The following is a 56,756-nucleotide window of genomic DNA, read 5'->3' as shown; positions in this document are numbered from 1 at the left end:
AGACTGGCGATATATTGGGCCACCGCCCAGGCCAGCGCCAGCACCACCACCACCGGTACGATCCATCGTTCCTTGCGCATTCCTTGCCCTCTCTGCCGAGAGGAGCCTCCCTGCCCCCGTCGGCGTGACGATACGCTGTTCAGTGTAGCCAGAACCACAGGTGCATGGTGCACCAGGAGTAAACGCCGGCCATGACATCATCGACCATGATGCCGAAGCCGCCGGCGACGCGACGATCGGCCCAGCGGATGGGCCAGGGCTTGATCACGTCGAATACGCGAAAGACAACGAAGCCCCACAGCGCCGCTTCCCACGAAAAGGGCACCGCCGCCATGGTCAGCCAGTAGCCGACAAACTCGTCCCAGACGATACCGGAGTGGTCGTGCACGCCGAGGTCCCGGGACGTCTTGTCGCACAGCCAGACACCCCAGACGAAGGTGATGGCGATCATCACCAGGTACCAGCCCAGGGTCAGCTCGGACAACAGCCAGTAGAAGGGAATGGCCGCCAGGGTCCCGAAGGTCCCCGGGGCAAAGGGCGCCGCCCCGCTGCCCAGCCCGAAGGCAAGAAAATGGGTCGGTCGACGCCACACGCTAGCCGGTGCTTTGTTCACGATGTCCCTCCGTGGAAATGTTGCCACCCCGGCAGCGAAGAGGCATTCACCCCTTGTATCCCCGGCGACGCGGTGACCTGGCCGATGGCAACGAAGGCGAGCCCCAGTTCCGCCAGTGCCAGGCGGGCCCGATCGAACGCCGCCGACGGCAGCGCCACGACCAGCTCGTAGTCGTCGCCGCCGGTCAGGGCGGCCTCTCGGGCCGCCTCGGTGCCGAGGGCCTCTACGAGCCCTTCGGCCAGAGGCAGCGCTTCGGCGTCAAGACGCGCCCCGACACCGCTGGCTTTCAGCAGGTGACCAAGGTCGGCAAGCAAGCCGTCGGAGACGTCGATGGCCGCGCTGGCCAGTCCCCGCAGCGCCAGACCTGCCTGCCAGCGCGCCTGGGGCAACAGGTAGCGGGCAAGCAGCGGTGACTCGAGATCTCGCTGACCCTCGTACCAGGCCGCCAGTCCCCCGGCGCCGCCACCCAGCGCACCGGTGACCGCCAGCACGTCGCCGGCGCGGGCACCGTCGCGACGCAGCGCCTCGCCCGTGGGTACCTCACCCATCACGGTGACGCTGACGGCGCGTTGGCCCCGGGTGACGTCGCCCCCGACCAGGGTCATGTCCGCCTCGTCGCACACAGCATGGAAGCCCTGGGCGAACTTTGCCACCCACTGCTCTTCCACCTCGGGCAACGTCAGCGCCATCAGACACCAGCGCGGCTGCGCGCCCATGGCGGCCAGATCACTCAGGCTCACCGCCAGGGCGCGATGCCCCAGCGCCTGCGGCGGTGCGTCTTCGGGAAAATGCTGCCCTTCCACCGACGTGTCGACGCTGACCACCAGTTCGTGCGCTGGCGCAGGGCGCATCAGGCAGGCATCGTCACCCACCCCGAGCGAGACGCCGGAGGCCTTGCCGGGCTCGCCCGTCGTGGGTGCCAGCCAGCGCTCGATGAGTTCGAATTCTCCGTACATCAGGCGCGACCTTCAGCGGCGACGGGCACTGACCTCGGCGCTTCTGAGCTTGATGGCCAGCTTGTCGAGAATGCTGTTGATGTACTTGTGGCCATCGGTGGCGCCAAAGGACTTGGCCAGCTCGACCCCTTCGTTGATCACCGCCCGATAAGGGACCTCCAGACGCTTGGACAGCTCGTAGGCTCCAAGGCGCAGGATCGCCAGCTCGATCGGGTCGATGTCCTCGAGGCGGCGGTCCAGCAGCGGCGAGATGGAGGCGTCGAGCTCCTTGCGGTAGCGTGCGACGTTGTGCAGTAGCTCATGGAACAGCGCCAGATCGGCGATTTCCATGACCTTGAGCCAGTTCTCGTGCACCTCCAGGTCGTCATCGGGCACCTGGCTGCGAAATTCGGCCTCGACCGCAGTGATGGACTTGTCGGTCATCTGCCACTGATAAAGTCCCTGCACCGCCAGCTCGCGAGCCGCACGGCGAGACTGCTGGGCCTTGCTGGGCGCACGCTGTTCGCGGCTCATGCGGGGGTCTCCTCGGCATCGTCACCAAAATGACGCAGCAGCGACACCATCTCCATGGCGGCCATGGCGGCTTCGACGCCCTTGTTGCCGGCCTTGGTGCCGGCCCGCTCGATGGCCTGCTCGATGGAGTTGACCGTCAGCACACCGTTGGCCACCGGGGTATCGAACTCCAGCTGCAGCCGCGACAGCGCGGAATTGCACTCGCCGGCCACGTGCTCGAAGTGCGGGGTACCGCCGCGAATGACCGCGCCGAGCGCGACCACGGCGTCGGGACGCGCCACCGCGAGCACACGCTTGACCGCCAGCGGCAGTTCCCAGGCGCCCGGGACGTGGACGATGTCGATCATCTCCATGTCCACCCCGTGGCGCACCAGGCTGTCCACCGCGCCCTCGACCAGGCTATCTACCACATGGTGATTGAAGCGGCCCACGACGATCACGTAGCGGCCCTGGACGTCGACGAAGCTGCCTTCGACTTGGGAAATAGGTTGCATCTTGAATCTTCCTGAATGTACCGGCCTGGGGCCGGTAGTCGGGGTGACCCTGTCAAAGGGCCTGTCCCCTGGTAAAAACCGAAACACCGGACGCCAGCATTACTGCCTCGCCCGGCGTGAATCAACCGCTGATATCACCTGGCGAGACGATGTCCACCACCTCGAGATCAAAACCCGACAGCGCGGAGAACTTCCACGGTGAGCTCAGCAGACGCATCCTGCCGACACCGAGCTCGCGCAGGATCTGGGAGCCGGTTCCGATGGTCAGGTAGTTGCCGGCGCCGTCGGACTCGCTGCCGCGAGCGGTGCGGCGGCGCTCCAGGAACACCTGCAGCATATCGTTGAGGTCCTGATGCGGACGCATGTCATCGAGCAGCACGAAGACACCCTGCTCGGCCCGCGCCACCTCTTCCAGCGCCTGGTGGGCGCGCCAGGAGGCGTCCTCGCCCTTGACCAGGCACATCAGGTCACGCATCTCGTTGGCCAGATGCACCCGCACCGTGGTCACGCTGTCCGGACTCGGCGAGCCCTTCACCAGCGCCAGGTGGTGCACCTTGTGGGTGCGGTCGAGAAAGACGTGGGCGGTCAGCTCACCGTAGGCGGTGGTCACCGGCAGTCGCTCGACCTCTTCTACCGTCTGCTCGTTGTGGATCCGGTAGTGGATCAGGTCGGCGATGGTGCCCATCTTGATCCCGTGGGTCTCGGCGAAGCGCTCGAGCTCAGGACGTCGGGCCATGCTGCCATCGTCGTTCATGATCTCGCAGATCACACCGCTGGGATCACAACCGGCCAGGGCGGCCAGATCGCAGGCCGCCTCGGTGTGGCCGGCGCGCCTGAGCACGCCGCCGGGCTCGGCCATCAGCGGAAAGATGTGGCCGGGCTGGACGATGTCTTCTGCCTTGGCATTGCGCGCGCTGGCGGCCTGCACCGTGCGTGCGCGGTCAGCAGCGGAGATGCCGGTGCTGACGCCTTCGGCGGCCTCGATGGACAGGGTGAACTTGGTACCGAAACCGGAGCCATTGTCCTGCACCATCAGCGGCAGCTTGAGCTGTTCGCAGCGCTCCCGGGTCATCGGCATGCAGATCAGACCACGGGCGTGAACCGCCATGAAGTTGATGTGCCAGGCCTCGACCTTCTCGGCGGCCATGATGATGTCACCTTCGTTTTCCCGATCCTCGTCGTCCATCAGGATCACCATGCGGCCCTGGCGGATATCCTCGACGAGTTCGGCAATAGGGGCCAGGCCCCCGCTGGAAGACTGCGACATGTATGCTCCCTGGATCTAAAATGGCCACTCGCGACGGCGGCCAGAAACCGCGTCAGGGTACCGTGGCGCGGCGTCGGGCGCCAGTCAAAGACAAAGACCAGACAGGGCGTCGGGCGCCGCTTATATCAAGATCGGCCACTGCGACTCCGCGTCGGGCGCCGCTTATATGAAGCCCCGCTACTACGATCCCGGGCACCGGTGACTTTCGTCGGGTCAGTGCTCGGCGCAGGCGGCCAGCGCCGGGCGCGCCAGAATACGCCAGTCCTTGCCGAGGGCACGGATATCGAGAATTTCCAGAGGCCGCTGCTCGGCCATGCGTTCGATGCCCGACAACGCCATCAGCCCGCGCGCGTCGGAGCCGAGCAGGGTCGGCGCCATGTAAAGACGCAACTCGTCCACCAGACAGGCATCCATCAAGGCACCTGCCAGGGTCGCGCCGGTCTCCACCAACAGCTCGTTGCAGCCGCCCTCGTCACCGAGCCACTTGAGCAGCGCGCCAAGATCGACGCGGCCGTCGTCGCCTGCAGGCATCTCCAGCACCCGCGCGCCGGAGCGCATCAGCGCGTCTCTGCGAGGGGATTCGCTGCCCTCGACGCAGACCACCAGCGTCTCCCCTGGCTCGCTCAGGCAGGCCGCGGCCAGCGGCATGCGCAGGCGCGAGTCCACCACGACCCTAAGCGGCTGGCGTCGGGCGATGACTTCGGCGTCATCGAGCCCGAGCTGATCGGCACGCACCGTCAGCCGCGAGTTGTCGAAGATGATCGAATCCACCCCGGTGAGGATGGCGCAGCTCTGAGCCCGCAGCCGCTGGACGTCACGCCGAGCCTCGGCACCGGTGATCCACTGGGACTCGCCGGAGGCCATGGCGGTACGGCCGTCGAGGCTCATGGCGAGCTTGAGGCTGACCCGTGGACGCCCCCGGGTCATGCGCGACACGAAGCCGGCGTTCAATACCTGGGCGTCCGCCTCGAGGCAACCGAGCCTTACCTCGACCCCGGCGTCACGCAGGCGTGCGATACCGCGTCCCGCCACCTGAGGATTGGGATCCTGCATGGCTACCACCACCCTGGCGACACCGGCCTTGATCAAGGCATCGCAGCAAGGCCCTGTGCGCCCCTGGTGAGAGCAGGGTTCCAGCGTCACGTAAGCGGTGGCGCCTCGGGCGTGCTCACCGGCAGCCTCGAGTGCATGGACCTCGGCGTGGGGCTCCCCGGCGCGCTGATGGTAGCCGTCGGCCAGATGCTTGCCGTGCTTGACCAGTACGCAACCGACCCTCGGATTGGGCATGGTGGTGTAGCGACCGCGTTCGGCCAGCTTCAATGCCCTGGCCATCCAGGCTTCATCCTGGCCTGCCGTGATGTCCGTCGGATTCATGTGCTCTCCCCGGTGTCGGGCGAGAAACTCGGCTCCTGGGCCAGGCGGTCGATCTCGGCGCGAAATTCGTCGATATCCTGAAACCGTCGATAGACTGAAGCAAAGCGGATATAGGCCACCTGATCGAGGCGCTTCAGGGCATTCATCACCTCTTCACCGACCACCCGCGCCTGGACCTCGCGCTCGCCCCGTGCGCGCAGGTTCTGGCGGATACGTTCCACCGCCGCCTCGATCGACTCGGCGCTGACGGGGCGTTTTTCCAGCGCCCGCAGCATGCCGGCCCGCAGCTTGATCTCGTCGAACACCTCCCGCGAGCCATCGGCCTTGATGATCCGTGGCATGATAAGTTCAGCGGTCTCGTAGGTGGTGAAGCGCTCACCGCAGCCAGCACACTGCCGCCGTCGGCGCACCTGATCACCTTCGGCGACCAGCCGGGAGTCAGTCACTCGGGTCTCTTGGGCGCCACAGAAGGGGCAATGCATAGCGGACAGTCCGGCAGGAAAAATATGTCGCCATAGTGTAACGGCTGAGGCCTGCCCCGCCCAGCGCAATGGCCCAGGTCATCCGCGATTTCAGCTGAGTTGGCACGCCCTGTGCTTGATACTTTCTTTCTAGCCGTCAATGAAATGGCGAGCGCTCACGGGGCAAGGCGCCCCCACGCCTGCGGAGGACACCATGGCAAGCCACCTCTCCCCCCTGGAACCCGACGACTTTCGCCAGCGTGCCGCAGAGCTGCTCGCGCCTCTCTATGGTGCACGCAGCGAAGAGGTCCTGCGCCGTCTGCTGCGCCTGATCGAAGCGCAGGGGGCCGGGTTGAGGCACCGTCATGGTGCACGCCAGACGCTGTGGAGCGAGCAGGACCAGTGGCTGATCGTCTATGGCGACTCGCTGCTGGATGCCGACAAGCCCCCCCTGGCGGTACTCGATGAGTTCCTGAGCAAGCGCCTGAAGACCGTCTTCAGCGGTGTCCATGTGCTGCCCTTCTTCCCCTGGAGCAGCGACGACGGCTTCTCGGTGATCCACTATCGCGAGGTCGACCCGAAACTGGGCGACTGGCGCGATATCCGGCGCCTGGCCAGCCACCATGATCTGATGGTGGACCTGGTGCTCAACCATGTCTCGCGGGAATCGCTGTGGTTCGCCGACTATCTCGGCGGCAACCTGCCCGGGCGCGACTACTTCATCGAGATGGACCCCGATACCGATCTCAGCGAGGTGGTGCGTCCGCGCAGCTCACCGCTGCTGGTCCCCGTCAGCACCCGCCGTGGCGTTCGCCACCTGTGGGCGACCTTCTCCGAGGACCAGATCGACCTCAACTTCGCCAACCCCGACGTCTTGATCGAATTCGTCGGCATCCTGCTGTTCTACCTGCAGCAGGGCGCCCGCATCGTCCGGCTGGACGCCGTCGCCTTCCTGTGGAAACGCCCCGGCACCCGCTGTATCCACCTTCCCGAGACCCACGCGGTGGTGCGGCTGTTGCGGGCGGTGGTCGACCACGTCGCCCCCGGCACCCTGATCATCACCGAGACCAATGTGCCCCACGCCGAGAACATCAGCTACTTCGGCCTTGAGCGACAGGACACGCCGCCCGACGAGGCCCATCTGGTCTACCAGTTTCCGCTGCCACCTCTGTTGCTGCACACCTTGACCAGTGGCGAGGCCGGCACCCTGGCGCGCTGGCTCGACAGCCTGCCCGAGCTCCCCGCCGGCTGCAGCTATCTGAACTTCACCGCCAGCCACGATGGCATTGGCGTGCGCCCGCTGGAAGGCTGGCTGGAAGGCCACGAGATCGACGCCCTGGTCTCCTTGATGCAGCGCTTCGGTGGCTTCGTCAGCATGCGCCGGCAGGCCGACGGCAGCGACAGCCCCTACGAGCTCAATATCACCTGGTTCGACGCCATGAGCGGCACCCGGCGCGGCCCCGACCCGTGGCAGGTCGAGCGCTTCCTGTTGAGCCAGCACCTGATGCTGGTGCTGAAGGGTATCCCCGGCGTCTACCTGCACTGCCTGACCGCCACCCAGAACGACCACGACGGGGTCGAACGCAGCGGGCGCCTGCGTTCGATCAATCGCAAGCGCTGGGACCGCCAGGAGCTGGAACCTCTGCTGGACAGCCGTCACACGCCGACCCGCGAGGTGTTCTTCGCCCTCACCCGACGCCTCGAGATCCGTCGCAGGGAACCCTGCTTCCACCCCGATGCGGCCCAGACGGTCATCCCCACACCACCGGAGCTGCTGGCGATCCAGCGCGGCCCCCTGGACGATGGCCGTCGACTGTTGGCCATTCACAACGTCACCGATCGGCCTCAGCCACTGGTACTGGACGGCCTCGACCAGTCCGGCTGGCAGGACCTGCTGGAAGGAGGCGCCTGGCGGCCCGTCGACACCCTGGCCCCCTATCGTTCACTGTGGCTGGTGCGCACCGACAGATAAGCCACCGCGCGCTCGGTGTATCACACAACAGCGCGGCCCTGGCGCTTTCACTGCCCGGCGACGTCAGCGGTCGAACCGATGGCGTTTGCTGCTGTCCTAGTGCGAGTGATTCTCGCTTGTCGCGGGATTCGTCCTACAAGATGCCGGAGAGTAACGACATGCCCCGCCGCCCCCGACTGCCCCGCCTCCCCGACCTGCCCCGCCATCAGCGTTCCTTCATGACCCTGGCGGCGGTGGCCTTCGGCCTGATGCCACTGTCCAGCGTCGAGGCAGAGGACCACCCCGCCCCCATCGAAGCGCTGGAAGAGGAAGGTCTTGAGGTGCACGGTGAATTCGACGCGCCGGGTGGACTCAGCGGCTTCGCCGCCAGCCATCGCGGACAGCCGATGACCATCTTCGTCACCGAGGATGGCGAGCACGCCATCGTCGGCAATCTGATCGATGCCGACGCCAACAATCTGTCGGAGGCGCCGCTGGAGCGCCTGGTACGCGGCCCCCAGGACGAGACCACCTGGCAGAGCCTTGAGGACAGCGCCTGGATCGCCGACGGCGATCCCGACGCCGAGCGCATCGTCTATGTGTTCACCGATCCCAACTGCCCCTACTGCACCCGCCTGTGGCAGCAGAGCCGGCCCTTCGTCGAAAGCGGCCAGGTCCAGCTACGCCACGTGATGGTCGGTATCCTCGACCCCGAAAGTCCGCGCCAGGCGGTCACGATGCTGGCCGCCGATGACCCTCAGGCCGCCCTCCGCGCCCATGAGAGCGGCGATCCGATTGAGCCCATGCGCCAACTGCCCAGAGACCTGGAGCAGCGCCTGCAGAGCAACCACGAACTGTTTCGCAGCTTCGGCATGGTGGCGACCCCGGGCATCGTCTATCGCAACGATGGCAAGCTCGAGATGAGCCAAGGCCTGCCGAGCGAAGAACTGTTCCATACCATCATGGGGCCGGAGCCCAACTGACAGGGTTTATCAAGGCGCTGGCACCAGGGCCTGGTGCCAGCACGCTGCAGGCCCTTAGACGTCCCCCGCGTTATCTGCCTCCACCGCGCTATATAGCTGTTCGGGCAGGTCCGGCAAGGCCGCCCGCACACGGTTCCAGCTGGGGATAAAGGGCTTCTCCCTGGGGTTGTCGAGAAAGGCGTTACCGGCCTCGATCAGATTGGCGGCAAACAACTCCACCGCCTGCTCCTCGGCGTGACGGTCCAGGCTCAACCCGTTCATGGTGGCGTCGTGGTCGTAGGCCTCGATCAGATCGAGGGCCAGGCGATAGTAGGTGGCCTTGAGGGTACGAAAGCCTTCCGACGAGAACCCCACACCCTGGGTGGCCAGCTTGCGATAGAGCGCCTTGGCGATATCCAGGCTCATGCGGTTGAGCCCGGTGGCCGCGTCATCGGCGGACACCGGTTGATGCTTGTGGTCGTAGACGTCGGCGATATCCACCTGACACAGCCGATTGGTGGAGTGGTCGCGGTGGACCTCGGACAGCACCCCGATCTCCAGCCCCCAGTCGGCGGGGATACGGATGTTGTCCAGCACCTCGGTACGCATCGAGAACTCCCCCGACAGCGGGTAGCGATAGCTGTCCAGGTAGTCCAGGTAAGGCAAGGGCCCGTGCATGATCTTTAGCGCCCGCAGCAGCGGGGTCACCATCAGCCGGGAGACCCGGCCGTTGAGCTTGCCCTCGGCGATACGCGGGTAGTAGCCCTTGCAGAAGGCGTAGTTGAAGCGTGGGTGGGCCACCGGATACATCAGCCGTGCCAGCAGGCCGCGGTCGTAGGTCAGGATATCGCAGTCATGCAGCCCCACCGCGGCGGTGCGCCCGGATGCCTGCACATAGCCCGCACAGAACCACACATTGCGGCCCTTGCCCGGCTGCTGTGGCGCCAGGCCTTCCTCGGCCAGCTGCGCGTCCAGCGCGCTCAGGCGCGGGCCGTCATTCCACAGGATGCGATGGTGCTGGGGCAGGCGCGAAAAGAACTCGCGTGCCCGCAGAAACTGGTCCCGGTCGGCACGATCGAGGCCGATCACGATCTCCGACAGATAGCTCGCCTGGGCCAGGGACTCGACGATGGCGTCCAGCGCCGGTCCTTCCAGCTCCGAGTACAATGACGGCAGGATCAGCCCGAGCGGGCGCTGGCGGCCGAAGCGCTCCAGATCCGCCTCCAGGTCTTCGACCTTGCGCCGGGTCAGGTTGTGAAAGTCGGTGATGATGCCGTTCTGGTGGAAATCGCTCATGCCTCACCCTCCTCGCCCAGCTTGTGATGATCCTTGTCGTCGGCGCCGCCGGCATCGGTGCTGCCGGCCTCAGCGCTGCTGGCAGGCTCCGCCGCGTCCTGCTCTCCCCAGAAGTGCGCAACCCCCTCGGCCCAGCCCCTGGGGCCCAGCGCCTCGCTGCGATACAAGCGCGGCTGGCACGGGGACACGTCGAGGCCATGGCGGGCACGAATCACCACCGCCGCATCGGTGGCCTCGAGCATGGCGACATCGTTGGGGCCATCGCCCAGCGACAGGGTCTCGGGGCGTCGGCCCTTGAGCGCCTCGAAGCGGGCGCACAGCCATTGCACCGCCTGGCCCTTGTCGGTGTCGCCGAGCACGTGCCAGAAGCGCCCGCCCCTCGTCATGCGCAGGCCGTCACTGGCCAGGCCCTCGCGAAAGCGCTGCAGCAGCGCTTCGTCGTCTTCCCACAACAGCGGCTCGCTGCCCTCGCGCAGGCGTCCCAGGCGAGCCTCCTGTTCATCCAGACCGGTGAAGGCCACCACGTCCTCCAGCGCCATCTCGCTCATGGTCAGAAAGCGCGCGGACAGCCGCTCACGCCAGATCGCCACCCGCCGGCGAATCAGCCCGATATCCACCCCGAGGGTGCGGATCACCAGGCCATCCGGGCCCGGCTGTCCCTCACGTCGGGCGTGACACCAGCTGGGGGGCAGCGCAATCACCGCGCCGTTCTCGGCGATAAAGGGGCGATCGGCGAGGCCGAGCTGCTGGCGCAGCCCGAGCAGTTCACTGCGGGTCTTGCTGGTCACCGGGATCGCCGCAACGCCGGCCTCACGCAGGGCATCGAGCCAGGGCTCGGCGGGCTTCCAGCCGTAGTCATGGTGGTCGAGCAGCGAGCCATCCAGGTCGGTGAACAGCAGCCTGGGCCCGTCGAAGGCACCGATTCGGGGAGTCGTGCTGGCGTGCATGGTGGGACCTTCGCATCAAAAGGGTTCACCGAGATACAAAGCAAGGGCTGCGCCATCGCTGAGAAGAGCAACGGGAAAACAAGCAGATGAAGGGAATGTAGACGTCAGCGCAACGAGGCCCCGTCAGGTCCGGGGCGGACGCGGCCGTGCCCGGTGCAGGATAAGGCACCACAATGGTGCATCGACAGCCGACGCCCCGCTGCAAGCACACAGCCCCAGAACGACGACACCCCCGAGAGCGGAGCTCTCGGGGGTGTCTTTGGTGGCCTGAGCGGCGGGTCACCCCGCCGGGCACTCAGCCGTAGACCGGCAGACGGGTGCAGACTTCTTCCACCTTGGCCTTGACCTCGGCCTCGATGGCCTCGGTGGACTCGCCCTTGGCCATGACGTCGAGGATGTCGCAGATCCAGCCAGCCAGATCACCGCACTCGCTCTCGCCGAAACCACGGGTGGTGACCGCCGGGGTGCCGATACGCAGGCCAGAGGTCACGAAGGGGCTCTGCGGATCACCGGGCACGGCGTTCTTGTTGACGGTGATGTGGGCACGACCCAGGGCCGCGTCCGCGTCCTTGCCGGTCAGGCCCTGCTTGATCAGCGACAGCAGGAAGAGGTGATCCTCGGTGCCGCCGGAGACCACGTCGTAGCCACGCTCGATAAATACCTTGGCCATGGTCTGGGCGTTCTTGACCACCTGCTGCTGGTAGGTCTTGAACTCGGGCGCCATGGCCTCCTTGAAGCAGATCGCCTTGGCCGCGATGACGTGCTCGAGCGGGCCGCCCTGGCCACCGGGGAAGACCGCAGACTGCAGCTTCTTCTCGATGTCGGCGTCGTTCTCGGCGGACAGGATCAGGCCACCACGGGGACCGCGCAGGGTCTTATGGGTGGTGGTGGTGACCACATGGGCGTGGGGCAGCGGATTCGGGTAGACACCGGCGGCAACCAGGCCGGCCACGTGGGCCATGTCCACCAGCAAGCAGGCACCCACCTCGTCGGCGATCTCGCGGAAGCGTGCCCAGTCGATGATCTGCGAGTAGGCGGAGAAACCGGCGATGATCATCTTCGGCTGGTGCTCGCGGGCCAGGCGGGCCACCTCGTCGTAGTCGATGCGGCCGGACTCGTCGATGCCGTACTGCACGGCATTGTAGTGCTTGCCGGAGAAGTTCGGGCGGGCGCCGTGGGTCAGGTGACCGCCGGCGTCGAGGCTCATGCCCAGCACGGTGTCACCGGGCTTGACCAGGGCCTGGAAGACCGCGCCGTTGGCCTGGGAGCCTGAGTGCGGCTGGACGTTGGCGTAGCTCGCGCCAAACAGCTCCTTGGCATAGTCGATGGCCAACTGCTCGACCACGTCGACGTACTCGCAGCCACCGTAGTAACGCTTGCCGGGATAGCCTTCCGCGTACTTGTTGGTCAGCTGGCTACCCTGGGCTTCCATCACCCGGGGGCTGGCGTAGTTTTCGGAGGCAATCAGCTCGATGTGAGCCTCCTGACGGGCGACTTCCTTCTGCATCGCATCGAACAGGGCATCATCGAAACCGGCAATCTGCATATCACGGCTGAACATCGGCGGCATAACCTCGCAGCGGGGGATTCAAGGGGCAATCGCGAAAAGCGGGCCGCCATCATAGCGCAGCCCATGACCGCTTTCACATGAAAGACCGTCATGGGCTGCTGCATGATTTCTCATCTTGGCTTCAGTCAGACTGAAGCGTGGCCCACCGGGCGCTCTTTTCCAGGCTCAGCCCGAAACGCCGGCGGGCGCCACGACCCTTCGGCCAAGCCCTAGTCCATCGTGACTTCCATGGACAACGCCTGGGGCAGCCCCAGCGGGTCCTGGGCCAGCTTCTGGAGCTGTCGGCTGGGTGGCAGGCTGAGGTCGATTGACATCTCGCTGGCCTCGCCGGCCATCATCTGCACCAGCCCCGTGAGCACCGCGCCGATCTGCGGTCCCATCATGATGCCGAAGCCTTCGGACTGGGTCCTGAGCTGTTCGAGCAGGGCGTCTTCGGACACCCCCTGGGTCGCTGCCACCACCGGTGCGATACGCCCGAACACGCCCAGATCGCTGAGACTGAGCGAGACGTCGCCGCCCTGGGTGTCCAGCTCGGTCCAGTCCTCGAGGCCGGCAAAGTAGGCCGCAGGGTCCTGGCCCTTGGGCAGGTTTACCGGCAGGTCACTGTCGAAGCCGAGGCGGAAGGCATCGGCTGCGGTCATCTCGAAACGGCTGGCCACCTGGCCATTGGCACCGCTGGCCTCCCAGGTACCGTCCATGTCGGCGTCCAGGGTGAGCTGTCCGGAGCCATCGGTCAGCACGTTGCTGACCAGACGTAGCTGGGTGCGCTCGTCCACCGGCGCCAGCTCGATCATCCTGGCCAGATCCACCGTCAGGTTGTCCATGCGCCCGCTGTACTCGCCGTCGTTCATGTCGCCGTCGGCCACCAGATGCTCAAGGCTTGCCACCAGGCGATCGGTGGCGATCTCCAGGTCCTCGAGCTCGAGGGCGTCCACCGTGGGCGCGTCGCTCGCAAGCCCCTTGAGGCCGGTCAGACTGAGTGACGGCAGCGAGAAGGTTCCGGCCCCGAGCTCCTCGAAGTTGTCGCTGGAGCCGCTCATCCCGGTCAGCGTCAGGCTGCCGATGGCATCGGCGCTGACGTCGCTGGCGCCCAGGCTCTGGATCTCGATGCGTCCGGGATAGTCGCCCCAGGGAAGGTCAGCCCCCACCTTGCCCTGGCGCTGATCCATCACCAGTCCTTCCAGGCTAATCCCGGCCAGCGGGTTGTCTTCATCCCAGGGCAGATCACGCAGATCGAGCACCGGCTGGCCGGGCTCCTCGAACACCAGCCGCTCAAGCAGCATGCTGGCGCCCCGGTCGACCAGCTCGATGTCCTCGAGCACCACTTCTTCCGGCGCGTCGTAGTCGCCCTCGACCAGGTAGCGCGCGATGGTCAGGCGTTCGCCGCTGTCGCCGGTCAGGGTCAGGTTCTCGGCACTGGTGGTGCTGCCGAGCAGCTCATCGGATACCTCGCCGATCTCGAGGGTACCTTCACGCTCCAGGGCCGCACGCAGGTCAGCCTCGAGACGTTCGGCGTCGGCCTGGGCGACGCTCGCCCCCAGAGAAAGCAGCGCCACGAAAGGGACGGCGTGGCGGGAAGACAGACGGCACTTCATGAACTTTCACCTCCGGTGTGAAAATAGAACCTGGCAAACGCCAACGATCTTTGCCGATACGGCAGTTGTGTCAGCCTTCACTGTAGCGCCTGAACGAACCCGTCGACAGGCCTTCAGCAGTGTTGACAGGACATCGGTCACTCAATCCAGCGGCAGGCGCGCCGACAACCGCCGACTCACCTCCTCGATCACCGCCAGGCGCGCCCGACGCTTGTCGTTGGCGTCGATCAGCACCCACTCGCCGCCAGGGGCATGAGTTTCCGCGAACATCTCGTCGATGGCCTGCTGGTAGTCGTCCCAGCGCTCGCGGTTGCGCCAATCCTCGTCGGTGAGCTTGTGCCGCTTGTGAGGAGTCTCGGCCCGGGCTTCGAAACGCTCGAGCTGCTCGTCCTTGTCGATGGCCAGGAACAGCTTGACCAGCACGGTGCCGTGCTCGAGCAGGCGCGCCTCGAACTGGCGAATCTCTTCAAAGCCGCGTCGCCAGTCCCGCTCATCGGCGAGGCCTTCGACCCGTTCCACCAGCACCCGGCCATACCAGGAGCGGTCGAAGATCGCCACCCGGCCATCGCGGGGCAGACGATGCCAGAAGCGCCACTGCCACGGGTGCAGGCGCTCCTCCTCGGTGGGCGCAGCGATCTGATGCACACGGTACTGACGTGCATCCATCGCCGAGGTCAGGCGATGGATGCCGCCGCCCTTGCCGGCAGCGTCATGGCCCTCGAACACCACCACCAGTGGCACTCCCTGGCGCGCGGCACTGCGCGCCAGCTGGGCCAGCCTGGCCTGGGCGTCGGCCAGGCGCTCGCTGTAGTCGCGCTTCTTGAGTCGGGGGGGCGGGTCGTCATGCTCGAGGGCGTCGAGCCGAGGGGGAGCGATGGCATTCAGTGGGGGAGTCTCGGGGCGCTCGAGGGCCGGGACAGGGCTTGCCATGACCTTCTCGAGGACTTCGGCCACCTGGGGCAGCAGGTCGTTGCCGGGGCTCGCGTCGAGCTCGATCCAGGGACTGTGGCGACAGTGGGTGCGCGCACGCAGGTCGCGGGCAAGCTCATCGAGCAGGCCATGCTGGGCGTGGCGGCGCCACTTTTCGTCGGTGACCTGCCAGCGACTGGCCGGGTCGGCGGCCCAGGCCTCGAGTCGTTGTCGCTGGGTGTCTGCATCGATCTGCAGCCACAGCTTGACCAGGCGAACTCCGTCAGCGGCAAGCTCCGCCTCGAACTGACGCATCTGTTCGATGCGGTCATTGTAGGCGCCCTCACCCAAGGCGCGGGAGGCCCGCGCCAGCACCGCATCGCCGACCCAGCCATGGACGAACACCCCGAGCCGGCCACGCCCTGGAAGACGCCGCCAGAATCGCCACCAGTAAGGTCGTCGGCGCTCCTCGTCGCCGGGCACCAGGGCGTGCACCTCGGTCAACCGGTTCTCCAGCCAGTGGTTGAGCAGGTTGATCAGCTCGCCCTTGCCGGTGGCGGCGTGGCCGGCCACCAGCACTACCACTGCCCGATCCGCTCGCTGGGCCAATTCCAGCTGGGCCGACAGCAGGCGAAACCGCTGACACTCCTCGGCGGACATGGTCTTGCCGGAGGCGCTCTTGCGAGAGGCGTTGCTGGTTGAGCCCCGCTTCTTTCCCTTTGCCACCTTGGTCCTGGTCATCGTCGCTCCTTCATGACGCACTTCCCTGTTCATAAGGCGCTTCGCTTTGCATAAGGCGCATCGCTTTGCATGAGGCGCATCGCTTTGCATGAGGCGCTTCGCGTTTCGTGAGGCGATTCACCCTTTCATGCCATGATTCGCCTTTCAGGCCTCGCCCAGCAGCCCCAGGCTCGCCGCCGGCGCCTGGCGCCGAATGCCCCGGGACAACAGATGCCCTACCAAGCCCAGTACCACAGCGCCGAGCGTCGGGACCAGCAGCCAGACCCAGGGATGCACCCGCGGCGGCAGATCCAGCCACAGCAGATATAACGCGGCCGTGGCGACCTCCGCCAGCAGCGCCGCCATCAGGCCGCTGGCCAGTCCCAGAACGGCAAATTCAGCCCACTGCACCCGCGCGAGCAGACGGGAACCTGCGCCAAAGACGCGCAACAAGCCGCTTTCGTGGGCACGTACCGGCTGACTGGCGATCAACGCGGCGTAGAGCACACTGACCCCGGCCAGCAGCACGAAGGCCAGCACCACTTCCACCGCCCGGGTCACGTGCCCCAGCACCTCACGGACCTGCCCCAGCAGGGCATCCACGTCGAGCAGCGTCACCCCCGGGAAGGCCTGGACCAGGCTCCCCAGTTCGCGCTTCTGCTGCTGCTCCAGATAGAAGGCGGTGATGTAGCTATGGCCGTAGCGTTCCAGCACACCAGGCGGGAAGATCACGTAAAAGTTGGGCTTGAAGCTGTCCCAATCGAGGTCGCGGAGACTGGTGATCTCACCGACCAGGGTGTCGGCGCCGATGGTGAAACTTAAACGATCCCCCAGCGCCAGCCCCAGACGTTCTGCCAGTTCTCGTTCCATGGAGATCGGCGCCGTCTCGGCGACGTCATCGCCTGCGGGCGCCGAGGACGGCTGGGCGTCCACCTCGTCGAGCCAGCCGCCGGCCTCGGCGCGCGAGGCAAACCATTCGCCGGCCACCAGACGATTACCGCTCGGCAGGTCCTCCCGCCAGGTCAGGTTGAGCTCCCGGCGCAGGGCGTTTTCTCCCCTCGCCTCGGGGGGCACGGCCTGCCTCGGCGGCTGGCCGTTGATCGCGGTGATACGCCCGCGGACCATGGGGTAGAGATCACTGCTGGCCTCGGCGATGGCCTCGAGCCGCTGCTCGAAGTCGTCGCGCTCGCCGGGCTGGATATTGATCGCGAAGTGATTGGGTGTGTCCTCGGGTAACTGCGCCTGCCAGGTGGTCAACAGATCGCCCCGCACCAGGGCGATCATGGTCATGGCGAAGAAGGTCACCGCGAACGCCAGCATCTGCCCCAGGCTGGCGTTGCGACGGCGCGCCAACTGCCGAGCGCCCAGACGCAACGACCCGCGCAGACCAGCGGGATCACCACCGTCGAGCCGCGCGGCCAGACGCAACAGTCCATCGAGGATCAAGCCCGCCAGGCCCCACAGTACGCCCAACGCCACCATGCCGCCGGCCAAGAGTCCCGCCGCCAGCCCCAGGCTGCCGGAGTACAGCCAAAGCAGAGCACCGAAGGCCAGCGCCGCCGCCAGCAGCAGCGACCAACCGGAGGCAGGCAAGGGGTCCAGCTCCCGGCGCAGTACCTTGAGTGCGCTAACCCGCTTCAAGCGCAGCAGGGTCGGCCCGGCAAAGCCGGCCAGCACGGCCAGTGCCGTCAGCACGCCCAGCCACAACGGCAAGGCTCCGGGGGGCGGCAGCTCCAGCGGCAGAAAACGCTGCATCAAGGCCAGCAGCAACGCCTGCCCCGCCAGCCCCAGAAGCGCGCCGATCAGCGAGGCCACCAGCGCCAGACCGGCCAGCTGGAACGTAAAGATACGCGCCAGGTCCCGCTGGGACGCGCCGAAGCAGCGCAGTAGCGCGGCGGTATCCAGATGGCGATCGACGTAGCGCCGCGTCGCCATGGCCACCGCCACCCCGGCCAGCAGCACGGCAGCTAGACCGGCCAGGCTCAGGTAGGTCTCGGCTCGCTCCAGCGCCGAGCCCAGCCGAGGCCGGTCCTCGCGCACGTCACGTACCTCGACGCCGTCGGCGCGCAGGCGGGCGAGCCAGGGCGACAGCGTCTCCACCGCCTGGGGCGAGCCGGCGGCGAGGATCTCGAACTCGATGCGCGAACCGGGCTGGATCAGCCCGGTCGCCTCGACGTCGTCGACGTGCATCATCACCCGCGGGTTGAAGCTGCCGAAGCCGGCAGACTGGTCGGCCTCCCGCTCGATCCAGCCGGTCACCTGGAACTCGCCCCTGCCCAGCGTCAGACTATCGCCGAGTTCGATGTCCAGCAGCGTCTCGAGCCTCGGCGCCAGCCACACCTCGCCTGGCGCAGGGCCACTGGCGAGCTCCTCGACGCCGGCGCCCTGGTCGACCCGGGACACGCCGTAGAGTGGATAGTCTTCGTCCACCGCCTTGATGCTGACCGGCTGAAAGGCGCCATCGCGACTGGCCATGGAGACCAGATCGACCTGGTCGCTCAGGCGCATGCCGGCGCCTTCCAGACGCTCCCGGATCTCCAGAGCGAAGGGATTGGACTGCTCCAGCACCACATCGCCGCCCATCATCTGACTAGCCTGACGGGTCAGACCACGTTCCAGCCGGTCGAGAAAGAACCCCATCATGGTCGAGGCGGCCACCGCCAGGGTCAGCGCCACCAGCAAGGCGCGTACATCACCCGCACGAAGATCGCGCCGCAGAGAGCGCGCCGCCATCACCAGCTGACGTCCCAATTGGCCCTTCGCCGTGGAGCTTCGCTCACTCATGCCGAGGCCTCCCGCTGGGCGTCTGGCGCCTCGGCTGGAAGCTTGGATGTCACCTTGGTGAGCTGGCCGTCGGCCAGGCGCAGACACCGATCGCAGCGCCTCGCCAGAGCGTGGTCGTGGGTAACCAGCACCAGGGTGGTGCCCTCGGAACGGTTGAGCTCGAACAGGGTCTGAATGATGCGCTCCCCGGTGTCCGGGTCGAGATTGCCGGTCGGTTCATCGGCAAACACCAGCTCGGGGCCGGTGACAAAGGCCCGCGCCAGCGCCACCCGTTGCTGTTCGCCGCCGGACAGCTGCTTGGGCAGGTGATCCAGGCGTTCGCCCAACCCCACTCGACCGAGCCAGTCGGTGGCACGGGCCTCACGGTTGGCAAGGGTCGACAGCTCGGTCGGCAGCAGCACGTTTTCCAGCGCCGTCAGGGTCGGCAGCAACTGGAAGTTCTGAAACACGAAGCCCACTCGGGTGTTTCTCAGCGCCGCGCGACCGTCCTCGTCGAGCTCGGCAAGCGATGTACCGAACATCGCAAGCTCGCCGGCACTCGGCGTATCGAGACCGGCCAGCAGCGCCAGCAGGGTCGACTTGCCGGCACCGCTCTGGCCGAGGATGGCGACGCTCTCGCCGGACTGTACGTCGAGCTCAAGCTCGCGCAGGATGGTCAGTTCCCGCGTTCCGCTGGCGACCCGCTTGGACAGGCCTCGCGCGCGCAGCACGGTGGTCGGGACGGTATTCTCGGAAGGAGACAGCGACATGGTGATGGCATTCCCTGGGACTTGGACGTTTGGGGCGGCACGGCGGTTTTTTTCTGGAGCCTCGCGCTTCGGCGCTGCTGATGCCACGACGTCAGGAAGACGAGCGCAGGATCGCCGGGCAACGCCCGCCAGGCGGATGCTGAAGACGCTGATGATGGCCTGCGTCTTGACCGCCCTTGTGCCGGGGTCGGTCTGGGCCCAGTCTGACACAGCCCCGCCGACCTTGCTGGTGGTGGGCGACAGCTTGAGCGCCGCTTACGGCATCGAACGGGACGCCGGCTGGGTGGCGTTGCTGGCCGAGCGAGTGGCGCACCGCGCCGAGGTGGTCAATGCCAGCATCAGCGGCGAAACCACCGGCGGGGGCGCCACCCGTCTCCCTGAACTCCTCCGACAGCACGACCCGGACATCGTTCTGCTGGAGCTGGGCGGCAATGATGGACTCAGGGGCCTTCCGCCGAGCCAGATGTCGGCAAACCTCGAAGGCATGATCGAAAAGAGCCAGGCCGCCGGCGCCCAGGTGCTGCTGCTGGGTATCGATATTCCCCCGAATTACGGCGACGCCTACCGTCAGGCCTTCACCGGGGTCTTTCGAGAACTGGCCGACACCCATGAGGTGCCGCTGGTGCCCTTCCTGCTCGAAGGGGTGGCGCTGGACCCTGAGCTGATGCAGGACGACGGCATCCACCCCACCGCCGAGGCCCAGCCAAGGCTGCTCGACAACGTCTGGCCGAGCCTTGCGCCCCTGCTGGACGAGACCGAGACGCCGGGGACCGAGGCGGTGTCGACCCAGCCCTCCAGCCAGAAGGACAGCGAAGAACGCAGCGAGCAAGCGAGCGCCTCCTGATATCCCACCGCTTTGCTCCGCGCTGGAGTGCGCAGAAGCGCCTACCGCCAGGTCTTCATGAGGAGGATGGCTCGACGTGAGCCGGCGCCTTCTGCCACTGCTGTAGCCCAAGCCCCAGCAGGATCAGCACCAGTCCGATCAGGGTCGAGGGGAGTATCGGCTCGCCGACCACCAGGTAGAGCAGCATCAGCGACACCGGTGGCGACAGAAAGATCAGGTTGGAGACCTTGGCGGTGCGCGACACCCGCTGCATCGCCGCCTGCCATAGCACAAAAGCGACGCCCATCTCGAACAGTCCGACATAGATGCCCGCGCCCAGGGCGGCACTGCCGTGCCACTGAAAGCCTGGACCCAGCACCATCAGCAGCGTCAGCACCGGCACCCCGACGCTGAAGTTCTGCCACTGGGCGACCAGCGGCGGACGCCGGTCGCGGGCATTGAACAGCCAGTACAGCGCCCAGATCAGCGTCGACACCAGCGCCAGTGCGACGCCCAGAGGATCGGCGAAGGCCACGTCAAAAACCTGGCCACGGGTGGCGATGACCCAGACCCCGGCGTAGGCCACCAGGCCGGCCACCACGTCCATCGGCGTCAACCGCTGCTTGAGGATCGGCACCGCCAGCAGGGCCATGGCCAGCGCCCAGGTGTAGTTGAGCGCCATGGCCTCCTGTCCGGGCAACCGGTCATAGGCCGCAAACAGCACAAGGTAGTAGGCCACCGGGTTCATCAGCCCGGCCCACACAGCGGTGCGCCAGCCGCGACGAAGTGCCTGATGCAGCTGTCCGCGCCGCAGCATCAGCACGCTCATCAGCGCCCAGGACACCAGCGCCGCCAGCCACATCAGCTCCAGCGGGCTCATATGGGCAAGCGCCAGCTTGAAGGCGGTGGCCACCGTGGACCACAACGCCACGGCGCCAAGGCCGAAGGCCATGGCCTGTCGATCAGTTGTCATGACATTCCCTGGGGTAAAGATGAGGGTAAGGAGCCGCGAGCCATAGCCACGCGAAGGGGGAACGCGGTCAATCAGGATGACGCCATCGAGCCCGCGTTCAGACCGTCAACACAGGATGACCATCGGCAACATTCAACGGTCCAGATGGCCCAGATCGCGCTCGGGAGCGATGCCGTCGCGGACCCGTTGCTTGAGCGTCTTGACGTCGGGAAAGCCGCCATCTCGCTTGCGCTCCCATAGCGTCTCGTCATCCAGCCGGATCTCGAAATGGCCGCCGTGGGAAGGCACCAGCGTCACCTCCTCGAGATCCTCGCCGAAGGTCGAGAGCAGCTCCTGGGCATACCAGCCACTACGCAAGAGCCACTGACATTGCGTACAGTAGATAATCCGAATGCGTGCCACGTTCAGCCTCCCTGTTCCAGCACGTAGGTGGAAACACCGGCAACGCGCTGCAAGGCAGCACGTACACCGTATTCCCTCAAACCACGATCATAACAGTCAGGACAGCCTCCATGGCCAGTGGCGAAACCCAGACGCGACTTTACGAGTGGCTCACCGGCGACGAGGACAGTCGCCTGTGCAAGGACATCCCGGACAGCGCCTGCGATGAGCAGCCGCGCAACTTCTTCCTGCATCTGCTGGCGTCGCTAGGCAACAAGCTCGCCGACGAACTCTCCAGCGCCCGTCTGGTCCTGCCCTGGCTACTGGGCGCCATCGGCGCGCCGACCTGGATGGTCGGCCTGCTGGTGCCGATTCGCGAGGCCGGCGCCCTGCTGCCCCAACTGTTCGTGGCCGGTTTTATCCGCCTGAAACCCAGGCGCAAGGGCGTCTGGATGGTCGGTGGATTGCTCCAGGCGCTGGCCGCCGCGGCGCTGTCGGTTCTTGCCCTGATCGGTTCCGGCGGTGTTGGCGGCGGCCTGGTACTGCTGGCCCTGGTCGCCCTGTCGCTGGCCCGGGGGCTGTCGTCCATCGCCACCAAGGACGTGCTCGGCAAGACCATCTCCAAGCAACGTCGCGGGACCCTGATGGGCTGGAGCGGCAGTGTGGCGGGCGCCGTGACCCTGGCCGCCGGTGCGGTGCTGGTGCTGTTCGACGACCGTCCCGGCGAGCTCGCCCTGGCGGTGCTGCTTGGCGTGGCGGCGCTGGGATGGACCCTCAATGCGCTGTGCGCCGCCGCCATCGAAGAAGCGGAAGGCGCCACCGACGGCGGCGCCAACGCCTGGGATTCGGTCAAGACCGGCCTCGCCCTGATGCGCGACGACGCCGCCTTTCGTAACTTCAATCTGACCCGCGCCCTGTTGCTGTCCAGCGCCCTGGCGTTGCCCTATGTAGCGCTGATGGCCCAGGACAACGGCGGTACTGAACTTGGCGGACTGGGACTTCTGATCGTGGTATCCGGGGTCGCCGGCATGGTCGCCAGCCCCATCTGGGGCAAGCGTTCGGATGCCTCCAGCAAAACGGTGATGCGCGACGGTGCCATCGGTACCACCCTGTGCTGCCTGCTGGGGGCATCGCTGGCCTGGTTGCCCGAGTCGATGAGCGCAAGTGTCTGGCCCTACGCCTTGGTCTACGCGCTGCTGGTCATCGTCCACTCGGGCATTCGCCTCGGTCGCAAGACCTACATCGTCGACATGGCCGGCGCCGACAATCGTGCCCTCTATGTGGCCCTGTCCAACACCATCACTGGCGTGCTGATGCTGATCGTCGGCGCCGTGATCGGTGCTCTGGCGCAATGGCTCGGCGCCGGCCCGCTGTTGCTGGTGCTGGCCGCCACCGCCGCCCTGGCCGCCCTCAGCGCGTTGCGCCTGCCGGAGGTAGAGTGACGCAAGGGCAGCCTCAGCGTCCGCTCCACACTACCGCCACAGCAAAGACGACAGGAAGCGCTGAAGAAATCTCGCGAGCGATGACAGGTCGGTTGCCGCCGGAACGCAAGGTTTCGAGTTTACATGGGTTAAATGAGGAGCCTGAGTACCGCCGGCGGTCGAGATGTCGAGCGCAGCAATTTATGCAGCGTTTCCTTAGCGGACCATTGATTTAATCTCGCCCTCTGGCCATGCTTAGCATCAAATTTTGCCGATTAGAGCCATCATTACATCCCGAGGTTGCGCACAAACCGTCTTTGAGAGACTACCGGTTTGGTGCACATCCTGGCCCCTGAATCCCCGGCCCCTGATTACCAGGCAACAAGGGTGTAACGCCAAGCCCGCAACAGGACGTCCCATGACACGACCGAACATGATCGCCCCGGAACTGCTCGAACGCATCGTCAACGCCTCGGAAGACGGGATCGTGGTGGCCGAGAAGGAAGGCGACGAGCATATCCTGATCTACGTGAATCAGGGCTTCGAGCGCCTGACCGGCTACAGCGCGGACGAGATCCTCTACCGCGACTGCCGCTTCCTGCAGAACGACGATACCGACCAGCCGGCCCTCGACGTCGTGCGCAAGGCCTTGAAGGAGTTGCGCCCCTGCCGCGAAGTTCTGCGCAACTACAAGAAGGACGGCACCCTGTTCTACAACGAGCTGTCACTGACCCCGGTGTTGGACGAAAGTGACGAGCTGGTCTACTTTATCGGCGTCCAGAAGGACGTCAGCGAACGTGTGGCCAACCTGGCCGAGATCGATCGCCTGCGTGACGGCGCCGACAGCGCCTGAGCCAGTCCACGCCTCCCTCTTGCACTTTTCTCGATTCCCGCTTATATAGCCAACAGAGTCCTCGGATTCTGTTGGCGCTTCCCGCCGTCGGAAGCATGGTGTGACAAGACGCGCTTCGGCGCTCTGGCCATGGGAGATTTCACATGAGCCGTGATTCCCTTCTCGATGATGCCTACCTCGACCTCTCTGATCAGGAGGCGGTCAACGACGAGGACTATTCCCGCAGTCGTCCTTCCAACCGTGCTGACACCCTGCGCGCCCGCCGACGAGTGGAAGCCCTGCTCGAGGAACGTCGCCTGCGCCAGGCCATCGATGACGACTGGGGCTATGACGAGGAAGAGGAAGAAGAAGAGGAATAGCACCCAGCGCCACCTGTCTTTCCCGGGGCGGTCGGTGCATCGCCCCCGCCCTTCGCTCTCGCCTGGCGAATCCCCTCACCTTGTGTGAGGCGACCCTCGATCTCGCCACATGGCTGGCGTTTGTGCGCCTCCGGCTCTATCATCTGTGACCAGCTTTTTTTCCGCGAACCCCAGTGGAAACGCGGCATCGTCCACGTCTGGCTATGCTGTCGACGCCCAGGGCGTCCGTCAGCGCCGGTGGTGATCGTTTCCCCAACACTAGCGAGTTCCCATGGCGCAATACGTCTACACCATGAACCGGGTGGGCAAGGTCGTGCCCCCCAAGAAGCAGATCCTCAAGGACATCTCCCTGTCCTTCTTCCCCGGGGCCAAGATCGGCGTGCTCGGTCTCAACGGCGCCGGCAAGTCCACCCTTCTGCGGATCATGGCCGGCGTGGACACCGAGATCGAAGGCGAGGCACGGCCGATGCCGGGCCTCAACGTGGGCTACCTGCCCCAGGAGCCCGAGCTCGACGACACCAAGAACGTGCGCGAGACCGTCGAGGAGGCACTGGGCGAGATCAAGGAAGCCCAGGCCAAGCTGGACGCCGTCTATGCGGCCTACGCCGAACCGGACGCCGACTTCGACGCGCTGGCCGCCGAACAGGCCAAGCTCGAGAACCTGATCGAGGCCGCCGACGCCCATAACCTGGAGCGCAAGCTGGAAGTCGCCGCCGAGGCGCTGCGGCTACCGCCCTGGGAGGCCAATGTCGGCCACCTGTCCGGTGGCGAACGTCGCCGCGTGGCGCTGTGCCGCCTGCTGCTGTCCAACCCGGACATGCTGCTGCTGGACGAGCCGACCAACCACCTGGACGCCGAGTCCGTGGCCTGGCTCGAGCGCTTCCTCCACGACTATTCCGGTACCGTGGTGGCCATCACCCACGACCGCTACTTCCTCGACAACGTGGCCGGCTGGATCCTCGAGCTCGACCGCGGCCAGGGCATCCCCTTCGAAGGCAACTACTCCCAGTGGCTGGAAGCCAAGGAGAAGCGCCTGGAGCAGGAAGCCAAGGCCGAGGCCTCGCGTCAGAAGGCGATCAAGCACGAGCTCGAGTGGGTTCGCTCCAACGCCAAGGGCCGTCAGGCCAAGAGCAAGGCGCGCCTCAACCGCTTCGAGGAGATGCAGTCCGGCGACTTCCAGAAGCGCAACGAGACCAACGAGATCTACATTCCGCCGGGTCCGCGTCTGGGCGACAAGGTCATCGAATTCCACGGGGTGTCCAAGCGCTTCGACGACAAGCTGCTCTACGAGGACCTGAGCTTCACCATCCCCCAGGGTGCCATCGTCGGTATCGTCGGCGGCAACGGTGCCGGCAAGTCCACCCTGTTCAAGCTGATCCAGGGCAGCGAGAAGCCGGACGCCGGCGAAGTGGTGCTCGGCGAGACAGTGGACATCGCCTACGTCGAGCAGATGCGCGACGCCCTCGACGACAAGCAGACGGTGTGGGAAGCGGTGTCCGATGGACAGGACATCCTCAACATCAACGGCTACGAGGTCTCCTCACGGGCCTACGTCGGGCGTTTCAACTTCAAGGGCAATGACCAGCAGAAGTTCCTCAGGGACCTCTCCGGTGGTGAGCGCGGCCGCCTGCAGCTGGCCCAGACCCTGAAGCAGGGCGCCAACGTGCTGCTGCTCGACGAGCCGTCCAACGACCTGGATATCGAGACCCTGCGTGCGCTGGAAGAGGCTCTGCTGGCCTTCCCCGGCTGCGCCATGGTGATCTCCCACGATCGCTGGTTCCTGGACCGCATCGCGACCCATATCCTGGCCTTCGAAGGCGAGTCCCACGTCGAGTTCTTCGCCGGCAACTACACCGAGTACGAAGCCGACCACAAGAAGCGCGTCGGTGACGACACGCCGCATCGGATGAAGTACAAGCGTATCGACGCCTGATACGACAAGCACTGCGCACTGCAACGACGCCACCGGCCCACGCCGGTGGCGTCGTCGTTTGTGCAGTTCCAGTCTTTCCGCTGCCGCCAGCGTTTACCGGCGTACTTGCATGACAGCACGCTTGAAGCGATAAGAGCCACATGCGACGCATCTTGTCGTCGACATCGACCTATCCCATCCACCGCTACCTGACAGGGTCCCTGCCATGTCATCGCTGACCTTCCATCCGGTGCGGTTGATTCGCGCCTTTTATACCAGCATCGCCTACCTGCCGACCCTGGCAGCCCTGGTCTACGGTCTGCTCGGCCTGCTGGCGCTGGCCCCACCGATCAGCGACACCTCGCTGCCGGAGGTGATCCAGAAGCTCAGTCTCACCGCCCCGGGCAGCGCCCAGTCACTGCTGGCGGCGATGCTCGGCGGCATGATCTCGCTGATGGTGTTCAGCTTTTCCATGGTGATGTCGGTGCTGTCCCAGGCCGGCGGCAACTTTTCCCACAAGCTGGTATTCGGGCTGGTATCGGAGCGCGCCAATCAGTGGGTGCTCGGCCACTACCTGGGCACCATCCTGTTCATCCTGATTCTATTGATCGTGCCGGAGGTCGACGACGGCGAAGCCGCCTGGCGTTCGCTCGCCATCTATCTGGCCTGTGCCATGGTGCTGCACTGCCTGGCGCTGTTCGTCTATTTCATCCACAACGCCTCCCAGTCGATCCAGATCGACGCCGTGATCTCCGGGCTCCATGACACCACCCTGGCCAGCATGCAGCGTCTGCACGACAAGGAAACCGATGACCATTGGCGCTACCTGCCCTCGGCTGCACCGCCGAGCGCCCAGTGTCACGAGATCCATGCGCGCATGGCGGGCTATGTGCAGAACGCCAACCTCGAGCGACTGGCGGAGCTTGCCGAGCGCATCGGTGGCGTGCTGCATCTGCAGTTTCGCTTCGGCGACTACGTGGTGGAAGGTCTGCCCATCGCTATCCTGGAATGCGAGGACACGCCCAACGAGGAGTGGTGCGACGAGGTGCTCTCCACCCTCACCTATCTCGACGGTGAATCCATCGACGAGCACTTCGTCCACGGACTGACCCAGATGATGGAAGTGGCGATCAAGGCGCTGTCCCCGGGGATCAACGACCCCGGCACCGCCAGGCTGTGCCTGCACCGGATGACCGATCTGCTGTGCCGCTACCTCAAGTGGCAGCCGGCCAACACCATGGTCGACGGTGACGGCAAGCGCCGTGTGACCTGGCCGGTGGAACGCTACGACAGCCTGCTGCACCGCCTGTTCGTGCCGATCCTGTCCTACGGCGCCGAGGACCAGAGCACCCTGCTGGGTTTGCTCAAGTCGCTCAAGACCCAGTCACTGTTCGCCGGGGAACACCAGCTCCCCAGCATTCAGCGGATGGCTCAGCGGGTCGGCCAGGCGCTGGCGGACGGCGCCAGCGACCCGATGGATCAGGCCTTTATCGTGGAACGACTGGAAAGAGGCGCACACCGCCTCGACCTGACCCCCATGCGAGAACGCCTGGCGGCGCGCCTCGAGCAGATCGGTTGACGCCTGGACCGACGGGGCGCCCACGGCCAAGCCGGCAAGCCCCGCCAGGCGGGTCCATCAGTAGATCTTGGCCTCGCCCCTGGGGCGGGTCTTGAAGCGCCGGTGCATCCACAGATACTGCTCGGGATGGCGGCGAATCGCGGCCTCGATCACCGCGTTGATACGGGCAGCGTCGGCGACCTCGTCACCGCTGGGGAAGTTGTCCAGGGCGGGCAGGTATTCGAGGCTGTAGGTGCGATTGTCGGGATTGCGATGAAAGATCAGCGGCATCACCGGCGCGCCGGTCATCTTGGCGATCTTGGCCGTCAGCTTGATCGACGCCGCCTCGACCCCGAAGAAGGGCGCAAACACGCTGGCGTCACGACCGAAGTCCTGGTCCGGACTGTACCAGACGTGGTGACCGGCCTTGATCCGTCGCACCACGCCACGCAGGTCATGACGATCGATGGCGGTACCGAAGATGCCGTTGCGGGCACGGGTCATGAAACGCTCGAACACCGGATTGTCGTGGGGGCGATAGACCACGTCGGCGGGAAAGAACAGCGAGTGCAGGGCGCCGCCGAGATCCAGGGTGGAGAAGTGGATGCCGATGATCAGCGCGCCCTTGCCTTCGGCCTGGACCTTGGCCATATGCTCCTGGCCCTTGAAGGTGACCCGGTGGCGCAGATGTTCGGGATCCCGGCACCAGCCGGTGGCGGTCTCGAAGATGCCGATGCCGTTGGCCAGAAAGCTCTGCTTGACCAGGCGGGCCTGGGCCGCCGGGTCGAGCTCGGGAAAGCAAAGGCGAATATTGGTCTCGGTGATATGACGGCGACGCCCGGCGAAACGCCAGGCAGCCAGTCCGATCAATCGGCCCAGCGCCAGCTTGCAGCGCCACGGCAACCAGGCACTGGCGCGCATGGCGGTGATGGCAAGGTAGGTCGGCCAGTAGCGTGGCTGGGTCCAGTAACGTGGCGCGGTCGTTGTGTCCTTGGACATGCGATCCCTCGTCGGTCGATCAGGACGACCGACGAGCCAGGCCGTCAGTCGCTAACGGCGCCATTGTACCGCCTGGGCACCCGTGGCAGCACCCCGGTCAACAGGGTATAGCTGATGGTGTCGCAGAATCGGGCCACTTCATCCACCGACAGAACGCCACCGTGACGGCTGCGGCCCCACAGCACCACCTCGCTGCCGATGCCTGCCTCGGGTAGTTCGCTCAGGTCCACCGTCATCATGTCCATCGACACCTTGCCGGCCACATGGGTGCGCTTGCCGTCGACCAGCACCGGAGTGCCGTCCACCGCGTGGCGGTCATAGCCGTCGCCGTAGCCACAGGCCACCACCCCGATACGCGAGGGCCGAGAGGTGACGAAGCGCCCCCCGTAGCCCACCGGCTCCCCCGCGGAAAGCTCGCGCACGGCGATGATCTCGCTGCGCAGGCTCATCACCGGTGCAAGCTGCTGGCTTGCGCTGTTGGCGACCTCCAGTGGGTCGGCCCCGTAGAGCATCACTCCCGGACGGTTGATGGCACCGTGGGCCGAGGGCTGGGCAAGAATACTTGGCGAGTTGGCCAGGCAGGTGGGCGCGTCGAGACGCTCGGCCAGCGCCACAATGCACTCGCGCTGACGTTGAAAGTAGCCAGCATCGGTACTGTCGGCGGTGGCGAAGTGGCTCATCAGGTGAAGATCACAGACACACTCGGGGGCCGCCTCGAGTGCCCGCCAGGCCGCTTCGGCCCGCTCGGGCGGGAAGCCCAGCCGATGCATGCCGGAGTCCACCTTCAGCCACACCGGGATGGGCCGGGCCGGACGCCGTGCCAGGGCGGCCTCGAGCTGCCAGTCGCTGTGAATCGCCATGCCCAGGCCAAGCGCCTCCACCTGGGCCAGCTCATCGGCGCTGAAGATCCCCTCGAGCAGCACGATGGGCTCCTCGATGCCGGCCTCGCGCAGGGCGACCGCCTCCTCGATCGCTGCCACCGCAAACATCGGCGCCTCGCCGGACAAGGCCCTCGCGCAGGCGACGGCGCCATGGCCGTAGGCGTCCGCCTTGAGCACCGCGACGCTGAGGCTGCCAGGGGCCAGGCCCGCGGCAAGCCGGTAATTGTGGCGCAGGGCATCCAGGTCGATATCGGCGATCAGGGGGCGAGACATGGGGACTCCGAGGTCAGTGTGCAGAGGCTAGTGTTGTCACCATATTATGCTCAATAGAAAAGGGTATTTCATGGCATATAAGTCCATAAAACTCTTCCGAGACAGCTAGTTAAACCAATACTTAGATAGCAACCAGACAAAACCACTAAAAAAAGCGCCAGGCTTGGCCCGGCGCTTATGGATACGTCTCACGGGGTCAGTCTTGAAGGTCGAGCACATGCCTCTATCCAAGCGCTCCAGCATGCACTGACATCATCTACTAGCGGGTACCTCCACCGACAGTACCCTGGTCACGCCAGGCTGACGGGACTACTCGAAGATGGCGTCCAGCGACAGGCCCTGCTTGTCGAGCATCCGGCGCAGCTTCTTGAGCGCCTCGACCTGAATCTGGCGCACCCGCTCGCGGGTCAGGCCGATCTCCTCGCCGACCTGCTCCAGGGTGGCGGCCTCGTGGCCACGAAGGCCAAAGCGTCGCACCACCACCTCGCACTGTTTCTCGGTAAGCTCCGCCAGCCAGTGATTGACGTGGGCCTTGACGTCACCGTCGACCAACGTCGACTCGGGCCCCTGCTCGTTGTCGTCGGTGAGGGTCTCGATCAACGGCTTGTCGCTCTCGCCGCCCATGGGGTAGTCGACCGAGGACACCCGCTCGTTGAGCCCCATCATCTTCTTGACGGTCTCGACGGGCTTGTCCAGATGTTCGGCGATCTCTTCGGCGGTGGCCTCGTGATCGAGCTTCTGGGTCAGCTCGCGGGCGGCGCGCAGGTAGATGTTGAGTTCCTTGACCACGTGGATCGGCAGGCGAATCGTGCGGGTCTGATTCATCAGCGCCCGTTCGATGGTCTGGCGAATCCACCAGGTGGCGTAGGTCGAGAAGCGAAAGCCGCGCTCCGGATCGAACTTCTCCACCGCACGAATCAGGCCGAGGTTGCCCTCTTCGATCAGGTCCAGCAGGGTCAGGCCACGATTGAGGTAGCGGCGCGCGATCTTCACCACCAGGCGCAGGTTGGACTCGATCATCCGTGCCCGCCCCTGGGGGTCGCCCTTGCGCGCCAGACGGCCGAAATAGACCTCTTCCTCCGGCGTCAGCAATGGCGAGAAGCCGATCTCGTTCAAGTAGATCTGGGTGGCGTCGAGGCTCTGGCGCGCATAGCGATCCTCGCGACCCAGCGCCTTCTCGAACGCCTGAGTCTCGTCGTCGGCTTCCTCGACCTCTTCGGCCTCGTCCGTCACGTCCTCGACGGCGTCCTCGTCAGCCTCGTCTACCGTTTCGAGATTCACATCCTGAAGATCCCGTTCAAGCATGCTCATCGTATAGCTACCCCGTGGTTGCGACCCGGCGTTGTCGTCACCCACTACGATCAACGCCAAAGATTATTATTGTGTGACGCTCATCCTGGAGAAACTGCCGTTTCTCAACGGGAAGGAAGATATTTCGTCGGATCCTGCGGCTGACCGTCCTTGCGCACCTCGAAATGCAGGCGTACGTCCTCGGCGTCGGAATCGCCCATGGTGGCGATGACCTGGCCTGCCTCGACGACATCGTTCTCGCTGACCTTGAGACTGTCGTTGTGGGCGTAGGCACTCAGGTATTCATCGTTATGCTTGAGCAGGATGAGCTTGCCGTAGCCCCGCACACCGCTGCCCGCGTAGACCACCTTGCCCGGCCCCGCCGCTCTGACAGGTTGCCCCTTTTGACCGCCGATATCAATGCCGGCGGTGATGCTCGAACTCTCGCCGAACTGGCTGACAATCTGGCCGTCGGCCGGCCACTGCCAGGGGACCTCATCGACCGGCGTATAGGTCCGGGACCCGCCGATTGAAGCGCTTTCGCCGCCACTGGAAGACGTCGCCTGGCTGCTGCTGCCGCTGTCCTGCGAAGCGTTGGCGGCCACGGTTTCTGACTGTGCAGAATCGCTAGCCTCGGCCTGCTGCTGTTGCTGTGCCCTGGCCTCTTCCTCGGCGGCCGCCACCACCGATTCCTCGGCTTCGCGCTGGGCGCGTTCGGCCTCATCCTGACTGCTCAGGCTGCCATCGGCGCCGGGGGTGTCGTAGTCGTACACCGGTCCCGGAGCGGTCGCGCTGACACCGGCCACGGCGGCTGCGCCCTGGGCCGCGGTACCGCTGATCTGCTCGGTACTCGCGCTCACGGTCTCGGTGCTGCCGTCCGGCAACAGCCACTCGAGATCCTCGGAGGAGGGCTGAGCGTTCTGACTTTCCTGGCCGAGGGGCGTTGCCACCGCCCCGCCCTGGCCTGCCTGCGCGCCCGCTACCTGCTGGCTACCGGCGCCCGACGACGGGGCTTGACCGTTGGCCGACAGGCTCAGCGTCTGGCCGACGTCGATGCGGTAGGGAGGCTGGATATTGTTGATCCGGGCCAGTTCGCGGAAGTCCATATCGTGGCGCCAGGCGATGCCGTACAGCGTATCGCCGGACTCGACGGTGTACTGCGCAGGCACCTGGGCGGCACGGGCCGACGACAGGTCCTGAACCTGGACCGGCTGGCTCGGGCCCTGCTGATTGACACAGCCGGCCAGGACCAGCGCCAGGCTGGAGATGACGAGAGTCTTATGCATCGTGTGGTGTCTCCTTGTCGGCTGACCGCGTCGAGCGGCTAGCGTTGGCGTCTTCGCGGGCGGCGGACGAAGCGCCAACCCTGGCAACGATGAGGACCACCAGCATGCCGAGGATGGCGAGCAGCGTCACCCCCACCAGCTGCGCGGCCTCTCCGGTCACCGCAGAATAATCCCAGGGGGCCAGATAACGATAGTCCAGCGGGATGACTTGATTGTCACTGCCTAGCTGATAGCGCGTCAGCTCCCGCCAGGGCCAGAGGATCGGCAGCGAGCCCACGATGAAGCCGACCAGCAGCTGCAGGGTGGCGGTGTGATGACGTCGCAGCAGCCACGACAGCAGACGCGAAAAGGTGAAAAGGCCAACCAGGCACCCCAGGGCAAACAGCCCCAGCAGCGGTACATCAAAACCGCGGATCCCCTGCATCACCACGTCGTAGAGGCCCATGCTCAACAAAAGAAAGCTGCCCGAGACGCCGGGCAACAGCATCGCGCTGATGGCGATGGCGCCACCGACGACCAGTACCAGCGAGGGGCTGCCGAGGGCGTTGACCAGCGGCATCAGCGACGGCAGCGCCTGGGCCAGCACCAGTCCCAGCGCCAGCGGCAGCATGTGCCACCAGCGCCAGTCGGCCGGGTGCTTGCCGACCACCAGCGCCGACGCCGCCACCAGGCCAAAGAAGAAGCCGTTGAGCAGCAGCGGATGGCTATCCAGCAGCCACACCACCAGGTGAGCCACGGTGATCAGGCTGGTCAGGATGCCGGCCATCAGCGGAAGCAGGAAGCGCAGGTTCAGGTGAGCGACGAGCCCCCTGACGCCGCCCTGTTTCAGCGCCCCGAAGGCACTGGGACCGAAGCGCTTGATGGTGTGGATCAGCTCCTCGTAGATGCCGGTGACGAAGGCAATGGTGCCCCCGGAGACTCCCGGGACGGCATCCGCCGCCCCCATGCCCGCACCCCGGAGGTAGAGGCCTAGCGAATGTTTCAACGAATTACTCCTTCAAGTAACGGCACGAAGCGTACCGGCTCCAGCCGTTCGAATTCAAAGCGCTCTCCCTCGCGCCTTACACGGGTCAGCCACTGGCGTCCATCGTGCCCTTCCAGCGGCGCGATCAGCACGCCGCCGTCCACCAGCTGGGACAGCAGAGGTTCGGGCAGTTCGCTGGCACAGGCGGTCAGCAGGATGGCGTCGAAGGGGGCGGCCTCGGGCCACCCGTGCCCGCCGTCGGCCAGCCTCAAGCGCGCGTTGTAGGTCTTCAACAGGCGCAGGCGTGAGGCGGCGATACGATGCAGAGCATTGATCCTCTCCACCGACCAGAGTTCCGTCACCAGACGTGCCAGGATCAGCGTCTGGTAGCCTGACCCGGTCCCCACCTCCAGCACTCGCTCGGGCGCCTGCTCGAGGATCAGCTCGCTCATGCGTCCGACGATCCAGGGCTGCGACAGGGTCTGGCCGTGGCCGATCGGCAGCGCGGTATCTTCGTAGGCACGATGCGCCAGGGCCTCGTCAAGGAACAGATGGCGAGGTTCCCGCGCCATCACCTCGAGCACGCGAGACGAGCGAATGCCCTGCTCGCGCATGCGGCTGACCATGCGGTCCCGGGTTCGCTGGGACGTCATGCCGACGCCTCTGAGATCAGGTGAGCGCATCAAGCCAGTCCTGCACATCATCGCGTGCGGCGTGTCGGGTCAGATCGGTCTGCAGCGGGGTGATGGAGACGTAACCCTCCGCCACCGCGGCGAAGTCCGTGTCCGGCGCATCGTCGGCATTTTCCCCCACCGGGGCGATCCAGTAGCGCAACCGTCCACGGGGATCGCGCGTCTCGATGGGGCGTTCGGCGGGGCCACGATAGCCCATGCGAGTGACGCGAAAGCCGCGCAGCTCCTCCCACGGCACATCCGGCACATTGACATTGAGCAGGCTGCGCGGCGGCAGCGAAAGCTGCTCCAGTGCCCCTACCAGGCTCGCCGCCACCCGGCCAGCGGTCTCGAAGTAGCGGTGCCCGACCAGTGACACGGCGATGGCCGTCATGCCCAGATTGCGCCCTTCCATGGCCGCCGCCACGGTGCCCGAGTAGAGCACGTCGTCGCCCAGGTTGCCGCCATGGTTGATACCCGAGATCACCAGATCCGGCGTCTCGTCCCAGACGCCGTTGACGCCAAGATAGACACAGTCGGCGGGGGTACCGTCGACGCTGTAGAAGCCGCTGTCCATGGGGCTGAGCGACAGCGGACGCGACAGGGTAAGGGAGTTGCTGGCACCGCTGCGATCACGATCGGGGGCGACCACCCTGAGCTTGGCATAGGGGCTGAGGGCGTCATGCAAGGCCTTCAAGCCAGGCGCGTTGACGCCGTCGTCGTTGGATAGCAGCAGTCTCCTCATGGTGTATCTCCCTGGTGTTGCTCGGCCACTGGTTGCGCGTCCCCGGTCAGCTCTTCCCCAGGCTGCCTGGCCACAGGCTCCTTCACTAAAGGCTCGTCGACGGACGGCGCGTTGCGAAAGCTCAAGGTGGGGTGATCCATCAGCTCACGCAGCACGGCGGTGGCAAAGGCCCCGGCGGGCAAGCGGAACTCGAGCCACACCGCGTCGCCCTGACGCCATAGACGGGCCTCGGTGGGCATGACTCTCAACGCCCGTCGGGACGCCTTGACCCTGGCCTTCTCGAGTCCGGCGCAAAGCGCCGGCGCCTCGGCCAGGACGTCTTGCTCCAGCGCCTCGGCTCGCTCCCGGGCGCGACTGCCACCGGTCCCCCAGAGTACCCCGGCGGGATGGATGTCGCCTTGCTCGAGGCGCGCCTTCAAGGCGTCATCGGGGCTTTCCACGTCGAACAGGCTGTGGGTACCTTCCAGCATCATCACATCGCCGGCCAGCACCTCTCGCCAGCAGCCCCTGCGCAGACGCTCGGCCAACTGGGCGTTGAACAGGTAGCTGCGAGCGGCGGACAACAGCATGCCCTCGCGGTCATCACGCTTGCGCCAGCCGCGCTCGAGCACCGCACAGGCCTTGCTCAGGTTGCGCCCCTCGTGACCGAACCGCTGGGGCCCGAAATAGTTGGGCACCCCGTCGCTCACCAAGGCCTCGAAGCGCTGTTCGAGCCCAGGGTCCCGAGCCACCTCGCCGGTCAGCTTCAGACGAAAGCGGTTGCCGCGATGGACCCCACGCTTGAGCTTGCGCGGATGACGGCTGGCGGCCTCGACCACATAGCCCTCCGCCGCCAGTCGTGCGTCGAGATCTTTCGGCGCCTCACGCCCCGCAAGATGCACCGAGAACCACTGACGCGTTACCGCCGTGCGGTCCTTCATGCCGGCATAACCGACGTCGCGGCGACTCACCTGACACTGGTGGGCCAGGGTCGAGGCGACCCTGGCGGTGGTGGTGTCACGCTTGGCGATCCACAGCCACAGGTGCTCGCCCTGGCCCTCAGGAGCGAACCCAAGGTCCTCCTCGACCTGGAAATCCTCGGGGGTTTCCCGGTAACGCCCAGCCATCGGGGCGCCGAAACGCTCGTCCAGATAGCGCGGCCAGTCCGGGGGCCAGACGATGGCATCGCTCATGTCGATTCGGCCCTCGTGACACTGGCGCCAGGGTCCCCGGCGGCGCTGGTGGCATCATTGTCAATGGCCGCCATCAGCACCACCGCCTCGGCGGCGATGCCCTCGCCACGCCCGGTGAAGCCGAGACGCTCTGTCGTGGTGGCCTTGACGTTGATGGCGCCCCTGTCGATGCCCAGGTCCTCGGCCAGGGCGTCGCGCATGGCACCGAGATGCGGTGCCATCTTCGGCGCCTGGGCCATCAGGGTGGCGTCCAGGTTGGCCACCCGGTAGCCGGCCTGCGCCACCCGTGCCACCACCCGCCGCAGCAGGTCGCGACTGTCGGCGCCCTTCCACTCAGGGTCGGTATCCGGAAACAGGTGACCGATATCACCGAGGGCGCAGGCGCCCAGCAGCGCATCACTGATGGCATGCAACAGAACGTCGCCATCGGAGTGCGCCACGAACCCCCGATCGAAGGGCAGTCGCACGCCCCCGATCATCAGGTGGTCACCCTCGCCGAAGCGATGGACGTCGAAGCCGTGGCCTATGCGCAGGGGCAGCAGCATGTTCATGAACTCTCGTGCAGATCCCGGAGCACCGCGTCGCCGGCCAGGATCAACTCGGCCAGGCGCAGGTCCTCGGGGTGGGTGATCTTGATATTGTCGCGGCGACCGGCGACCAGTCGGGGCGCGCGGCCCAGGGCCTCCACCGCCGACGCCTCGTCGGTGATCCGGCCGACACCGATGCCGTCCGGCGCCAGCGCCCGGGCCAGAGCTTCCTGAAGCAGAGCAAAGCGAAATGCCTGGGGCGTCTGGGCCTGCCACAGACCCCGTCGGTCCTCGGTGTTCGCCACCGCCCCCTGGCCATCGTCACGCTTGATGGTATCCGCCACCGGCGAGGCCAGCAGCGCCCCGTCAGGGCTCGCGAGGGCAGCGTTGTAGAGCCGTGACAGGTCATCGGCGCTGACACAGGGGCGCGCCACGTCGTGCACCAGCACCAGGTCATCGGGGGCGCCTTGGGCGGCGACCGCCGCCAGGGCATTGACCACGCTGTGCACGCGCTCGGCGCCGCCGGCCACCCGCTGCCAGTCGGTAAAGGGGACCAGCGCCGGGTCGAACCAGTCGTCATCGGGCGCCAGGCACAGGCACAGCCGCGCCTCGGGAAAGCTCTGATGCAGCCGCGCCAGGGTATGCGCCAGCACCGGTCGCCCCGCCACTTCGAGATACTGCTTGGGGCAGGTCCCGCCGACCCGCTTGCCGACGCCCGCCGCCGGCACGATCAGCCACAGTCGGCTCATTCACTGGCCCCCTGGGCAGATCCCGGTGTCGGTTGGGCCACCGGGGCGACGTCGGTCTCGACCCCGGGCACCCAGAAGAACTGCTCGTCGGTGCGCACCATGCCCACATCGCTGCGAGCGCGTTCCTCGATGGCATCGAGACCGGTCTTGAGGTCCACCACCTCGGCGCTAAGGCGAGCATTGCGATCGCGCAGGGGCTGGTTTTCCGCCTCCAGCGCCGCCACCCGCCCGCTGACTTCATTCATTTCCATGACACCGCCCTGGCCCAGCCACAGTCGATACTGAAGCAGGGCGAGCAGTGCCAGCAGCACTATCGCCAAGGTCTTGAGCATGCAGGTACCGTCGACATTCGATTCGGCGCCTAGTATGCCATCGCCGCCCGGTCGGGGGCGAGTCGCGGGTCGGCCCATGTCACGATGGCCAGGAGAGCGCATCAAGACCAGAGGCACCAACGCAATCGGCCGACCCCGAGGGTCAGCCGACTCACTGGCGAGCGTTCTTGCGCTGGTTAAATGCCAACCGCTCTATAGCTGGAACGGCATACGGAAGGTCAGGCTGATATCCGAGGCGTCATCGGTCATGCCGATGCCCAGGTTGGTGACCACCGAGGTGGAATCGGTCATGGCGTAGGTGCCACCGATATTGAACACCCCGATAGTGGCGTCACTGCCGATAACCTCGGTCTCATTGCCACCTTCCGGAGTAATCTCGGTCTTGCGGATATATTCGTGGGAGTAGGACAACGCCAGACTCAGCCGCTCATTCAAGGCAAAGGCGGTACCGAAGCCTGCGCTGATGCTGTCACCCAGATCCACATCGGCGCGCTGATCACCCTCACCCGCCGAAATATCGTCGAAATCTTCCTCGATATTGTAGGTGTAGCCCAGGTTGGCGAAGACGATGGCCGGGTCCAGAGTCTTGAGTACCGACACCCCGGCAGTCACGCCCCAGACGCCGTTGCCGGTGGGCAATTCCTTGGGAACCGACAGGTTACCGGCGGTATCGGATTGCTCGATTTCGATGCCGTAGGGGTCCTTGCCGGTGGGCGCACGCACCCCCAGACTGACCACCACGTCGGGCCTCTCCACGGTCTCCGGCAGCAGCCGGTAGGACAGGCTCGCCGAGATATCACCTAGCCCGGCTTCATCGACGTCATCCTCCACATTGCGTTCTGTGGAGAACTCACCACCGATGGACTGGATGGTGGTGGTGCGATAGACGAAGGGCACATTGATGCTGGCTTCCAGCCGATCGGTCAGGCCATAACGGGTATTGATATCCAGGGTGGTAATGTGGGTCTCGACATTGTCGAGATTCAGCTCGCCGAGAAAGATGGCGTCCAGTGCCAGAAAGCCGCGTAGTGCCAGGCTATCCCGATCCGAGTAGGTGTAGGTGATCCCGGGTTCGATGGTCAGGCGATCGGAAAACAGCGCGTGCTCCTCGCGGAAAATATCCTGCACGCTGCGCGAGGCCTCCTGGGATTCCAGCGCTTCTTGCTGTTCGGCTCCGACGGTCTGTTGTGCAAGAGCAGGCGCCGCAGCACCGGCCAGTAAAAGGCCCGCCAACGGCGGGCAGAGCGTCCTGTTGATGACGATATTCACGTCGATCTCCTTGTCCCCGAATGAAATCGTTTGTACTTCTTGTCGAGCGTCTACTGCGCCCTTCTGCTCCCCTTCCAGCAGGGTCCCCCGACACTCCTGGTAAAGTGTAGTCAAATTGTGCGTTTACGACGGCCAAATCCTTCATAGCTGTCAACGCAGTGCCGCCGCGGACTTGATGCCGCTGAGCATGCCGGGTACCGCCCTGTCTCCCACCCCGGCCTGGTTACCCATATACAGCTGCAGCCGGGTCAGGTTGCGCACCTGCTGCATGTTGCTGGAGAGCTGGATCGCCTGATTCAGCCCGCCGCCGGGTACAATGGCCTGACTGATGCTGCCCATACCCGGAATGTCCACGGATACGCTCATGTTGTTGCCAACGGCGGATACCGCGATGGTACTGCCGGCGATGGAGCGGGTCAGATTGCCGCTGGTGTCCGGGCTCACTCCACCGAAGCTCGAGGCGTCCATGACATCGATGACCAGGTCATTGGCGGCGACGTTGAAGTCCCCCCCCGCCTGGATCGACTGCACCACGCCGGAGGCGTTGGCGGTGCCCCGATCGACTATCGTTGCACCGTTGCCAAGACTTGCCAGACCCGCGGCGCTCTCCACCACGGTAATGGTGGGCTGGAAGCTCACCGTGGGTTGGCCTCGACTCAGATCACCCAGCATCTGCGCCCCGGCAGATAGATGATCCCCCGCCGCGGTGCGCCATTCGCTGACCATCTGCACCCCGAAAAACATCAGGCGCCCCTTATCGGCGAAGCGCCCGCGCTGTTGTCCCAGTTCACTGTCGGATAGCTGACGCGCCTCGCTGAAACCCTCGAAGCGGTCAAAGTCGGTGGTGGCAGCCAACGCTGCCGGTGCGCCCAGAGCCAACGACAATGCCAACAGCATTGCCCAGTATTTCAGCCCTGGTCCCCTGTCATGTCCCATCATGGTGTTGCCCCCTGATCGACGGCGCCTTCCTGCTCGCCGCTGAGCCTTGCCGAAAGAGCGTTATCGTTATCAGAACAGTTCAGCGTGACGGAAACCGAAGTCGATCATCTGCTCGCGTGAGACGGGCGAAAACACGTCCTTCATTCGATGCGCCGTCAAAGGCTGGCGCGGATCGAGCAAGGCGGTATAGCGATCGAAGCCGTCGCCCACCACCGCGAAGATGATATTGTTCCAGGCGGCCATGAATTCGTCCCGGGACATCACCCGGTTGCCCAACGCCGGATCACCGATATAGACGCGATCTGCGCTGGCCTTCTTCATGACCACGAAGTGTTTGTAGCCGTTGAGGTCCAGTAGGACGATCACCGGAATTGAGACGTCATCCAGGGTCTCGGCGTCGACTTCATAGCCGCGCCCGCGCAGGCCCAGGGTCTCGACATAGTTCTTCAGATCCAGCAGGGAGAAGCCCTGCTGCTGTACCAGCTCCAGGTCGGCTACCTCCAGCATCCCCGCCAGCACGTCGTGCTCGGTGGTGTCGGGACGTTGGTAGGCGTACTTGAGCAGGGTGGCCAGCGAAGCGGCACCACAGGAAAAGTCGGTGCGCTGCTCGACCAGATTTTCGTAGCGACGCTCACGGATGGACTGCACGTCCTTGTTGATCACCGTCCCCGGCACGATCCCTCCCAGGCGAATGGTGGCAGCCTGGGTGTTGCCGAGTGGTAGTGCGAGGCCGATGGCCAGTGCCGCGGCCAGCGGCCAGCGTGGCAGTGTCATGACCTGTCCCCCGTATCCAGATGGTGAGTGTCGTATTGGCCAGCTTCTTGGTGAGCTTTGGCGGTCGTGTCTTGTTGGAAAGATCCCCGACCCAGATGGGCCGGGGAAGTACCGATTGGATCGAACGGATTACTGCGCTTCGCCCGCGCCACCGCCGGTGGCTGCGCCGCCCATGCTGGAGGCAATCGACAGCGAGTTGCGCTGCATGTTGCCGGTGCCGGAGGCGATGTTGACGCCGATGTTGCCGGTGGCGCCGCGCAGGGCATTGCCGCCCAGGGTGGCAGTATTTTCCTGGTAGACCAGCACTTCATTGAAGGAGTTGCTGGAACCGGAAGCGGTGCCGGCCAGGCCAATCAGACCGGCCTCGACGAAGCCGAGAGAACCGCCTTCTTCACCCTCGAAACGACCGTCGTTGCCATCCGGGCCCTGGTCGTCGAAGTCAGCATGGCCCCACAGGGACTCGCCGCCGGGGTGGCTATCGCCGCCCTGCCAGATTTCCGGATAGACGTCGTTGGTCTGCTCCCAGTTGCCCTCGTAGCTACCGACACCGCCACCGATGTAGCCACCGCCCAGTACCACGCCGGCGCTGAACTCGGAGCCGCTTTCCAGGGTCACGACCTGTCCTGCGGTGGTGGTGCTGTTGTTGTAGCTGGCCTGGACGCCGCCGGTGGTGGCGTCGGCGCTGCCGCTGGCGGTGTTGACGGCTGCCGCCAGGCTGTTGTGCTGGGCGTTGCCGATACCAGCCGCGACGTTGACGCCGATGTTGCCGCTGGCGTTACGCAGGGCGTTGCCACCCATCAGGGCAGTGTTCGGGCTGCCGGTGATGCCAGTCATGTTGTTGGAGGTGGACTGGAAGGAGAAGGAAGCCGCCTGGCCGAATACGGTGGCCGCGTCGGAAGACGACAGCGCGGCGTCGTTGGCCTGCTGGTTGTTGTCACCGGCGGCCACGTTGGCACCGATATTACCGGCAGCACCCTGCAGGGCATTGCCGCCCAGGGTCGCGTCATTGGTGGTCAGGTCTTGCGTGGCATAGTTGTTGTCGCTGAACTGCTTGCTGTCCACGGTGGCGCCGGAGTAGTTGTCATCTGTAACCAGGGCTCCACCGAGCGCACCCAGCCGCTTGTAGGTGTGGGAATCGTTCTTGATATGAACGTCGTAGCGGTTGTTGACGTCGGAATCCATGTAGGAATCGGTGTCAAAGCTGTTGTCCGCCAGTGCCGCCGGTGCGACCAGAAGTGCAGAGATGGCCAGAGCGAGCGGTGCTTTTTCGAAAGTTTTCATGATCGTTCTCCTGAATGAACCGTACTGTCTTTTCACTGCTTTTATTGACGTCACTCGTTGTCTTCCACGCTTGCTCTATTGGTTGAAGCGATAGCTGAAGCTGTTGCGAGTGGCGTTCCCCGTGCCGGCTGACTGGTTGACCTGAATCACTCCTCTGGCGCCCCCGAAGGTACTCTCATCGATCTCGAGATTCCGGATGGCGCTGTCGGAGCCATTGCTGCTCGACCCATTCAGCCCCTGCCTTGGTGCCAGCACCTGTTGCAGACTGTCGTCGCTCAGGCCGCTGACCGTGCTCCCCAGAGCCATGCCGAAGCTGTTGCTCTGAAGGTTGCCTATCCCCGCCGCCTGGTTGACGGACATCCACCCGGAGGCTCCACTAAAGGCGCCCTCCCTGATGGCGGTGCCCACCTCCATGCCGGCGAGTCGTTCGTCGATGCGCACCTGCTGCACCAGACGATTGTTGATGGTGGCGCCATCACCGATGGCCAGGGCGCCGCTGTTGGACTGCAGATTCTGGTTGCCCGCGGCCTGGTTGGCCGCCGCGACACCACTGACACCGCTGAGCGCCTGTCCGCTGATCACGCTGCTGCTGCGCAGGCCGCTCAGGTCCTGGCCCTGGGCCGGGTCCGGGCTCACCATCACCAGCCCGAAGGCGGCGGTAAGCACCAGGCTGCGAGTCAGCCGTACCGGCACGAATGAAGGCTTGAAGATCCGCATGATCAGCGCCTCCCGCCGGTCAGGGGCGCCAGCGCGCCAGTCACGGTATTGGCGATACCCGAGGTCGCCCCGATCACGCTGCCACCGGCTGCCGATCCGCCACCGACCGAGGTCGCTACCCGATTGCTGCTGCCCAGGGGGCCGGTGCCGAGATTGGCGCCGGTACCCAGGGCGCGGTGCATCTGACTCATGCCGCGGCCTACGCCGGCGGAGATACTGGCCGCCCGGGTGTCATCGAGCATGATCGCGGAGACCCCACCCATGCGGGTGTGAACGCTGCCGGTGGCGCTGCGCGCCATGTTGCTGCTGTGCATCAGGTCGGCACGGCCACGAATCGGCCCGCTTTCGCGATTGACGTAGCCGAATGGCGCAGTCTCGACCTCTCGCAGCATGATGATCTCGCCGGGCTGGACGCCGGGGCGAAGATCGGCGCCGAGGCTCTGGTCGGTCCCCACACCGACCAGGCCCACCGCTACTACCGCTGCGGCCAGGGCCAGACGCCACTGGCACGTCACGGCGTTCCCGCTCCCCCCTTGCCCTTCTTTGTGCTTCAGGTGTCCCATGGTGATCACCAGTCCCGTTGCGTAGTGACGTTGGCGCTCTGACGGTTGTTCAGCCCGTTGGCTGCGCGATGGCTGCTGTCGTCGCCCCCGCCTCCGGCACCTCGTCCCGGCCGTTCGTCCCAGAGGATGACGCCGTCGGCGTCGATTCCCTGCTCCGGCACGAAGCGGCCTCGAATTGTGTCCAGCGCCCCGTCATTGACGAGGTGCTGCTCCCCGGGAGCGCCGAACACCTGCTGCTCGTCGAGCATCGCGGTGTCCGATCGGGCCGACATGGATCCGGTGGCGGCCAGCGCCACACCGATCGCGATGGACGCGCCAAGGACTAGGGTCCGGCTGTTTGCGATCGTCTGGTTCATGTCGGCGTCTCCTCGGGTCCTGTTCCCGTTGCAGTGTTTCTCCTGCACAAAGAACAGAGCAATCGCCGTGCCAACTTATAATCTGTTGATTTATAGGCATTTTTATTTTTGTGCGAAATGAAGAGTGTTAAGCGGATGAAACAACGCACCTTCAGCCGATGAGAAAAAACAGCACAAAACATCGTCAACTATCTGTTTTGTCGGTGGTTTTCCAAAAAGTACCGTTACTGGTACAGCACAGAACTGAGCGATAGCGACAAACAGGCAAAGCGACGCTGCCAGCCTGGCACTATCGTGCTGAAGGGCCCGCGAGGCGGGGGTTTCAGAAGAAACAGCAAAAAAATGTGGCAGGGTGTGTTCAAGGACGACATTCGCGTTACGAGGGAAGCCGGCACCTTGTACGGATGGGGGAGAAATGTCAGAAATCGCATGATTGAGCACAGTTAAAACTGACCCATCAACAAGCAATATACTGATATAAAAGGTATTTTTTAGACATTCACCACTTCAACACTGTCCTTCTGGCCAATGTTTCAACAAAGCAACACTTTTGCGCCAGGCCCATTTTTCGGGAGTACGAAGCATCAGCTTCGTCCGCATAGCGTCGACATCTTGCCGCGATCTCTCAACGTCGATAATCGGATCCGGATGTCAGAGCGCAGATACAAGGGTGATAGAAGGACGCAGATACCAGGGTGATAGAAGGACCCAGATGCCAGGGCGATAGAAAGCCCCCAGATAGCAGAGCACTGGAACCTGGATGCAAAAAGCCCCGCTTGCAGCGGGGCTATTAAAGAGTGGTTTGCCGAGAGGTCATATAGCCGAGATGTCATATAGAGAGAAGAGAGCGCTGCGAGGAGAGACCTGCCGATAACGCCTCTTCACTATCGCTCGAACAGAATCAATGACACCAGGCCGTCAGGAAAAGGCGGCCTCCTGGGGAGGCGTACGTGAAATACCGTGCTTGTCGAGCAACCGATAGATGGTCACCCGGGAGACGCCAAGTTCCTTGGCGGCGGCGTTGACCCGGTACTTGTTGCGCCCCAGCGCCGAGAGCAGCGCATCACGCTCGGCTTCCTCGCGAACCTCTTCAAGCGTTATCTGGTGGCGGTTCAAGCCACGCCGTTCGATGCCGAGGTCCTCGGGCTGGATCAGGCGGTTTTCGCACATCACCATGGCCCGGCGAACCCGATTGATCAGCTCGCGGACGTTGCCGGGCCAATGGTAGCGCTGCATCACCGAGAGCGCCTCTCGGGAAAAGCCTTTCAGACAGGAGGCCTTCTCGCAGGAGAAGCGCTCGAAGAAGAAACGCGCCAGGATCTCGATATCTTCCGAGTGCTCGCGCAAGGCAGGTACCTGCACCTGGAGCACATTGAGCCGGTGATAGAGATCCTCCCGAAAGCGTCCCTCCTTCACCGCCAGCTCGAGATTGACGTGGGTCGCGGCGACGATGCGCACGTCCACCGGAATATCCTCGAGCCCACCGACGCGCTGGATACAGCGCATTTCCAGAAAGCGCAGCAGGTTGACCTGAAGCTCCAGCGGCAGGTCGCCGATCTCGTCGAGGAACAGGGTGCCACCGTCGGCCGCCTCGATACGACCGATCTTGCGTTGCGAGGCACCTGTGAAGGCGCCCTTCTCGTGGCCGAACAGCTCTGACTGAATCAAATGCTCGGGCAGGGCGCCGCAGTTGATGGCGTGAAAGGGCTGGCGCGAACGCGTGGAGCGCTCGTGGATGGCCTGGGCCGTCAGCTCCTTGCCGGTACCGGACTCCCCGCTGATGAACACCGGGGCATCGACCACCGCCACCTTGCGGATGGTCTTGAACAGGTTCCACATCACCGGCGTCGTACCGACGAACTCGTACTCGCTGTCTTCGGCGGCGGCCGACATGCGCTGTTCTTCACGGTCGCGCTGCTGCAGCATCGACAGTTCCGCAGCGTGCTCCATCAGGATCGACAGGCGTAGCAGATCCACCTGGGGCGACACCAGGGAGTGGCTCAGGTGGGCCATGATGCGACGCATCTCGGGGTCGTCACACTGATCCGAGGTGCCGACCGCGATCCAGGGCCTTTCGCTTTTCAGGATCAGCGGTTCCAGATGGCGCAGGTCCTGACAGGACAGGTCCTCCAGTACCATGATGCCGACCCGGCAAGGGTCATCAGGCTGCAAGCGGCAATCCGACAGCGGCGACACCAGCGGATGCATCTGCCAGCCACTCGACTGCAATCCCTCCAGCAGGTGGCCGGCACGACCACCGGGGTCGCCGATCCACCAACTGCAACGTTGCTTGACGTCCATCGCCTGTCCCCTGAACCCAACCGCCCGCAGACACCAGCAACGATCGGACTGTCGCGCCAGCGCGACTACGAACCCGACCGCCCTCGATCCATCTGCGCCTGCGTAATGTAATCGTTATCTCACATGAGTATCGGTTGAATCATAGCACCGTATTACGCTCTACCTCGAAACGGTAGTCCACGGTGGGCCGCCGCCACATACAGTTCGAGCTGTCGGGCTTCCTCTTGACAAAATCGCGCTACCGCATCGTTGAGGCGGGGATCATTGACATGATGCAAGGACGTCAGCCGGCGGGGGACGAAGCCCCGGGACACCTTGTGCTCACCCTGGGTTCCGGGGTCAAAGCAGTCGAGGCCTCGCGCAAGGCAGTGCTCGATACCCTGGTAGTAACAGGCCTCGAAGTGCAAACAGTCGGCCAGCACCTCGCTGCCCCAGTAGCGACCGTAGAGGGTTCGAGTTCCCTGAAGGCAGAGCGCGGCGGCCACCGGGCGGCCTTCAACAAAAGCTTGAACAAGCACAAGGTTTTCCGGCATATGACGGCGAAGCCGCTGAAAAAATACCTCGCTTAGATATCCTGTCGTACCTCTTTCGAGATAGGTGATGCGATAGCAGCGAAAGAAGTGGCGGATCGCCGCTTCGTCGATCTCGCTGCCCTCGAGGCGCCGCAGTTCGATGCCCTGGTCGGCGACACGGCGACGCTCGCGTCTTACTTCCTTGCGCCGTTTCGATGTCATCGCCGCCAGGAATCCCTCGAAGTCGCCGAAGCCCTCGTCTCGCCATTGAAACTGCACGCCGCTTCGGGCGATCAGGCCCGGACAGGCCTGTCGCCAGGCGGCCACCTCCGAGTCCTCGGCAAACAGCAGATGCCAGCCCGATAGCCCGGGGTCGTCTTGCCACTGGCTCGCCAGCATGGCCATGACGGTCTGCTCGTCTTCACCTTCTGCCAGTGCCAGGCGCGGGCCTGGCGCCGGGGTGAAGGGGATCGCGCTCACCGCCTTGGGGTAGTAGCGCCCCCCGGCACGCTCCCAGGCATCCGCCCAGCTCCAGTCGAACACGTACTCGCCCCAGGAGTGCTCCTTGAGGTAGTACGGCAGCAGGCCTACCAGTCGCGCCCCTCGCCACAGCGTCAGATGTCGAGGCTGCCAACCGGTGCCCTCCCCCACCGCACCGGTGGCCTCCAGCGCATCGAGAAATTCGTGACGGGCAAAGGGGTGGTCCGGGTCCACCAGGGCGTTCCAGTGCTCGGCCGGCACCTCGGCGACGGTCTCCAGGCACTTGACCGAAAGACCTTCCTCGGCGTGGCCGCCCTGTTCTTGCTGCGGGGATGATGGCGTCACAACCCACTCCTTGCACTTTGCGATTCAGCCACAGAGTGCCAGACTTTGGAGGTGCTCGTCGCCGAGATCGTCGAAGGCGGCGACCACCGGCCACTCCCTGTAAAAAAACTACATATTCGACCAAAGCACTCGGTCAAGGGGGAGGAAATTGGCTTTTTATTTGGTAAAGTTACGTACCTGACCCGCATCAACACGTCTGAGGTTGACCATGGCTAGCCAGCAAGCTTCTTCGCTCGATCCCACCGTCGCCCGCGTCACCGAGCGCATCCGTGAGCGCTCTCGGCAAAGGCGCGCCCTCTACGAAGAGCGCATGGAGGCCCAGCATCGTCGCGGCGTCCATCGCTCCGAACTGTCCTGCGGCAACCTGGCCCACGGTTTTGCCGCGTGCGGCAGCGAGGACAAGAATCAGCTCAAGCTGATGAATAGCGCCAACCTCGGCATCATCTCGTCGTACAACGATATGCTGTCGGCGCACCAGCCGTTCGAGACCTTTCCCGAGGTGATTCGCGAAAGCGCCCGCCAGATGGGCTCTACCGCCCAGTTCGCCGGCGGAGTGCCGGCCATGTGCGACGGCGTCACCCAGGGCCAGCCGGGCATGGAGCTGTCGCTGTTCTCCCGCGACGTCATCGCCATGGCCACCGCCGTGGGCCTGTCGCACAACATGTTCGACGCCGCCCTCTATCTTGGCGTGTGCGACAAGATCGTGCCGGGCTTGTTCATCGGCGCGGCGCGCTTCGGCCACCTGCCGACTACCTTCATCCCGGCCGGGCCCATGCCCAGCGGCCTGCCCAACAAGGAAAAGGCCCGCGTCCGTCAGCTGTTCGCCGAGGGCAAGGTCGGCCGTGACGAGCTGCTGGAAGCCGAGTCCGAGAGCTACCACAGCCCCGGTACCTGCACCTTCTACGGCACCGCCAACTCCAACCAGCTGATGATGGAGTTCATGGGGCTGCACCTGCCGGGCGCTTCCTTCGTCAACCCCGGTACCGACATGCGCGAAGCGCTGACTCGTTTCGCCACCGAACAGACGATCCGCAATACCGAGCCCGGCGGCGACTACCGCCCGTTCTATCGCCAGATCGACGAGCGTGCCATCGTCAACGCCATGGTCGGCCTCTTGGCCTCCGGCGGCTCCACCAACCACACCATGCACCTGGTGGCCATGGCCGCGGCGGCGGGTATCACCATCAACTGGGATGACTTCTCGGAGCTGTCCTCCGCGGTGCCCAGCCTGACCCGGGTCTATCCCAACGGCCAGGCCGATATCAACCACTTCCAGGCCGCCGGCGGCATGAGCCTGCTTATCCGGGAGCTGCTCGGTGCGGGCCTGATCCACGGCGACATCCCGACGATATTCGGCACCGACCTGACCGCCTACACCCAGGAGCCCTTCCTCGAGGATGGCAAGCTGGTATGGCGCGAAGGCCCCCTGGAGAGCCTCGACCCGGACGTGCTGCGCCCGGTATCCAACGCCTTTGCCGCCACCGGTGGCCTCAACGTGCTCGAGGGTAATCTCGGCCGTGGCGTCATCAAGGTGTCGGCGGTAGAGGCTCAGCACCGGGTCGTCGAGGCGCCGATCAAGATCTTCGAGGAACAGAACGACCTCAAGGCCGCCTTCGACGCCGGCGATCTCGACCGTGACGTCATCGTGGTGGTGCGCTTCCAGGGCCCCAAGGCCAATGGCATGCCCGAACTGCACAAGCTGACCCCCTACCTGGGCGTCCTGCAGGATCGCGGCTACAAGGTTGCCCTGGTCACCGACGGGCGCATGTCCGGTGCCTCGGGCAAGGTACCTGCGGCCATCCACATGACCCCGGAGGCGCTGGACGGTGGCCCGCTGGCCAGGCTGCGTGATGGCGATGTGGTGCGCCTGGACGCCGACAAGGGCGAGCTGTCTGTCGTGCTCAGCGACGCCGAATGGCGGGATCGTCCCAAGCGCGTGGCCGAACTGGACCACTACCATGTGGGTCTGGGTCGCGAGCTGTTCGGCGGCTACCGTCACCTGGCCATGGGCGCCGAGGAAGGCGCCGGCGTCTTCGGTGGCTTCGAGGCCGACGACCTCGAGCGCCAGCAGGGACAGATCCACGACGAGGACGCCTGAGTTCGCCCATGACACGCCAAGCGCTGATCGGGGACATCGGCGGCACCAACGCACGCTTCGCGCTGGTGTCGCCGGGCAAGACTGCCCCCCACGACATCCTGACCCTGCCCTGTGCCGACTATCCCGGCGTGGTGGAAGCTGCCCGTGACTACCTCGAGCGGGTGGGCGCCAGCGGCGAGAAGGCCCCGCGGGAGGCGTGCCTGGCGTTCGCCTGTCCGGTGCACGCCGAACGGGTCAGCATGTCCAACAATCACTGGAGCTTCCTGAAGGGCGAGGTCAAGCGTGACCTTGCCCTGGATGACTTCAAGGTCATCAACGACTTCATGGCTCAGGCGCTCGGCGTCCCCCACGTCGATTCGCATGATCTGGTCAGCATCCAGACCGGCGAGGCCGAAGGGCACGCCGCTCGACTGGTCATCGGACCGGGCACTGGCCTCGGCATGGCTGGCCTCTTCCCGGCACGGCGCGCCTGGGTGCCACTGCCCAACGAGGGTGGCCATGCCAGCTTCGCGCCCACCGACGAACAGGAGCTCGAGATCTATCGACGCCTCCACCGTCGCTATGGCCGGGTCAGTGTGGAACGCATCCTGTGCGGCCAGGGCCTGCTCGACCTTTACCGAGTACTGGCCGAGATCGATGGTCTGGAGGCCAGCGCCAGCACGCCGGCTCAAGTCACCGAGGCCGCCAACCGCGGCGACCCGCTGGGGCGTGATACCATTCTGCGCTTTCTCAAGATCCTCGGCGACGTGGCGGGCGACGCTGCGCTGACCCTGGGTGCGAGAGGCGGCGTCTACCTGTGTGGTGGCATCGTGCCACGGCTGATCGACTGGCTGCCTCACAGTGGGTTTCTCAGCGCCTTCTGCAACAAGGGAAGGATGCGCCCTTACAACGAAGCCATCTCCATCCAGGTGGTCACGGCCCCGTGGACGGGGCTGCTGGGCGCCGCCGAGGCGCTCCACAACGAGGAGGTCGAATGATTCCGGCAACGCTCAAGACACGTATCGACGAGGTAGAGGGCCAGGGGCACATCCACTGGGCCGGCCGCGACATCTGGGTGGCCAACGAGAGCTGGGGCCAGCTGGCGATCTCGTTGCAGGGCGCCCAGGTGCTTCACTTTCAACCTGCGCCCGACGCCACGCGAGCCGCAGGCGCATCTCCCGCGCCCGACCCCACGCGAGCCGCAGGCGCTTCTCCCGCCAAAGCCACCGTCGACAGCGGTGCGGATGATCCTCTGGTGCCCGCTGGCTGGCTGTGGGTGACCCCCACGCCCCAGGACGTGCCGGGTGCGATTCGTGGCGGCATCCCCCTGTGCTGGCCGTGGTTCGCCGACGAGAACACCGCCGACGAGTCCCCCGACCGCTCCGGCCCGATGCACGGCCCGGCGCGCAAGGCCGACTGGCAACTGGACGCGGTGGACGAGCACGAAGACGGCGTCGAGGTGCACCTGTCACTGCCACAGCGCCTGCACAGCCAGTTGCATCCCCGTGCGGTGGTCCAGGCCAACGCCCAGCGTCTGCACGTGGAGCTGATCACCGAGCACCTGGGCGAGACGCCGGTGAAGATGACCGCCGCCCTGCACAGCTATCTGGCGGTGGATCAGGTCTTCGCCTGTCGCGTCGAAGGCCTCGTCGGGGCCCGCTACCTGGACAAGCTCAAGGGCTTCGCCGAGAGCGAGCAGGTGGGTGAGCTCGGGGTCCGTGAAGGCGTCGATCGTATCTATCATTCCAACGCCGAGGTGGTGCTCGATGACGGCCAGCGCCGCCTGCGAGTGGCTCGCCAGAACAGCGACTCGGTGGTGGTGTGGAATCCCGGCGAGACACCCAACCCGGACACCCCGCTGGACGCCGCCCGCCGTTTTCTGTGCGTCGAGTCCGCCAACACCCGCCTCGATCCGGTGTGGCTGGTACCCGGCGCCCAGCATATGCTCGGCACCACCCTGTCGCTGGCCGACAACCACTGATCGACGAGGAATCCCGCCATGACCCCCGTGATCGCCTTTGGTGAAGCCCTGGTCGACATGCTCTCCAGTCGTCTCGGTGATGCCGCCGAGGGACCAGAGACCTTCACCCCCTACGCCGGTGGCGCGCCGGCCAACGTGGCCGTGGCCTGTGCGCGACTGGGACTGACCAGTCGCTTTCTCGGCATGCTGGGCGACGACCACTTCGGCGACTTCCTGGCCCGTGAGCTCGAGCACCACGGCGTCGACGTCTCCGGCGTATCACGCACCCGCGAGGCCCGCACCGCCCTGGCCTTCGTCTCCCGCGACGCAGACGGCGAGCGCACCTTCGACTTCTATCGTCCTCCCGCCGCCGACCTGTTGTATCGCACCGAGCATCTGCCCCATGGAGTGTTCAGCGAGCCCGCCATCGTCCACCTGTGTAGCAACAGCCTTACGGACGATGCCATCGCCGCCACCTCCCTGGCGATCACCGAGATGGCCTCCCGGGCAGGCTGTCTGGTCAGCGTCGATGCCAACCTGCGTCACAACCTCTGGCCCGAGCACAGCATCGACGTCGGCCTGGTCACCCGCCTGCTCGACCAGGCTGACCTGATCAAGCTGTCCACCGATGAACTCGACGCCCTGCGGGGTGATCACCCGCGTGACGACTGGCTGGCCGAACGCCTGGCCGCCGGTGCTCGCCTGATCGTGATCACCGATGGTCCCGGTGCGGTCGCCGCCCACACCACCCAGGGCGTCAAGCGCATGACACCGCCGCCGGTCAAGGCGGTCGATACCACCGCCGGTGGCGATGCCTTTATCGGCGGTCTGCTGGCGGCTCTGGCCGACCACGACTGGCAGCGCCCCAACTGGCAGCACGACGAGGCCTTCCTCGAACGCGCCCTGACCCTGGCCTGTCGCTGCGGCGCCCACGCGGTGACGCGCCCCGGCGCCTACGCGGCCCTGCCGCGCCGCGAAGACGTGATCGACAGCTGACATCATGACAACCTCGGGTGACCCGAAAGTCCCCCGCCGCCATGCCAGGGCTTATCGCCTCCCCGCCCTGGCATGGCGCCAGCGATTGACCCGCCTGTGGACGATCAGCGGCAGAAAGATGGCAGCCACCGCGCAGCCCTGGAACCAGGCCAGACGATAAGGGTGCGCCCATGAGCCCGAGTGTCCAGTCAGGATCCCCGTGAAGGTCAGCACGATGGCCGCGGTGATCGTTGCCGCCAACCACTCGAGCCTGACCCAGCGCCGCGACCAGCGGTACACCACGACTCCTTCGACCAGCGACAGCAACACAACCCCCCACGAGTAGTAGCCCAGGGTCATCCCCCAGGACACACCACCCCGGTACTCCCTGCCCAGGTGATCGGCGATCTCATGACCGACGCTGTACCCCACCACCAGAAGCAGAAAGCGCAATCCTGGTAGTCCAAGCACGCGGTAAAGCAATCCTAGGTTCATTGACGGCCTATTCCATCACTGCGTTGACGGCTTGAGTCAGGCCAGGTCCCTGGCCTTTACCAGATGCCTTCCGGCTGGCGCGCTGATGGCGCCCTGCACCAGCGCCTCGGCGATGCGGGCCACCGGACTGGGTCGCCACTGGCGTGGCAGCAACGGACGCAGACCGCGAGAAAGCGCGAGCCCCAGGCGCTCGGCGTGGCGCACCTCGGCGCGCTCGCCGTCGATCAGGCCCGGCCTGACCAGGGTCAGGCTCGGGTAGTCGAGTTTGGTCATTTCGGCTTCCAGTTCGCCCTTGACCCGGGAATAGAAGAAGCGCGAGCCGCGATCGGCGCCCAGTGCCGAGTTCAAGGCAAAACGCTCGGCACCGGCGGCTCTGGCGTGGCGGGCAAACCACAGCGGCAGCTCGAGATCCACACGTCGAAAGGCCTCTCGCGAGCCGGCGGCCTTGAGGGTGGTGCCCAGTGCGCAGATCACGCCATCCGCCTTCCACAACTCGTCATTCCCCTCCAGCGCCGGTGCATCACCTCGTCCAGTCTTGTCCGGTCGCAGTGACTCCAGATCGGCGAAATCGACGACCGGGGCGGCTAGCCTTGGGTGCTCCAGCGTCAGCGGTCGGCGTACCGGTGCCCGCACCTCGGTGACGTCGGGATGGGCCAATGCCTGGCGCAGCACCTCGCTACCCACCAACCCCGTCGCGCCCAGTATCAACAGTTTCATAGGTTTTTCTCCGCTCGCTCAGGCAACCATCATCCCATGGCGGCGGACAAAAAAAATCCGGCCAGAGGCCGGATCAAGGACAGCACCAGCTGTCGAGAGAGCACATGGATAGGCATGACGCCCTTCCGGTGCAGAGAGCTCAGGAATCATGACGAAGCGGCCAGCGCCGCTTCGTCATCGAGCATTCGGTGATGGCTTCAGTGATGGAAACGATCCGCGGCTTCCTTGGCCAGGGCGCGGATGGCGTCCCAGTCACCGGCGTCGACCAGCGACTTCGGGGTCAGCCAGGAGCCGCCCACGCACATGACGTTAGGCAGCGCCAGGTACTCGGAGGCGTTGCCCAGGTTGATGCCGCCGGTGGGGCAGAAGCGAGCCTCGCCAATGGGGCCGGCGAAGGCCTTGAGCGCCTTGACGCCACCGCTGGCTTCGGCCGGGAAGAACTTGAAGCGACGATAGCCGTACTGCCAGCCGGTCATCAGCTCGGAGATGGTGGCCACCCCCGGCAACATCGGCACCGGGCTCTCGACGCCGTAACGGTAAAGCGCCTCGGTGGCGCCCGGGGTCACCACGAAGTCGGCACCGGCCTGCTCGACCTGACGATACTGGGCAGGTGTCAGCACGGTACCGGCGGCGATGCTGGCCTGGGGCAGCTCCTTCTTCAGCCGGGCGATGGCCTCGATCGCGCAGTCGGTGCGCAGGGTCACCTCGAGCACGCTGAGACCACCTTCGACCAGGGCGCGGCCCATGGGCACGGCGTCCTCGATGCGATCGATGACGATCACCGGGATCACCTCGGCCTTCAGGCAGATGCTGTCGAGCTCGGTGGTGCGGGTAGACGGAAGCTGTTTTTCAATGGTCATGAGCGTGGCTCCAGGAAATCAGGGCGCCCAGTAGACGGCCAGCGGGCAGCTAAGAAAGGCACGAATGGGCAGTTCACGTACGTTGTCACCGGCCATGGCGCTTCCCAGCACGGCGCGCTTGTCGTCACCGGTCAGGTGCAGGTAATGGCGGCGGGCATGGTGCAGGCGCTCGGCGCTCAGGGTAATGCGCGCCTGGGGCTGGCTCGGTGTGCGCACCGCCACCACATGGGCATCGGTGCTCAGTGCCAGGTCCAGTTCGCGACTGTCAGGAAAAAGTGAGGCGGTATGGCCATCGCCGCCCATCCCCAGGATCACTACCGATGCCGGCCAGGACAGGCCCTTCAGTCGCTGGGCGACCTCGTCGGTGCCTTCCTCGGGGGTATCGTGTTCGGTGGTGAGCGGGACAAAGGTGGCCGCCTCGGCCCGGTTGATCAGCAGGTGCTTCCTGACCAGCCGGGCGTTGGAATCGTCGGCCTCGGCAGCGACCCAGCGCTCGTCGGCCAGGGTCACGTCGACCCGATCCCAGGGCAGTGTTTCCCGGGACAGTGCCTCGAAGAACGGCACCGGGGTGGAGCCGCCGGACACGATCAGCAGGGCGCGATCCTGGGACGACAGATCCTCGCGCAGCGCCGTGGCCACGGTCTGGGCCAACTGGTGCGCCAGTTGCTCTCGGGGAGACGGAGAAAGTTGCTCGCTGCTCATGTCAGTAGTCCTCGTACCAGCTGCGTCCGTCCTGGGTGATCATGGCGATGGAGGCCACCGGTCCCCAGGAGCCTGCCGGATAGCGGCGCGGCGGCTCGTCACGATCCTGCCAGGTAGCGATCAGCTCGTCGCACCAGTGCCAGGCATGCTCGACCTCGTCACGCCGAACGAACAGGTACTGCTGGCCCTTCATGACTTCGAGCAGCAGACGCTCGTAGGCGTCGGGGATACGTGCCTTGGGGAAGGCGCTGTTGAAGTCCAGGTGCAGCGGGCCACGGCGCAGGCGCATGCCCTTGTCGAGACCACTGTCCTTGGTCAGCACCTCGAGGCGGATACCTTCCTCCGGCTGCAGCCGGATGATCAACTTGTTGGCGGCCAGCGCCCGCTGATCCGGGTCGAAGATATAGTGCGGCTGCTGACGGAAGTGGATCACGATCTGTGACAGCTTCTCGGGCATGCGCTTGCCGGTACGCAGGTAGAAGGGCACGCCGGCCCAGCGCCAGTTGGACACCTCGGTCTTCATCGCCACGAAGGTCTCGGTATGGCTGCGGGTATTGGCGCCTTCTTCCTCGAGATAGCCGGGTACACTGGTGCCGTCGCTGGTGCCGGCGGTGTACTGTCCGCGCACCACGTCACGTCCGATCATGTCGTCGGTGAATGGCTTGAGCGCCTTGAGCACCTTGACCTTCTCGTCGCGGATGGCGTCGGCGTCGAGGTTGGCCGGCGGGTCCATGGCGATCAGGCAGACCAGCTGCAGCAGGTGGTTCTGGACCATGTCCCTGAGCTGGCCAGCCTCGTCGAAGTAGCCCCAGCGGCCCTCGATGCCGACCTTCTCGGCCACCGTGATCTCCACGTGGGAAATATGGTTCTGGTTCCACTGGGTTCCGAACAGCGGATTGGCAAAGCGCAGCGCGATCAGGTTCTGCACCGTCTCCTTGCCCAGGTAGTGGTCGATACGATAGACCCGTGACTCGGGGAACACCGCCCCCACCGCATCGTTGACCTCCCGCGACGACTCCAGGTCGTAGCCGATCGGCTTCTCCACCACCACGCGGCTTTGCTCGTCCAGGCTGCCACTGGCCTCGAGGTGGCGGCAGATATCGCCATACAGGCTCGCCCCCACCGCCAGATAGACCACCAACGGGCGCTGCTGACCGCCCTGCTCACGCCACTCGGCGATGGCGCCATAGCCTTCCACCGTGGTGAAGTCCACCGACAGGAAGGACAGGCGATCGAGGAAACGGGCGACCACCTTGTCATCGAGCTCGCTCGACTTGACGTATTCCTTCAAGGAGCCATGGATGCGCTCGCGGAAGGCCTCCTGGTCGATGTCCTGACGCGCCAGGCCCAGCAGCCGGGTGTCGTCATGCAAGAGCCCCTCGCGGTCCAGCTGGTAGAGCGCCGGGAACAGCTTGCGGCGAGACAGGTCGCCCAGGGCGCCGAACAACGCCAGATCGATGTCGGTACGCTCGGCGTCACCGGATCGGGTGTGTCGTGTCATAACCGTCCTCGTTTGGTGGTAGACCCCTGGATATCGCAGAAGGCTATCGAGCGAGATGTGTCCTGCTTACCGTCAGGGTATCTAAGTTTACAAAAAAATGGTCAACTTTCGACGGCCAGATTGAAAAATATTTTGTAAACTTACACAAAATATCCCGCTGGCGCGCTTATACGTTGGATGTAGATCGGTGGAGCGCTAGGATAGCCGCCAATACGTAGTTAAATCACCACATCCCCAGAGAGAATTGTCTCGGGTACCCCAATAAATGCGCCGCTGCCCGCGCACCACCGCGCAGTTGCCCGCGCCTTTCGTCACGGAGCCGACCTCGACCATGGTTCGCCACGACCTTATCGAACGCATTCGCACCCGCCTCGACGAGCTCAACCGCTCCGAGCGCAAGGTCGCCGACGTCATTCTGGCCGACCCCGCCGCCGCAACCGGCATGAGTATCGCCAGTTTGGCTCAAGCTGCCTCGGTCAGCGAACCCACCGTCAATCGCTTCTGCCGAAATTTCGAGGCCAAGGGCTATCCCGACTTCAAGATCCAGCTGGCCCAGAGCCTGGCCGGCGGCACCCCCTATGTCAGCCAGGCGGTGGAACCCG

At 65.2% G+C, this 56,756-nt stretch carries 55 protein-coding genes (2 of these 55 running past the window's edge); 13 read left to right on the top strand and 42 right to left on the bottom strand.

Translation table 11 applies throughout. From position 1 onward, the window contains the following. From C6W88_RS02910 to nrdR, 8 genes are all read right to left on the bottom strand, one after another. On the bottom strand, positions 1–80 hold the beginning of the coding sequence (locus C6W88_RS02910; protein WP_045993080.1) for a DUF945 family protein. Its footprint begins 1,177 nt before the window's first position; only the first 80 of its 1,257 coding nucleotides appear in the window; it begins with the start codon at positions 78–80; its stop codon lies beyond the left edge, outside the window. A gap of 59 nt (positions 81–139) precedes the next feature. Further along, positions 140–613: a phosphatidylglycerophosphatase A family protein gene (locus C6W88_RS02905; protein ID WP_045993081.1), complete on the bottom strand. Its 474-nt coding sequence runs from the start codon at positions 611–613 to the stop codon at positions 140–142. Further along, complete coding sequence (gene thiL, locus C6W88_RS02900; RefSeq protein WP_108131395.1) at positions 610–1,569, bottom strand: thiamine-phosphate kinase; 960 nt, start codon at positions 1,567–1,569, stop codon at positions 610–612. Before thiL ends, C6W88_RS02905 begins: the two co-directional genes overlap by 4 nt. 12 nt (positions 1,570–1,581) lie before the next feature. Beyond that, positions 1,582–2,082 carry a transcription antitermination factor NusB gene (nusB, locus tag C6W88_RS02895; RefSeq protein ID WP_045993083.1) on the bottom strand — a complete coding sequence of 167 codons (501 nt, stop codon included), beginning with the start codon at positions 2,080–2,082 and terminating at the stop codon, positions 1,582–1,584. Beyond that, on the bottom strand, positions 2,079–2,576 hold the full coding sequence (gene ribH / locus C6W88_RS02890; RefSeq protein WP_045993084.1) for a 6,7-dimethyl-8-ribityllumazine synthase: 498 nt from the start codon (positions 2,574–2,576) through the stop codon (positions 2,079–2,081). Before ribH ends, nusB begins: the two co-directional genes overlap by 4 nt. A gap of 121 nt (positions 2,577–2,697) precedes the next feature. Then, positions 2,698–3,843 (bottom strand): bifunctional 3,4-dihydroxy-2-butanone-4-phosphate synthase/GTP cyclohydrolase II, encoded by a 1,146-nt coding sequence (ribBA, locus tag C6W88_RS02885; RefSeq protein WP_108131394.1) that lies wholly within the window; start codon positions 3,841–3,843, stop codon positions 2,698–2,700. A gap of 213 nt (positions 3,844–4,056) precedes the next feature. After that, positions 4,057–5,217, bottom strand: a complete 1,161-nt coding sequence (ribD, locus tag C6W88_RS02880) for a bifunctional diaminohydroxyphosphoribosylaminopyrimidine deaminase/5-amino-6-(5-phosphoribosylamino)uracil reductase RibD (protein WP_108131393.1) — start codon at positions 5,215–5,217, stop codon at positions 4,057–4,059. Continuing rightward, positions 5,214–5,699 (bottom strand): transcriptional regulator NrdR, encoded by a 486-nt coding sequence (nrdR, locus tag C6W88_RS02875; RefSeq protein ID WP_045993087.1) that lies wholly within the window; start codon positions 5,697–5,699, stop codon positions 5,214–5,216. Before nrdR ends, ribD begins: the two co-directional genes overlap by 4 nt. A 193-nt stretch (positions 5,700–5,892) precedes the next feature. Between nrdR and C6W88_RS02870 the strand changes: the two genes are divergently transcribed. Then, the gene (locus C6W88_RS02870; RefSeq protein WP_108131392.1) at positions 5,893–7,650 is read left to right on the top strand and encodes a sugar phosphorylase; all 1,758 of its coding nucleotides are present in this window, start codon (positions 5,893–5,895) and stop codon (positions 7,648–7,650) included. Between the two features lie 158 nt (positions 7,651–7,808). After that, positions 7,809–8,612: a thiol:disulfide interchange protein DsbG gene (dsbG, locus tag C6W88_RS02865; RefSeq protein ID WP_231498462.1), complete on the top strand. Its 804-nt coding sequence runs from the start codon at positions 7,809–7,811 to the stop codon at positions 8,610–8,612. Between the two features lie 54 nt (positions 8,613–8,666). On the opposite strand, the gene C6W88_RS02860 is transcribed toward dsbG, so the two are convergent. The 7 genes from C6W88_RS02860 to C6W88_RS02830 form a co-directional block, all read right to left on the bottom strand. Continuing rightward, a complete protein-coding gene (locus tag C6W88_RS02860; RefSeq protein WP_045991048.1) occupies positions 8,667–9,887 on the bottom strand; it encodes a glycosyltransferase family protein in 1,221 nt (406 codons plus the stop codon). Beyond that, on the bottom strand, positions 9,884–10,834 hold the full coding sequence (locus C6W88_RS02855; protein WP_108131391.1) for an HAD-IIB family hydrolase: 951 nt from the start codon (positions 10,832–10,834) through the stop codon (positions 9,884–9,886). The genes C6W88_RS02860 and C6W88_RS02855 overlap by 4 nt, the downstream gene beginning before the upstream one ends. 295 nt (positions 10,835–11,129) lie before the next feature. Beyond that, the gene (gene glyA / locus C6W88_RS02850; protein ID WP_108131390.1) at positions 11,130–12,395 is read right to left on the bottom strand and encodes a serine hydroxymethyltransferase; all 1,266 of its coding nucleotides are present in this window, start codon (positions 12,393–12,395) and stop codon (positions 11,130–11,132) included. A 218-nt stretch (positions 12,396–12,613) separates the two neighbouring features. After that, entirely contained in the window at positions 12,614–13,999 is a 1,386-nt protein-coding gene (locus tag C6W88_RS02845; RefSeq protein ID WP_108131389.1) for a hypothetical protein, read from the bottom strand. Positions 14,000–14,140: 141 nt separating this feature from the next. Beyond that, on the bottom strand, positions 14,141–15,649 hold the full coding sequence (locus C6W88_RS02840) for a polyphosphate:AMP phosphotransferase (protein ID WP_181248569.1): 1,509 nt from the start codon (positions 15,647–15,649) through the stop codon (positions 14,141–14,143). 144 nt (positions 15,650–15,793) lie between these two features. Beyond that, positions 15,794–18,412, bottom strand: a complete 2,619-nt coding sequence (locus C6W88_RS02835) for an ABC transporter permease (protein WP_181248570.1) — start codon at positions 18,410–18,412, stop codon at positions 15,794–15,796. Continuing rightward, positions 18,409–19,161: an ABC transporter ATP-binding protein gene (locus C6W88_RS02830; RefSeq protein WP_108131387.1), complete on the bottom strand. Its 753-nt coding sequence runs from the start codon at positions 19,159–19,161 to the stop codon at positions 18,409–18,411. Before C6W88_RS02830 ends, C6W88_RS02835 begins: the two co-directional genes overlap by 4 nt. 136 nt (positions 19,162–19,297) lie before the next feature. Here C6W88_RS02830 and C6W88_RS02825 point away from each other — a divergent pair, with 136 nt between their 5' ends. Continuing rightward, positions 19,298–20,005 (top strand): arylesterase, encoded by a 708-nt coding sequence (locus tag C6W88_RS02825; RefSeq protein ID WP_197037050.1) that lies wholly within the window; start codon positions 19,298–19,300, stop codon positions 20,003–20,005. Positions 20,006–20,060: 55 nt separating this feature from the next. Here C6W88_RS02825 and C6W88_RS02820 read toward each other — a convergent pair whose 3' ends face one another. Continuing rightward, positions 20,061–20,957 (bottom strand): DMT family transporter, encoded by an 897-nt coding sequence (locus C6W88_RS02820; RefSeq protein WP_045991044.1) that lies wholly within the window; start codon positions 20,955–20,957, stop codon positions 20,061–20,063. 132 nt (positions 20,958–21,089) lie between these two features. Beyond that, positions 21,090–21,359 carry an Rdx family protein gene (locus tag C6W88_RS02815; RefSeq protein WP_045991043.1) on the bottom strand — a complete coding sequence of 90 codons (270 nt, stop codon included), beginning with the start codon at positions 21,357–21,359 and terminating at the stop codon, positions 21,090–21,092. A gap of 110 nt (positions 21,360–21,469) precedes the next feature. Here C6W88_RS02815 and C6W88_RS02810 point away from each other — a divergent pair, with 110 nt between their 5' ends. From C6W88_RS02810 to C6W88_RS02790, 5 genes are all read left to right on the top strand, one after another. Next, positions 21,470–22,780 carry an MFS transporter gene (locus C6W88_RS02810; protein WP_045991042.1) on the top strand — a complete coding sequence of 437 codons (1,311 nt, stop codon included), beginning with the start codon at positions 21,470–21,472 and terminating at the stop codon, positions 22,778–22,780. Between the two features lie 397 nt (positions 22,781–23,177). Next, on the top strand, positions 23,178–23,612 hold the full coding sequence (locus C6W88_RS02805) for a PAS domain-containing protein (RefSeq protein WP_108131386.1): 435 nt from the start codon (positions 23,178–23,180) through the stop codon (positions 23,610–23,612). Positions 23,613–23,755: 143 nt separating this feature from the next. Then, on the top strand, positions 23,756–23,971 hold the full coding sequence (locus C6W88_RS02800) for a PA3496 family putative envelope integrity protein (RefSeq protein ID WP_108131385.1): 216 nt from the start codon (positions 23,756–23,758) through the stop codon (positions 23,969–23,971). A gap of 271 nt (positions 23,972–24,242) precedes the next feature. Further along, positions 24,243–25,904 carry an energy-dependent translational throttle protein EttA gene (ettA, locus tag C6W88_RS02795; protein ID WP_045991039.1) on the top strand — a complete coding sequence of 554 codons (1,662 nt, stop codon included), beginning with the start codon at positions 24,243–24,245 and terminating at the stop codon, positions 25,902–25,904. A gap of 205 nt (positions 25,905–26,109) precedes the next feature. Continuing rightward, positions 26,110–27,462, top strand: a complete 1,353-nt coding sequence (locus C6W88_RS02790) for a DUF2254 domain-containing protein (protein ID WP_045991038.1) — start codon at positions 26,110–26,112, stop codon at positions 27,460–27,462. Between the two features lie 57 nt (positions 27,463–27,519). Here C6W88_RS02790 and lpxL read toward each other — a convergent pair whose 3' ends face one another. From lpxL to C6W88_RS02690, 20 genes are all read right to left on the bottom strand, one after another. Continuing rightward, on the bottom strand, positions 27,520–28,440 hold the full coding sequence (gene lpxL, locus C6W88_RS02785) for an LpxL/LpxP family Kdo(2)-lipid IV(A) lauroyl/palmitoleoyl acyltransferase (protein ID WP_108131384.1): 921 nt from the start codon (positions 28,438–28,440) through the stop codon (positions 27,520–27,522). A gap of 44 nt (positions 28,441–28,484) precedes the next feature. Then, on the bottom strand, positions 28,485–29,594 hold the full coding sequence (gene alr, locus C6W88_RS02780) for an alanine racemase (protein WP_108131383.1): 1,110 nt from the start codon (positions 29,592–29,594) through the stop codon (positions 28,485–28,487). 309 nt (positions 29,595–29,903) lie between these two features. Then, positions 29,904–30,899, bottom strand: a complete 996-nt coding sequence (gene rpoS / locus C6W88_RS02775) for an RNA polymerase sigma factor RpoS (RefSeq protein ID WP_108131627.1) — start codon at positions 30,897–30,899, stop codon at positions 29,904–29,906. 110 nt (positions 30,900–31,009) lie between these two features. Next, positions 31,010–32,170, bottom strand: coding sequence for a peptidoglycan DD-metalloendopeptidase family protein (locus C6W88_RS02770; protein WP_108131382.1), 1,161 nt, complete (start codon positions 32,168–32,170; stop codon positions 31,010–31,012). Then, positions 32,163–33,116, bottom strand: a complete 954-nt coding sequence (locus C6W88_RS02765; RefSeq protein WP_108131381.1) for a DUF368 domain-containing protein — start codon at positions 33,114–33,116, stop codon at positions 32,163–32,165. Before C6W88_RS02765 ends, C6W88_RS02770 begins: the two co-directional genes overlap by 8 nt. Before the next feature lie 35 nt (positions 33,117–33,151). Further along, complete coding sequence (locus C6W88_RS02760) at positions 33,152–33,817, bottom strand: protein-L-isoaspartate(D-aspartate) O-methyltransferase (RefSeq protein ID WP_045991033.1); 666 nt, start codon at positions 33,815–33,817, stop codon at positions 33,152–33,154. After that, positions 33,804–34,550 (bottom strand): 5'/3'-nucleotidase SurE, encoded by a 747-nt coding sequence (gene surE, locus C6W88_RS02755; RefSeq protein WP_045991032.1) that lies wholly within the window; start codon positions 34,548–34,550, stop codon positions 33,804–33,806. Before surE ends, C6W88_RS02760 begins: the two co-directional genes overlap by 14 nt. After that, positions 34,547–35,722, bottom strand: a complete 1,176-nt coding sequence (gene truD / locus C6W88_RS02750; protein ID WP_071211075.1) for a tRNA pseudouridine(13) synthase TruD — start codon at positions 35,720–35,722, stop codon at positions 34,547–34,549. The genes surE and truD overlap by 4 nt, the downstream gene beginning before the upstream one ends. Beyond that, on the bottom strand, positions 35,719–36,255 hold the full coding sequence (gene ispF / locus C6W88_RS02745; RefSeq protein ID WP_045991067.1) for a 2-C-methyl-D-erythritol 2,4-cyclodiphosphate synthase: 537 nt from the start codon (positions 36,253–36,255) through the stop codon (positions 35,719–35,721). Before ispF ends, truD begins: the two co-directional genes overlap by 4 nt. A gap of 14 nt (positions 36,256–36,269) precedes the next feature. Continuing rightward, positions 36,270–36,998, bottom strand: coding sequence for a 2-C-methyl-D-erythritol 4-phosphate cytidylyltransferase (gene ispD / locus C6W88_RS02740; RefSeq protein ID WP_045991031.1), 729 nt, complete (start codon positions 36,996–36,998; stop codon positions 36,270–36,272). Further along, complete coding sequence (gene ftsB / locus C6W88_RS02735) at positions 36,995–37,330, bottom strand: cell division protein FtsB (protein ID WP_045991030.1); 336 nt, start codon at positions 37,328–37,330, stop codon at positions 36,995–36,997. The genes ispD and ftsB overlap by 4 nt, the downstream gene beginning before the upstream one ends. A 192-nt stretch (positions 37,331–37,522) precedes the next feature. Continuing rightward, complete coding sequence (locus C6W88_RS02730; protein ID WP_231498461.1) at positions 37,523–38,599, bottom strand: transporter; 1,077 nt, start codon at positions 38,597–38,599, stop codon at positions 37,523–37,525. 150 nt (positions 38,600–38,749) lie between these two features. Continuing rightward, positions 38,750–39,538, bottom strand: coding sequence for a hypothetical protein (locus C6W88_RS02725; protein ID WP_124802684.1), 789 nt, complete (start codon positions 39,536–39,538; stop codon positions 38,750–38,752). A gap of 69 nt (positions 39,539–39,607) precedes the next feature. Continuing rightward, complete coding sequence (locus C6W88_RS02720) at positions 39,608–40,312, bottom strand: C39 family peptidase (RefSeq protein ID WP_108131380.1); 705 nt, start codon at positions 40,310–40,312, stop codon at positions 39,608–39,610. A gap of 129 nt (positions 40,313–40,441) precedes the next feature. Continuing rightward, the gene (locus C6W88_RS02715; protein WP_108131379.1) at positions 40,442–41,593 is read right to left on the bottom strand and encodes a FapB/FapC family functional amyloid domain-containing protein; all 1,152 of its coding nucleotides are present in this window, start codon (positions 41,591–41,593) and stop codon (positions 40,442–40,444) included. 75 nt (positions 41,594–41,668) lie between these two features. After that, positions 41,669–42,310, bottom strand: coding sequence for a FapB/FapC family functional amyloid domain-containing protein (locus C6W88_RS02710; RefSeq protein WP_045991028.1), 642 nt, complete (start codon positions 42,308–42,310; stop codon positions 41,669–41,671). A 2-nt stretch (positions 42,311–42,312) separates the two neighbouring features. Next, the gene (locus C6W88_RS02705) at positions 42,313–42,825 is read right to left on the bottom strand and encodes a hypothetical protein (RefSeq protein ID WP_045991027.1); all 513 of its coding nucleotides are present in this window, start codon (positions 42,823–42,825) and stop codon (positions 42,313–42,315) included. Between the two features lie 53 nt (positions 42,826–42,878). Then, positions 42,879–43,229: a hypothetical protein gene (locus tag C6W88_RS02700; protein ID WP_045991026.1), complete on the bottom strand. Its 351-nt coding sequence runs from the start codon at positions 43,227–43,229 to the stop codon at positions 42,879–42,881. 918 nt (positions 43,230–44,147) lie between these two features. Continuing rightward, a complete protein-coding gene (locus C6W88_RS02695; RefSeq protein ID WP_231498460.1) occupies positions 44,148–45,530 on the bottom strand; it encodes a sigma-54 interaction domain-containing protein in 1,383 nt (460 codons plus the stop codon). Positions 45,531–45,682: 152 nt separating this feature from the next. After that, positions 45,683–46,867 (bottom strand): GNAT family N-acetyltransferase, encoded by a 1,185-nt coding sequence (locus C6W88_RS02690; RefSeq protein WP_108131378.1) that lies wholly within the window; start codon positions 46,865–46,867, stop codon positions 45,683–45,685. 208 nt (positions 46,868–47,075) lie between these two features. On the opposite strand from C6W88_RS02690, the gene edd reads away from it, so the two are divergent. The 4 genes from edd to C6W88_RS02670 are packed head-to-tail and all read left to right on the top strand — an operon-like array spanning position 47,076 to position 51,900. Further along, positions 47,076–48,965 carry a phosphogluconate dehydratase gene (gene edd, locus C6W88_RS02685; RefSeq protein ID WP_045991024.1) on the top strand — a complete coding sequence of 630 codons (1,890 nt, stop codon included), beginning with the start codon at positions 47,076–47,078 and terminating at the stop codon, positions 48,963–48,965. Between the two features lie 8 nt (positions 48,966–48,973). Next, the gene (glk, locus tag C6W88_RS02680; protein ID WP_108131377.1) at positions 48,974–49,942 is read left to right on the top strand and encodes a glucokinase; all 969 of its coding nucleotides are present in this window, start codon (positions 48,974–48,976) and stop codon (positions 49,940–49,942) included. After that, on the top strand, positions 49,939–50,925 hold the full coding sequence (locus C6W88_RS02675; protein ID WP_045991022.1) for a D-hexose-6-phosphate mutarotase: 987 nt from the start codon (positions 49,939–49,941) through the stop codon (positions 50,923–50,925). Before glk ends, C6W88_RS02675 begins: the two co-directional genes overlap by 4 nt. Positions 50,926–50,943: 18 nt before the next feature. Further along, the gene (locus C6W88_RS02670) at positions 50,944–51,900 is read left to right on the top strand and encodes a carbohydrate kinase family protein (protein WP_045991021.1); all 957 of its coding nucleotides are present in this window, start codon (positions 50,944–50,946) and stop codon (positions 51,898–51,900) included. Between the two features lie 51 nt (positions 51,901–51,951). Here C6W88_RS02670 and C6W88_RS02665 read toward each other — a convergent pair whose 3' ends face one another. From C6W88_RS02665 to zwf, 5 genes are all read right to left on the bottom strand, one after another. Then, on the bottom strand, positions 51,952–52,374 hold the full coding sequence (locus tag C6W88_RS02665) for a hypothetical protein (protein ID WP_108131376.1): 423 nt from the start codon (positions 52,372–52,374) through the stop codon (positions 51,952–51,954). 36 nt (positions 52,375–52,410) lie between these two features. Then, positions 52,411–53,091 carry a Rossmann-fold NAD(P)-binding domain-containing protein gene (locus tag C6W88_RS02660; RefSeq protein ID WP_108131375.1) on the bottom strand — a complete coding sequence of 227 codons (681 nt, stop codon included), beginning with the start codon at positions 53,089–53,091 and terminating at the stop codon, positions 52,411–52,413. A 197-nt stretch (positions 53,092–53,288) separates the two neighbouring features. Next, on the bottom strand, positions 53,289–53,951 hold the full coding sequence (locus tag C6W88_RS02655; RefSeq protein ID WP_045991018.1) for a bifunctional 4-hydroxy-2-oxoglutarate aldolase/2-dehydro-3-deoxy-phosphogluconate aldolase: 663 nt from the start codon (positions 53,949–53,951) through the stop codon (positions 53,289–53,291). 18 nt (positions 53,952–53,969) lie between these two features. Beyond that, positions 53,970–54,653, bottom strand: coding sequence for a 6-phosphogluconolactonase (gene pgl, locus C6W88_RS02650; RefSeq protein WP_108131374.1), 684 nt, complete (start codon positions 54,651–54,653; stop codon positions 53,970–53,972). 1 nt (position 54,654) lies between these two features. Further along, the gene (gene zwf / locus C6W88_RS02645) at positions 54,655–56,154 is read right to left on the bottom strand and encodes a glucose-6-phosphate dehydrogenase (protein WP_045991016.1); all 1,500 of its coding nucleotides are present in this window, start codon (positions 56,152–56,154) and stop codon (positions 54,655–54,657) included. A gap of 331 nt (positions 56,155–56,485) precedes the next feature. Between zwf and C6W88_RS02640 the strand changes: the two genes are divergently transcribed. Further along, positions 56,486–56,756 carry the 5' portion of a MurR/RpiR family transcriptional regulator gene (locus C6W88_RS02640; RefSeq protein WP_045991062.1) on the top strand. Its footprint extends 587 nt past the window's final position, so 271 of the gene's 858 nt are visible here — the first part of the coding sequence; it begins with the start codon at positions 56,486–56,488; its stop codon lies off the right edge, out of view.

This window comes from Halomonas litopenaei (assembly GCF_003045775.1).
GTDB classification, from domain to species: domain Bacteria; phylum Pseudomonadota; class Gammaproteobacteria; order Pseudomonadales; family Halomonadaceae; genus Halomonas; species Halomonas litopenaei.
This window is presented reverse-complemented; position numbering and strand designations above follow the sequence as displayed.

Coding starts and splice junctions, on each gene's coding strand:
- thiL (WP_108131395.1), bottom strand. CDS start 1,569: ATGTACGGAGAATTCGAACTCATCGAGCGCTGGCTGGCACCCACGACG.
- nusB (WP_045993083.1), bottom strand. CDS start 2,082: ATGAGCCGCGAACAGCGTGCGCCCAGCAAGGCCCAGCAGTCTCGCCGT.
- ribH (WP_045993084.1), bottom strand. CDS start 2,576: ATGCAACCTATTTCCCAAGTCGAAGGCAGCTTCGTCGACGTCCAGGGC.
- ribBA (WP_108131394.1), bottom strand. CDS start 3,843: ATGTCGCAGTCTTCCAGCGGGGGCCTGGCCCCTATTGCCGAACTCGTC.
- ribD (WP_108131393.1), bottom strand. CDS start 5,217: ATGAATCCGACGGACATCACGGCAGGCCAGGATGAAGCCTGGATGGCC.
- nrdR (WP_045993087.1), bottom strand. CDS start 5,699: ATGCATTGCCCCTTCTGTGGCGCCCAAGAGACCCGAGTGACTGACTCC.
- C6W88_RS02870 (WP_108131392.1), top strand. CDS start 5,893: ATGGCAAGCCACCTCTCCCCCCTGGAACCCGACGACTTTCGCCAGCGT.
- dsbG (WP_231498462.1), top strand. CDS start 7,809: ATGCCCCGCCGCCCCCGACTGCCCCGCCTCCCCGACCTGCCCCGCCAT.
- C6W88_RS02860 (WP_045991048.1), bottom strand. CDS start 9,887: ATGAGCGATTTCCACCAGAACGGCATCATCACCGACTTTCACAACCTG.
- C6W88_RS02855 (WP_108131391.1), bottom strand. CDS start 10,834: ATGCACGCCAGCACGACTCCCCGAATCGGTGCCTTCGACGGGCCCAGG.
- glyA (WP_108131390.1), bottom strand. CDS start 12,395: ATGTTCAGCCGTGATATGCAGATTGCCGGTTTCGATGATGCCCTGTTC.
- C6W88_RS02845 (WP_108131389.1), bottom strand. CDS start 13,999: ATGAAGTGCCGTCTGTCTTCCCGCCACGCCGTCCCTTTCGTGGCGCTG.
- C6W88_RS02840 (WP_181248569.1), bottom strand. CDS start 15,649: ATGACCAGGACCAAGGTGGCAAAGGGAAAGAAGCGGGGCTCAACCAGC.
- C6W88_RS02835 (WP_181248570.1), bottom strand. CDS start 18,412: ATGAGTGAGCGAAGCTCCACGGCGAAGGGCCAATTGGGACGTCAGCTG.
- C6W88_RS02830 (WP_108131387.1), bottom strand. CDS start 19,161: ATGTCGCTGTCTCCTTCCGAGAATACCGTCCCGACCACCGTGCTGCGC.
- C6W88_RS02825 (WP_197037050.1), top strand. CDS start 19,298: ATGCTGAAGACGCTGATGATGGCCTGCGTCTTGACCGCCCTTGTGCCG.
- C6W88_RS02820 (WP_045991044.1), bottom strand. CDS start 20,957: ATGACAACTGATCGACAGGCCATGGCCTTCGGCCTTGGCGCCGTGGCG.
- C6W88_RS02810 (WP_045991042.1), top strand. CDS start 21,470: ATGGCCAGTGGCGAAACCCAGACGCGACTTTACGAGTGGCTCACCGGC.
- C6W88_RS02805 (WP_108131386.1), top strand. CDS start 23,178: ATGACACGACCGAACATGATCGCCCCGGAACTGCTCGAACGCATCGTC.
- C6W88_RS02800 (WP_108131385.1), top strand. CDS start 23,756: ATGAGCCGTGATTCCCTTCTCGATGATGCCTACCTCGACCTCTCTGAT.
- ettA (WP_045991039.1), top strand. CDS start 24,243: ATGGCGCAATACGTCTACACCATGAACCGGGTGGGCAAGGTCGTGCCC.
- C6W88_RS02790 (WP_045991038.1), top strand. CDS start 26,110: ATGTCATCGCTGACCTTCCATCCGGTGCGGTTGATTCGCGCCTTTTAT.
- lpxL (WP_108131384.1), bottom strand. CDS start 28,440: ATGTCCAAGGACACAACGACCGCGCCACGTTACTGGACCCAGCCACGC.
- alr (WP_108131383.1), bottom strand. CDS start 29,594: ATGTCTCGCCCCCTGATCGCCGATATCGACCTGGATGCCCTGCGCCAC.
- rpoS (WP_108131627.1), bottom strand. CDS start 30,899: ATGCTTGAACGGGATCTTCAGGATGTGAATCTCGAAACGGTAGACGAG.
- C6W88_RS02770 (WP_108131382.1), bottom strand. CDS start 32,170: ATGCATAAGACTCTCGTCATCTCCAGCCTGGCGCTGGTCCTGGCCGGC.
- C6W88_RS02765 (WP_108131381.1), bottom strand. CDS start 33,116: ATGGGGGCGGCGGATGCCGTCCCGGGAGTCTCCGGGGGCACCATTGCC.
- C6W88_RS02760 (WP_045991033.1), bottom strand. CDS start 33,817: ATGCGCTCACCTGATCTCAGAGGCGTCGGCATGACGTCCCAGCGAACC.
- surE (WP_045991032.1), bottom strand. CDS start 34,550: ATGAGGAGACTGCTGCTATCCAACGACGACGGCGTCAACGCGCCTGGC.
- truD (WP_071211075.1), bottom strand. CDS start 35,722: ATGAGCGATGCCATCGTCTGGCCCCCGGACTGGCCGCGCTATCTGGAC.
- ispD (WP_045991031.1), bottom strand. CDS start 36,998: ATGAGCCGACTGTGGCTGATCGTGCCGGCGGCGGGCGTCGGCAAGCGG.
- ftsB (WP_045991030.1), bottom strand. CDS start 37,330: ATGCTCAAGACCTTGGCGATAGTGCTGCTGGCACTGCTCGCCCTGCTT.
- C6W88_RS02725 (WP_124802684.1), bottom strand. CDS start 39,538: ATGATGGGACATGACAGGGGACCAGGGCTGAAATACTGGGCAATGCTG.
- C6W88_RS02720 (WP_108131380.1), bottom strand. CDS start 40,312: ATGACACTGCCACGCTGGCCGCTGGCCGCGGCACTGGCCATCGGCCTC.
- C6W88_RS02715 (WP_108131379.1), bottom strand. CDS start 41,593: ATGAAAACTTTCGAAAAAGCACCGCTCGCTCTGGCCATCTCTGCACTT.
- C6W88_RS02710 (WP_045991028.1), bottom strand. CDS start 42,310: ATGCGGATCTTCAAGCCTTCATTCGTGCCGGTACGGCTGACTCGCAGC.
- C6W88_RS02700 (WP_045991026.1), bottom strand. CDS start 43,229: ATGAACCAGACGATCGCAAACAGCCGGACCCTAGTCCTTGGCGCGTCC.
- C6W88_RS02695 (WP_231498460.1), bottom strand. CDS start 45,530: ATGGACGTCAAGCAACGTTGCAGTTGGTGGATCGGCGACCCCGGTGGT.
- edd (WP_045991024.1), top strand. CDS start 47,076: ATGGCTAGCCAGCAAGCTTCTTCGCTCGATCCCACCGTCGCCCGCGTC.
- glk (WP_108131377.1), top strand. CDS start 48,974: ATGACACGCCAAGCGCTGATCGGGGACATCGGCGGCACCAACGCACGC.
- C6W88_RS02675 (WP_045991022.1), top strand. CDS start 49,939: ATGATTCCGGCAACGCTCAAGACACGTATCGACGAGGTAGAGGGCCAG.
- C6W88_RS02670 (WP_045991021.1), top strand. CDS start 50,944: ATGACCCCCGTGATCGCCTTTGGTGAAGCCCTGGTCGACATGCTCTCC.
- C6W88_RS02665 (WP_108131376.1), bottom strand. CDS start 52,374: ATGAACCTAGGATTGCTTTACCGCGTGCTTGGACTACCAGGATTGCGC.
- C6W88_RS02660 (WP_108131375.1), bottom strand. CDS start 53,091: ATGAAACTGTTGATACTGGGCGCGACGGGGTTGGTGGGTAGCGAGGTG.
- C6W88_RS02655 (WP_045991018.1), bottom strand. CDS start 53,951: ATGACCATTGAAAAACAGCTTCCGTCTACCCGCACCACCGAGCTCGAC.
- pgl (WP_108131374.1), bottom strand. CDS start 54,653: ATGAGCAGCGAGCAACTTTCTCCGTCTCCCCGAGAGCAACTGGCGCAC.
- zwf (WP_045991016.1), bottom strand. CDS start 56,154: ATGACACGACACACCCGATCCGGTGACGCCGAGCGTACCGACATCGAT.